The sequence below is a fragment of the Streptomyces sp. A18 genome (assembly GCF_059026065.1).
This window is the reverse complement of record NZ_JBWLKL010000003.1, coordinates 453,863-509,351: the sequence shown is the minus strand read 5'-3', so window position 1 is coordinate 509,351 and position 55,489 is coordinate 453,863. Positions and strand designations below refer to the sequence as shown.

Below are 55,489 nucleotides of genomic sequence, written 5' to 3'. Positions count from 1 at the left end.
TGGACCTGCTGTGGGAGGTCGCGGGGGAGCTGGGCACGTCCCACGCGTACGTCATGGGGGGCGGGGCGTGGGGGAGTTCGGCGGTGCGGCAGGGGCTGCTCGGGGCGGATGTCTCGCGGGGCGAGGACGGGGCGTGGCGGATCGACCGGATCCTCCCCTCGGAGACGTCGGACCCGGCCGCCCAGTCGCCGCTCGCCGCGCCCGGAGTGGCGGTGCGGGCGGGAGACGCGCTCCTCGCGGTCGCGGGGCGGCCGGTGGATCCGGTGACGGGTCCCGGGCCGCTGTTGGTGGGTACGGCGGGGAAGCCGGTGGAGTTGACGGTGTCGCCCGCGGGGGGCGGTGACCCGCGGCACGCGGTGGTGATCCCCGTCGACGACGAGGAGCCGCTGCGGTACCACGCGTGGGTCGTGGACCGCCGCGCGTACGTCCACGAACGGTCGGACGGGCGCCTCGGCTACCTCCACGTGCCGGACATGCAGGCCCCCGGCTGGGCGCAGATCCACCGTGACCTGAGGGTGGAGGTGGCACGGGACGGCCTCGTGGTGGACGTCCGGGAGAACCGCGGCGGGCACACGTCTCAGCTGGTGGTGGAGAAGCTGGCCCGCAAGATCGTGGGCTGGGACCTGCCGCGGGGCGCCCAGCCGTTCAGCTACCCGGCGGACGCGCCGCGAGGCCCGGTCGTCGCGGTCGCCAACGAATTCTCCGGTTCCGACGGGGACATCGTGAACGCGGCGATCAAGGCGCTGGGGATCGGGCCCGTGGTGGGGACGCGGACGTGGGGCGGGGTGATCGGCATCGACAGCAGGTACCGCCTGGTGGACGGCACGCTGGTGACGCAGCCGAAGTACGCGTACTGGCTGGAGGGGTACGGCTGGGGCGTGGAGAACTACGGGGTGGACCCGGACGTGGAGGTGGTGACGGCCCCGGAGGACTACGCGGCTGGCCGTGACCCTCAACTGGACGAGGCGATCCGCCTGGCCCTGACGGCCCTGGAGACCGCACCACCCAAGAGCGCGCCAGAGCTGCCGGGGGACTAGCGTCCGGCTGGGCGGTGTGGTGCTGGTGCGTCTTGGGGGCGGGGCCGTTCCCGACTGCGGGTGATCGCTGGTCACGGCATTCGGCGGGGGTGGGAGAGGCCTGTTCGCCCCCGGCGGGTCCCCCGAGGCCGGGGAAGAGGGGGAAGCCGGGGAGTGGCCCGGATAGCATGCGGGGGCCAGTACAACCCGTTCGGACCGGAGGCGTTTCATGGCGGGAGAACCGCAGGCAGACTGCCTGTTCTGCAAGATCGTCGCGGGTGACGTGCCCGCGACCCTCGTCAGGGAGACGGACACGACCGTCGCCTTCCGGGACATCAACCCGCAGGCCCCCTCCCACGTCTTGATCATCCCCAAGGTGCACTACCCGGACGCCGCCTCCCTCGCCGCCGCCGAACCCACCATCGCGGCCGACGTCCTGCGCGAGGCCGGCGAGGTCGCGGTGGAGGAGAAGGCGGAGAGCTACCGCATCGTCTTCAACACCGGCCCCGGCGCGGGCCAGACCGTCTTCCACGCGCACGCCCACGTCCTCGGCGGACGCGGCCTGCAGTGGCCTCCGGGATAACTCGCCTTGTCCGTACGTGAATTGGTGGTCCTCGGCACCGCGAGCCAGGTCCCCACCCGGCACCGCAACCACAACGGCTACGTCCTGCTCTGGGACGGCCATGGCATCCTCTTCGACCCCGGCGAGGGCACGCAGCGGCAGATGCTGCGTGCCGGGGTCGCCGCGCACGACCTGCACCGGATCTGTGTCACGCACTTCCACGGCGATCACTCGCTGGGGCTGCCCGGCGTCATCCAGCGCATCAACCTGGACCGCGTTCCGCATGACGTGACCGTGCACTTCCCGCGCTCCGGCCAGCACTTCTTCGACCGGCTGCGGTACGCCACCGCCTACCGCGAGACCGTGTCGCTGATCGAAGAACCCGTGGTGGGTGACGGGGCGTTGGCCGCCACCCCCTCGTTCGCCCTCGACGCCGTCAAGCTCTCCCACCCCGTCGAGTCCTTCGGCTACCGCATCATCGAACCCGACGGGCGGCGCATACTCCCCGAGCTGCTCGCCGCGCGCGGGATCTCCGGACCCGACGTGGGGCGCCTCCAGCGGGAGGGCGAGCTGCGCGGTGTCACCCTCGACGAGGTGAGCGCGGTGCGGCGGGGGCAGCGGTTCGCCTTCGTGATGGACACCCGGCTGTGTGACGGCGTCCTCGAACTCGCCGACGGCTGCGACATGCTCGTCATCGAGTCGACCTTCCTCGACGGAGACATTCAACTCGCCCTCGATCACGGTCACCTGACCGTGGGACAGGCCGCGCGGGTCGCCGTGGACTCCGGAGTCCGGCATCTCGTGCTGACCCACTTCAGCCAGCGCTACCCCGACCCCGGCGTTTTCGAGCAGCAGGCCCGGGACGCGGGATTCGACGGTGAACTCACCGTCGCTCAAGACCTGTTGCGTGTACCTCTGCCCAAACGAACCACCTGAGTGAGCCGCCGCCATGCCCCTTCCCAAAGCAGAACTCCACCTCCACATCGAGGGGACGCTCGAACCCGAGCTGGCCTTCGCCCTCGCCGCCCGCAACGGCGTCACCCTCCCGTACGCCGACACCGAAGAGCTGCGCAAGGCCTACCTCTTCGATGATCTGCAGTCCTTTCTTGACCTGTACTACGGGTTGATGGCTGTTCTGCGCACCTCGGACGACTTCGAAGAGCTTGCCGATGCCTACCTGGCGCGGGCCGCTCAGCAGGGCGTGCGGCACGCCGAGATCTTCTTCGACCCGCAGGCCCACATGGTCCGCGGCGTCGGCATCGGCACCGTGATCGAAGGGCTCGGGCGCGCCCTGGAGCGCAGCGAGGAGCGGCACGGCGTCTCGACCCGGCTGATCATGTGCTTCCTGCGGGACCAGTCCGCCGAGTCGGCCTTGGAGACCCTGGAGGCCGCCAAGCCCCACCTCCACCGGATCGTGGGCGTCGGGCTCGACTCCGCCGAGGTCGGGCACCCGCCGGCCAAGTTCCGCGAGGTGTACGAGGCGGCGGCCGCGCTCGGCCTGCGCCGGGTCGCGCACGCGGGCGAGGAGGGGCCGCCCGAGTACATCACCGAGGCCCTGGACGTCCTGGGCGTCGAGCGCATCGACCACGGGCTGCGCTGCATGGAGGACCCGCAGCTCGTGGAGCGGCTCGTGCGGGAGCGGATTCCGCTCACGCTCTGCCCGCTGTCCAACGTCAGGCTGCGCGCCATCGACGTACTCGAAGAGCACCCGTTGGCGCGGATGATGGACGCCGGGCTGCTGTGCACGGTCAACTCCGACGACCCCGCGTACTTCGGCGGCTATGTCGACGACACCTTCCACGCCGTACGGGAAGCCCTCGCGATCGACCAGGAGCGGCTGCGTGAACTCGCGCGCAACTCGTTCGAGGCGTCCTTCCTCGACGGCAGCGCACAGGACGAGGCGCTGCGGGCGCGGTATCTCGCCGAGGTCGCGGATTATTCGTTCGACTGATCGTCGGGAGCGGAGCTAGGGTCCGATGTCATGGACTCCTTCATTCAGCTCTACGGCTGACACGGCCCTCATAGGCCCCGCGCGCCCCGCTGCTCGGCGACAGGCGCCGGGCCGTCGTGTCTCCGTACCCAGAAGCTGAATCACACGAAGGAATCTCTCCCATGAATCGTCCGACGTCCCGTCGCCGTGCCCATATCGCCATGGTCGGTGTACCGATGGTCAGCCATGTGCTGCCCGGCCTGGAGATCATCCGTGAACTCGTGGCACGCGGCCACCGGGTGACGTACGCGAACGACCCGGCGACCCGCGAGCTGATCGAGCCCACCGGCGCCGAACTCGTCCCGTGCGTATCGACGTTGCCGTTCAAGGACAACATCTGGCCCGATGACCCGATCGCCGCGAGCGCCCTCTTCCTCGACGACGCGATGGCGGTGCTCCCGCAACTGCGCTCGTTCTACGACGACGACCCCGCCGACCTGTATCTCTACGACATCGGCGCGTACGTCGCCCGTGCCCTCGCCGAAGGGCAGCAGCGGCCGTTCGTGCAGCTGTCGCCCACCTTCGTGGGCTGGGACGGCTACGCGGAGGAGATCGGGGCGCAGATCAAGCTGCTGCCCGGAGCCGCCGAACTCGAGGCGAGGTTCGGGAAGTGGCTCGCGGGGAGCGGGGCCACGACCCTGGACGTCGACGCCTTCTCGGGGACGCCCGACCGCGCCGTCGCGATGATCCCCCGGGCCATGCAACTCTCCGCCGACCGGGTCGACCCGGAGCGCGTCAGCTTCGTCGGGCCCTGCTTCGGGGACCGGTCGGCCCAGGGCGGCTGGCAGCGGCCCGAGGGTGCCGAGAAGGTGCTGCTCGTCTCGCTGGGCTCCTCGTACACCCAGCAGCCCGACTTCTACCGGAACTGCGTGGCCGCCTTCGGGGGGCTCGTGGGGTGGCACGTGGTGCTGCAGATCGGCAAGCACGTGGACCCCGCCGAGCTGGGGGACGTGCCGGGGAACGTGGAAGTGCGCTCGTGGGTACCGCAGTTGGCGATCCTGGAGCAGGCGGACGCGTTCGTCACGCACGCGGGCATGGGCAGCAGCAGTGAAGGGCTGTTCGCCGGGGTGCCGATGATCGCCGTGCCCCAGGGCGCCGAACAGCCGCTCAACGCGGACCGGCTCGTGGAGCTGGGGGTCGCGCGGCGGGTGGACACCGATGACGCGACGGCGGATGTGCTGCGATCGGCTCTCGTCGAGCTGACGTCCGACCCCGACGTCGCGGCTCGGGTCGCCCGTCTGAAGGCCGAGGTGCGTGCCGAGGGCGGCACGGCTCGCGCGGCCGACCTCGTGGAGGCGGAGCTCGGCGGCTAGCGGCGGGCGCCCCGGATGCCGGACGGGCCGAGCCATCGGCGCGTCCGGCATCCGGCCCCCGACAGGCTCCATCCGTTACGTTGCCTGCATGGTCGTACCCCTCAAACCCAGCATCGACCCGCTCAAGGGAGCCCGTAGAGCAGGCGATCCGCCCTGCGACGTCTTCCTCACCGGCACGGTCTTCCTCGACATCATCTTCACCGGACTCGACTCCGCGCCCGTACGCGGCACGGAGTCCTGGGCCCGCGGCATGGGGTCGAGCCCCGGCGGCGTCGCCAACATGGCGACCGCGCTCTCCCGGCTCGGGCTGCGCACCTCGCTCGCGGCGGCGTTCGGGGACGACCACTACGGGGAGTACTGCTGGGACGCGCTCGAACAGGGCGAGGGCATCGACCTCGCGACGTCACGTACCGTGCCCGGCTGGCACTCCCCGGTGACCGTCTCCATGGCGTACGAAGGCGAACGCACCATGGTCAGCCACGGGCACGAGCCACCGCCCGACGCCGACTCCCCGGACGGCGGCGCCCCGGCCTGCCCGCCACGCGCGCGTGCCGCCGTCGCGTCCCTGACGCCCGCCACGCGCGCGCCGTGGATCGCCGAGGCCGCGCGCACGGGCACGCGGATCTTCGCCGACGTGGGCTGGGACGACACCGGGCGCTGGGATCTGGCGGGGCTCGCGGACCTGGAGCACTGCGAGGCGTTCCTGCCGAACGCGGAGGAGGCCATGCGGTACACCCGCACCCAGTGCCCCCGGGCCGCCGCGCGGGCGCTGACCGAACACGTGCCGCTCGCCGTGGTGACCCTGGGCGCCGAAGGGGCGTACGCGGTGGACGGCAGGACCGGCGAGACCGCCGAGGTCCCGGCCATCGAGGTCGAGGCGCTCGACCCCACGGGGGCCGGTGACGTCTTCGTGGCGGGCTTCGTGACCGGCACCCTCGCCGGGTGGCCCCTCGCGGACCGGCTCGCCTTCGCGGGCCTCACGGCGGCGCTCTCGGTGCAGGAGTTCGGGGGCTCCCTGTCGGCGCCGGGCTGGGCGGAGGTCGCCACCTGGTGGCGGACCGTGCGGGAGGTCGACGACCAGGACCCGGTGGCCCTGAGCCGCTACAGGTTCCTGGAGGGCCTGCTTCCGGAGGCCACGCGTCCGTGGCCGCTGCGGCGCGCGGTGCCGACGATCGGGTTCAGGTCGGCCTGACAGGTCTCGGAGTCCGTCCGGCCGTGCGTGACCGGAGTGGAAAACCCCTACGGCAGTGTCAGTGGTGCGTCGTACTCTTGGCAGTGCAAGGCTGTCGAGCGGCCACCAAGCCCCGCATGAGGAGGATGAGCAGGCCCAAGTGCCGGCCCATGACTCAGACACCCACAGCTCGTACCCCTGCCCAGGGGCAGTCCCGAGCCCACTTCACCGTCCCGGCGAACCACCCGATGGTGACGGTGCTCGGCTCCGGAGACGCCCTGTTGCGCGTGATCGAGAAGGCCTTCCCGGCGGCCGACATCCATGTCCGGGGCAATGAGATCAGCGCCGTCGGTGACGCCCATGAAGTCACCCTCATCCAGCGCTTGTTCGACGAGATGATGCTGGTGCTCCGCACCGGTCAGCCGATGACGGAGGACGCAGTGGAACGCTCGATCGCCATGCTCAGGGCGGACGAGGCAGGTGAGGGCGACGGCCAGGAGACCCCGGCCGAGGTCCTCACGCAGAACATCCTCTCGTCCCGCGGCCGCACGATCCGCCCCAAGACGCTCAACCAGAAGCGTTATGTCGACGCGATCGACAAGAACACGATCGTGTTCGGCATCGGCCCCGCGGGCACCGGCAAGACCTACCTCGCCATGGCCAAGGCCGTGCAGGCCCTCCAGGCCAAGCAGGTCAACCGCATCATCCTGACCCGCCCCGCCGTCGAGGCCGGCGAGCGCCTCGGCTTCCTGCCGGGCACGCTCTACGAAAAGATCGACCCGTACCTGCGTCCGCTGTACGACGCGCTGCACGACATGCTCGACCCGGATTCGATCCCGCGGCTGATGGCAGCGGGGACGATCGAGGTCGCGCCGCTGGCATATATGAGGGGTCGCACGCTCAATGACGCCTTCATCATCCTCGACGAGGCGCAGAACACCAGCGTCGAGCAGATGAAGATGTTCCTCACCCGCCTCGGCTTCGAGTCGAAGATCGTGATCACGGGCGACGTCACGCAGGTCGACCTGCCGAACGGCACCAAGTCCGGTCTGCGGCAGGTCCAGGACATCCTGGAGGGCATCGACGACGTGCACTTCTCGCGGCTCACGTCCCACGATGTCGTACGGCACAAGCTCGTCGGCCGTATCGTCGACGCGTACGAGAAGTACGACGACAGCCAGCAGCAGAGCAAGAAACACGGGAAGTAGCGGAAGCCGCACCATGTCGATCGACGTCAACAACGAATCCGGAACCGAGGTCGACGAGCAGGCGATCCTCGACATCGCCCGCCACGCCCTCGCGCGGATGCGCATTCACCCGCTCTCCGAGCTCTCGGTGATCGTTTTGGACGCCGACGCCATGGAGCAGCTGCACATCCAATGGATGGATCTGCCGGGACCGACGGACGTCATGTCCTTCCCGATGGACGAGCTGCGCCCGCCCGCCAAGGACGAGGAGGAGACCCCGCAGGGCCTCCTCGGCGACATCGTGCTCTGCCCCGAGGTCGCGCTCAAGCAGGGCAAGGAAGCGGAGACGGAGCACTCCATGGACGAGGAGCTCCAGCTGCTCACCGTCCATGGAGTGCTGCACCTGCTGGGGTACGACCATGAGGAGCCGGACGAGAAGGCCGAGATGTTCGGCCTCCAGGCGGCCATCGTCGACGGCTGGCGCGCCGAGAACGGCCTGACCGGGCCGTCTCCGGCGCCCACCGTCTCCTGACGCGATGAGTTTGTCGCTGATCGCGGGCGCCGTCGCCCTCGTGGTCGTCGCCTGGCTCGCCGCCTGCGCCGAGGCGGGCATCGCCCGCACCTCCAGCTTCCGCGCGGAGGAAGCGGTCCGCTCCGGGCGGCGCGGCAGCGCGAAGCTCGCGCAGGTCGCCGCCGACCCCACCCGCTATCTGAACGTGGCGCTGCTCGTGCGCGTCGCGTGCGAGATGGCGGCGGCGTCCCTGGTGACGTACGCGTGCCTGAACGAATTCCCCGAGACCTGGGAGGCGCTCGCCATCGCCATCGCGGTGATGGTCCTCGTGTCGTACGTGGCCGTGGGCGTCTCGCCGCGCACCATCGGCCGCCAGCACCCGCTCAACACGGCGACGGCCGCGGCGTACGTCCTGCTGCCGCTCGCCCGGATCATGGGCCCGATCCCGCCGCTCCTGATCCTCATCGGCAACGCGCTCACGCCCGGCAAGGGCTTTAGGCGCGGCCCGTTCGCCTCCGAGGCCGAGCTGCGCGCGATGGTCGACCTCGCCGAGAAGGAATCCCTCATCGAGGACGACGAGCGCCGCATGGTGCACTCGGTCTTCGAGCTGGGCGACACCCTCGTACGCGAAGTCATGGTGCCCCGGACGGACCTGGTCGCCATCGAGCGCTTCAAGACCATCCGGCAGGCGCTGACGCTCGCCCTGCGGTCCGGTTTTTCGCGGATCCCGGTGACGGGCGAGAGCGAGGACGACGTGGTCGGCATGGTGTATCTGAAGGACCTGGCCCGCAAGACGCACATCAACCGCGACAGCGAGTCGGACCTGGTGTCGACGGCGATGCGCCCGGCGACGTTCGTGCCCGACACGAAGAACGCGGGCGACCTCCTTCGCGAGATGCAGCAGGAGCGCAATCACGTCGCCGTCGTCATCGACGAGTACGGCGGCACGGCGGGCATCGTCACCATCGAGGACATCCTCGAGGAGATCGTCGGCGAGATCACCGACGAGTACGACCGTGAACTGCCGCCCGTCGAGGAGCTCGACGACGGCTGCTACCGCGTCACCGCGCGCCTGGACATCGGAGACCTCGGCGAGCTGTTCGGGCTCGACGAGTTCGACGACGAGGACGTCGAGACGGTCGGCGGACTCCTCGCCAAGGCGCTCGGCCGGGTGCCGATCGCCGGGGCGTCGGCGGTCGTGCCGCTGCCGGACGGCCGGGAGCTGCGGCTCACCGCGGAGTCCGCGGCCGGGCGGCGGAACAAGATCGTGACGGTGCTCGTGGAGCCGGTCGCGCCCAGCGGCGCGGAGAAGGAGACGTCGGGGTGACCCCACAGGAGCTGCGCGCGTTCTGCCTGTCGTTCAACGACGTGGTGGAGGACTTTCCGTTCGGCCCCGAGACCTCGGTCTTCAAGGTCGCAGGGAAGCTGTTCGCACTCAGCTCGCTGGACGGGGCGCCGCTGACAGTGAACCTGAAGTGCGACCCGGACATGGCGGTCCAACTGCGTGGCGCGCACCCGGAGATCGTGCCGGGGTGGCACATGAACAAGCGGCACTGGAACACGGTGGCGGTGGACGCGAAGCTCCCGGACGCGATGGTCCGGGAGCTGATCGAGGATTCGTACGACCTGGTCGTGGCCGGCCTCCCGAAGGCCGTGCGGCTGCGTCTCGACAGGCCCTAGGCGTTGCGCCCGGCTCGACGGCTTCCAGGCGGTCCTCGCCTCGCCCGAGGGCGGCGCGGGCCCCGGTGGCCCCGGTGGCCGTTTGGCGCTCCGTGCTCCGTATGCTCGGCGTATGACCGAGAGTGCTGCGTCGCGTGACGCGCTTGACGCTGAGGACCGGAAGATCGTGACGCTGGCTCGTTCGGCGCGGGCGCGGAACGGAGTGGCCGAGGGGGCCGCCGTGCGGGACGAGACGGGGCGGACTTATGTCGCCGGGACCGTCGCGCTTGCCTCCCTCCAGCTCTCGGCGCTGCGGACTGCCGTGGCGATGGCGGTTGCTTCCGGGGCGGAGTCTTTGGAGGCGGCGGCGGTCGTTTCGGCAGAGGAGGCGCTTTCCGTGGAGGACCTTTCCGCTGTGCGGGACCTCGGCGGGGCCGGGACGCCGGTTTTCCTGGCGGGGCCTGACGGGGAGGTTCGGGTGCGGGCTCAGGCGAACTGACTTCTCCCCGGCCCGGCCCCTTCCCGAAAACCGTGCCTGCGCCCCGGGCCTACCTGGGGCTCCGCCCCGGACCCCGTACAAGATGGCCTCAAACGCCGGCCGGGCCAGGGAAGGGGCGGGGTCGGGGAAAATTACACCGCGTCCGGGCCCCGTTCCCCCGTCCGTACCCGCACCACTGTCTCCACCGGGACGGCCCACACCTTCCCGTCGCCGATCTTCCCCGTCGCCGCCGCGCGGACGATCGCGTCGATGACCGGGTCCAGGTCGAGGTCCTCGACGACGACCTCGATCCGCACCTTCGGCACCAGGTCCACCTGATACTCCGCGCCCCGGTACACCTCCGTGTGCCCCCGCTGGCGCCCGTACCCGCTCGCCTCGGTGACCGTGAGGCCCTGGACGCCCAGCTCCTGGAGCGCGGTCTTCACCTCGTCCAGGCGGAACGGCTTGATGACCGCGGTAACGAGCTTCATGCGACGGTGCTCCCCTTCATCGGGCTGACCAGGACGCCGTGATCGTAGGCGGTCTCCGCGTGGTGCGTCTGGTCGAGGCCCGTCAGTTCGTCCTCCTCGGACGCGCGGAAGCCCATCACCTTGTCGATCGCCTTGCCGATGCCGTACGTCACGGCGAACGTGTACGCCGCCACGACGAGCACCGCCACCGCCTGCTTGCCCAGCTGGGCGAGCCCGCCCCCGTAGAAGAGGCCCTCCGCGCCCTCCGTCATGGTGGCCGTCGCGAACAGGCCGATCAGGAGCGTGCCGACCACGCCGCCGACCAGGTGGACGCCCACCACGTCCAGGGAGTCGTCGTAGTTCAGGCGGAACTTCCACGCCACGGCGTACGAGCAGACCACGCCCGCCGCGAGACCGACCACCGCGGCGCCGAGCACCCCGACGACCCCGCACGCGGGGGTGATCGCGACGAGACCCGCCACCGCGCCCGACGCCGCGCCGAAGGTCGTGGGGTGGCCGTCGCGCTTGTGCTCCACGAAGAGCCAGCCCAGCATGCCCGTGCACCCGGCGAGCAGTGTGTTCAGGAGCGAGGCCGCGGCGAGGCCGTTCGCGCCGAGGGCCGAGCCGCCGTTGAAGCCGAGCCAGCCGAACCAGAGCAGACCGGCGCCCATCAGGACCATCGGCAGGTTGTGCGGGCGCATCGCGTCCTTCTTGAAGCCGATGCGCGGGCCGATGACCAGGACGAGCGCCAGGCCGGACGCGCCGGACGCGATCTCGACGACCAGGCCGCCCGCGAAGTCCATGGCACCGAGGGACGAGGAGATCCAGCCGTCCGGACCCCAGACCCAGTGCGCCACGGGAACGTATACGAGCAGCGCCCACAGCGGCACGAAGACCAGCCACGCCGCGAACTTCGTGCGGTCCGCGATCGCGCCGCTGATCAACGCCGTGGTGAGGATCGCGAAGGTCAGCTGGAAGGTGGTGAAGAGCAGGGTCGGGACCGTCCCCGTCAGCGTGCTCGGGCCGATGCCCGCCATGCCCAGGTGGTCGACGCCGCCGATGAGGCCCGCGAACGCGTCGTCGCCGAACGCGAGCGAGTAGCCGGCGAGCAGCCACACCACCGTGACCAGGGCGATCGACACGAAGCTCATGAGGAGCATGTTGAGGACGCTCTTCGTGCGGACCATGCCGCCGTAGAAGAGGGCGAGGCCCGGTGTCATCAGCAGGACGAGGGCGGTGGCAGCGAGCAGCCAGGCGGTGTCGCCGGTGTCGGGGCCCTCGGCCGCGGCGAGGGTTGTGGTGAGCGGGTACGAGGCGTACGCGGTCTGCACGGGGAATCTCTCCTCCGGGTGGGGGCAGAGGGAGAGCGTCACCGCCGTGCGTTTCGGATCGGGCACCCGGGCGTTTCCGCCGTGTTTCGTGTTGCCGCCGAGTTTCCTGGAGCTCACCGATGCCGGGTCGGTGCCTCATCGGTGCCCGATCGGGGCCTCGGCGTGCTGCGGCCCTCCGTCGATCAGGGAGAATGGGCGCCATGAGCGTTCGTACCGAGTCATCCGAGCCGTCCGAGGCCACCCACCGCGCCGGCTTCGCCTGCTTCGTGGGCCGCCCGAATGCGGGCAAGTCCACCCTTACGAATGCTCTGGTCGGCCAGAAGGTGGCGATCACCGCCAACCAGCCGCAGACCACGCGGCACACGGTGCGCGGCATCGTGCACCGGCCCGACGCCCAGCTGATCCTGGTGGACACCCCCGGGCTCCACAAGCCGCGCACGCTGCTCGGCGAGCGGCTCAACGACGTCGTCCGTACGACGTGGGCCGAGGTCGACGTCATCGGGTTCTGCCTGCCCGCGAACGAGAAGCTCGGCCCCGGCGACCGGTTCATCGCCAAGGAACTGGCCACGATCAAGAAGACGCCGAAGATCGCGGTCGTCACGAAGACCGACCTCGTCGACAGCAAGACGCTCGCCGAGCAGCTCATCGCCATCGACCAGCTCGGCAAGGAGCTCGGCTTCGAGTGGGCGCAGATCGTGCCGGTCTCGGCGGTCGGCGACAAGCAGGTCCAGCTGCTCGCGGACCTGATCATCCCGATGCTCCCCGAGAGCCCGCCGCTCTACCCCGAGGGCGACCTCACGGACGAGCCCGAACAGGTCATGGTCGCCGAGCTGATCCGCGAGGCCGCGCTCGAAGGCGTGCGGGACGAGCTGCCGCACTCCATCGCCGTCGTGGTGGAGGAGATGCTGCCGCGCGAGGACCGCCCCGCGGACAAGCCGATGCTGGACATCCACGCGAACGTCTACATCGAGCGCCCCAGCCAGAAGGGCATCATCATCGGCCCGAAGGGCAAGCGCCTCAAGGAGGTCGGGATCAAGTCCCGCCAGCAGATCGAGGCGCTGCTGGGCACGCCGGTCTTCCTGGACCTGCACGTGAAGGTCGCCAAGGACTGGCAGCGCGACCCCAAACAGCTGCGCAAGCTCGGCTTTTGAGCGGGGCACACGGGGCTCGGTAGATCACCGGCTTCGCCGAGTTCGTCCTCGATCGCCGGACGGGCTCAACTGCCTCACTCCACGCCCCTGATCCGCGTCACAAGCAGCGCTCCCGCCAGTCCGATCACCGCCGCCACCAGGTACAGCACCCGGTAGCCGCCCAGGTGCGTCACGATCGGGGCGGCGAGGGCCGGGGCCGCCACCTGGGGCAGGGAGTTGGCGATGTTGATGACGCCCATGTCCTTGCCGCGGTCCAACGCCTTCGGGAGTACGTCGGTCATCAGCGCGAAGTCCACCGACGTGAAGACCCCGAAGCCGACCCCGAGGACCGCAGCCGCGACGATCGCGCCCGGCCACGTCTGCCAGCCGGACAGCACGGCCGTCGCCACCGCCATCAGGACGCCCGACCAGAGCACGAATGGCTTGCGGCGGCCCACGCGGTCCGACCAGACGCCGCCCACGACCACCGTCGCGAGCAGCGTCAGGCCGTTCACCGCCGTGAGGATCAGGACGCCCTCGTCCGGGTCGGCGTAGTCCAGGCGGTCCCGCAGGTAGTAGAGGAGATAGAGCAGGACCAGGGAGTTGCTGAGGTTGATCAGGAAGCGGGTCAGCCAGGCCCAGCCGAGGTCCGGGTAGCGGCGCGGGCTCAGCCAGAAGGCGCGGGCGAACGACCCCCAGGCGAACGGCGGCCTGTCCCGCGGCGCCAGGCGCAGGTCCCGGTGGCGCAGGACGTACGGCAGCACGCCCGCCAGCGTGAACACCGCGCACGCCGCGTACCCCGCGCCCACACCCCCGGCCACCGTCGCCAGGCCCGTCCCCACCACCACGCCCAGGAGCTGGGCCGCCCCGAGCCAGCCGCCCACCGCGCCCCGCTGGAGCCGCGGCACCCGGTCCGGCACGGCCGCCGTGACCGCGGCGAACGCGGCGTTCAGCGTGAGCTGGACCAGGCACCAGCCCGCCGCCATCCACCACACCGAGCCCGCGGCCGAGAGCAGCAGGAGCGCCGCGGCGCCGCCCGCCGCGCCCGCCACGATCCACGGCGTGCGCCGCCCGAACCGCGACACCGTCCGGTCCGAGAGCGCGCCGAAGAGCGGGTTCGAGGCCAGGGACACCACGGCTCCCGCCCCCGCCACCCACGCGAGGACCGTCTCCTTCGACGTACCGGCTGGGGCGAGGTCTTCCGCCTGCAGGGCCAGGAGGATCTGCAGAGGGCCGTACCAGCCCACCCAGATCGCGCCGTTGGCGAGCGAGAGCGCGGACGTCCAGCTCCGCCCGACCCGCTCGGTCGGCTCCTTCAGCGCGTCGTCGACGGGCGTCGTGGTCATGCCCGTTGGGCCCGCAGCGTCTCGCGCAGCCACGCGTACGACGCCTTCGGAGTGCGCTCCAGAGTGGAGTAGTCGACGTGCACGAGACCGAAGCGCTGCCGGTAGCCCTCCGCCCACTCGAAGTTGTCCAGCAAGGACCAGACGAAGTAGCCGCGTACGTCCACGCCCTCCTCCAGCGCCCGGTGCAGCGCCCTGAGATGGCCGTCCAGGTACGCGATCCTCCGCTGGTCGTCGATCCCCTCGTACGAGCAGCCGTTCTCGGTGATCACCAGCGGCGGAAGCCGGTCTCCGTACCGGTCGCGGAAGCCGGTCAGAAGCTCGGTGAGCGACTCCGGGACGACGGGCCAGCCGAAGTCCGTGACCGGGCGGCCCTCGATCTCCCGCGGCGAGAAGGGGAGTTCGGGAGGGAGCGTGACGCCGGAGAACGCTGTGGGTGCCGAAGAGGGGAGCGGCGCGCCCACCTTCGTCGGCTGGTAGAAGTTGATCCCGTACCAGTCGACCGGCTCCGCGATGACCAACAGGTCGGCCTCGACGTCGCCGGCCGGCAGCAGCAACTCCCCGATGCCGTCCGGGTATCGGCCCAGGATCAGCGGGTCCGAGAAGAGGCGGTTGAGGAGTACGTCGTAGAAGTCCGCCGCCTCCGTGTCCTGTGCCGACGCCGAAGCGGGCCAGGTGGGGCCGTGCGAGTTGGCGATGCCGATGTCCGTGACACCGGCCGCGCGCAGCGCGCGTACGGCGAGCCCGTGCGCGAGCAGCTGGTGGTGCGCCACCGGCAGTGCCTCGAACATGAGCTGCTCGCCGGGCGCGTGCTGGCCGAGGGCGTGGCCCAGGAGGGTGTGCTCGGCCGGTTCGTTGAGGGTGATCCACTTCTTGGCCCGGTCGCCGATCCGGGCGGCGACCACGGCCGCGTACTCGGCGAAACGCTCGGCCGTGTCCCGTCGCCGCCAGCCGCCCTCGTCGGCGAGCGCGAGCGGGGTGTCCCAGTGGAAGAGCGTCGGGACGGGGCTGACTCCTGCCGCGCACAGCTCGTCGACCAGACGGTCGTAGAAGTCCAGGCCCGCGGTGCTCACCTCGCCCGCACCGCTCGGCAGCACGCGCGGCCACGACACGGAGAAGCGGTACGCGTCCACGCCCAACTCCCGGATGAGCGCGACGTCTTCGCGGTAGCGGTGGTAGTGGTCGCAGGCGACGGCGGCCGTCGTGCCGTCCTTCACCCGGCCCGGTACCGCCGTGAAGGCGTCCCAGACCGAGGGGCCGCGCTCGTCGACGGCGCCCTCGATCTGGTGGGCCGATGTGGACACCCCCCACACGAAGTCGCGGGGGAACTGAGGTAGTGGTTCGCGCGCATCGCTCGCTGCCATGGGCGCGATCTTCCGTACGGCCGCGTACGGAAGTCAATGGGCGTACCTCAGAAAACGTGAACACTACTCAGGTTTTACGAACCCTCCTTGAGCACGCGCGAGATCAGCTTCCGCTGCGGCTCGGTCAGGCGTGGATCCGAGCAGTACACCGTGTGCCCGTCGACGGTGACCTGGTAGTTGAAGCCGTCCGGCACCCCTATGGGTGGCGTGCTCCGGCCCTCGGCCACGGCCTCTTCGGCCAGGGCCTGCCACTCGTGGGCATCGGGCAGTCCCGAGGTGTCGACCTCGGCGTGCCGCTCGATGCCCGCGAATCCTCCCGTGCGCTTCACCTGGATACGCATGGAACCTGTCTACTCCATGGGACGGTCAGTTGGTAGGAACCCCGACCTGGGACCACGCCTTCAGGACGGCCCCGTGCTCCTCGCCCTCCCCGTACTTCTCGCGCGCCGCGGCCACCGTCAGCTTCGCGAAGTCCGCGAAGGACGCGTCCTGCGCCAGCTCGCCGCCGGTCAGGACGGCGTACCAGATCTGACCCGCCCGCTCCCACGCGTTGCCGCCGAGCGCCTCGGCGAGCAGGTAGAAGGCGTGGTTGGGGATGCCGGAGTTGATGTGCACGCCGCCGTTGTCGCGGCCCGTGCGGACGTAGTGGTCCATGTCGGCGGGCTGCGGGTCCTTGCCGAGCACGTCGTCGTCGTACGCCGTGCCGGGGGCCTTCATGGAGCGCAGCGCCTTGCCCGTGACGCGCGGGGCGAGCAGCCCCGCGCCGATCAGCCAGTCGGCCTCGGAGGCGGTCTGGCCGAGCGTGTACTGCTTGATCAGCGAGCCGAAGACGTCCGCCATGGACTCGTTGAGGGCGCCCGGCTGGCCGAAGTACGTGAGGTTCGCCGTGTACTGGACGACGCCGTGGGTCAGCTCGTGGCCGATGACGTCCACCGGGATGGTGAAGTCGAGGAAGATCTCGCCGTCACCGTCGCCGAACACCATCTGCTCGCCGTTCCAGAAGGCGTTCCCGTACTTCTCGCCGTAGTGGACCGTCGCGTTCATCGGCAGGCCGCTGCCGTCGATGGAATTGCGCTGGTACGACTTCAGGAACAGCTCGAAGGTCGCGCCGAGGCCCGCGTACGCGCGGTTGACGGTCGCGTCCTTGCCGGGCTTGTCGCCCTCGCCGCGGACCTTGCGGCCCGGCAGCTCGGTCTTGTGCTTCGCGTCGTGGATCGTGCGGTGCGGTTTGTCCTCCGCCGCGCCCTTGGGCAGCGAGACGGCCGGGGCGCCGATGACGGTGGTCAGGCGGCGGTGGGTGCGCTCGATCGAGTCGCGCTCCAGGGTGCGTCGAGCGGGACCGGCGAGGGTGGCGTCGTCACTCTGGGCCAGAGTGTCGAGCACGTGGGGCGGAATGATGGTGCAGAAGACAGGCTCGAAGCCTGGGTTGGCGGTCATGGCGGCAATGTGGCACTGAGTCATGCCGCTGTCACTACCTGCAACCATGATTAATGAAATGGAGGTATTGATCACCTCTTGGCCGTTACCTGACGGCGATCCCGCATACTGATACGCACCCGCGCACACTGCGCGACTCGGCTAGGCTACGGAGCATCATGCGTTACGGGCTGCTTCTCCTTAGCTGCCGCGGCGAGGGCCTGTAGTCGAGGCCGACCCCCTCCCCGCGGAGTTCGGTGTTGCTCGCACAGCGACCGTCGGCCGTCCTTCAGGACACTCCCGAGGAGCCCCCGCATCATGGCGATCAAGCCCAATCTGCAGCGCGCGACTTCCATGCCGGTCCACAAGTACGGCCAGTACGACCAGGTGGACATCCCCGACCGTACGTGGCCGGACAACCGCATCACGGTCGCTCCCCGCTGGCTCTCCACGGACCTGCGTGACGGCAACCAAGCGCTGATCGACCCGATGTCCCCCGCGCGCAAGCGCGAGATGTTCGACCTCCTGGTCCGCATGGGCTACAAGGAGATCGAGGTCGGCTTCCCCTCCTCGGGCCAGACCGACTTCGATTTCGTACGGTCGATCATCGAGGACGGCGCGATCCCGGACGACGTCACGATCTCCGTCCTGACGCAGGCCCGCGAAGAGCTGATCTCCCGCACCGTCGAGTCCCTGGTCGGCGCCAAGCGCGCCACCGTCCACCTGTACAACGCGACCGCGCCCGTCTGGCGCGAGGTCGTCTTCCGTGGCTCGAAGGACGCGGTCAAGCAGATCGCCGTCGACGGCACGCGCCTGGTCATGGAGTACGCGGAGAAGCTGCTTGGCCCGGAGACCACCTTCGGCTACCAGTACAGCCCCGAGATCTTCACGGACACCGAGCTGGACTTCGCCCTGGAGGTCTGCGAGGCCGTCTGCGACGTGTGGCAGCCCGCCGAGGGCCGCGAGATCATCCTCAACCTGCCCGCCACGGTGGAGCGTTCGACGCCCTCCACCCACGCGGACCGCTTCGAGTGGATGTCGCGCAACCTGACCCGGCGCGAGCACGTCTGCCTCTCCGTCCACCCGCACAACGACCGCGGCACCGCCGTCGCCGCCGCCGAGCTGGCCATCATGGCCGGCGCCGACCGCATCGAGGGCTGCCTGTTCGGGCAGGGCGAGCGCACCGGCAACGTCGACCTGGTCACGCTGGGCATGAACCTCTTCTCGCAGGGCGTGGACCCGCAGATCGACTTCTCCGACATCGACGAGATCCGCCGCACCGCCGAGTACTGCAACCAGATGGAGATCCACCCGCGCCACCCGTACGCGGGTGACCTCGTCTACACCGCCTTCTCCGGCTCCCATCAGGACGCCATCAAGAAGGGCTTCGAGGCGATGGGCATCCGCGCCGAGAAGCAGGGCAAGACGGTCGACGAGATCGAATGGGCCGTCCCGTACCTGCCCATCGACCCCAAGGACGTCGGCCGTTCCTACGAGGCCGTGATCCGCGTCAACTCGCAGTCCGGCAAGGGCGGCATCGCCTACGTCCTGCAGAACGACCACCACCTGGACCTGCCGCGCCGCATGCAGGTCGAGTTCTCCAAGATCATCCAGACGAAGACCGACACCGAGGGCGGCGAGGTCACGCCGGACGCGATCTGGGGCATCTTCCAGGACGAGTACCTGCCCAACCCGCAGAACCCGTGGGGCCGCATCCAGGTCAAGAACGGCCAGACCACCACCGACAAGGACGGCACGGACACACTGACCGTCGAGGCCAGCGTCGACGGCGCCGACACCGTCCTGACCGGCACCGGCAACGGCCCGATCTCGGCCTTCTTCAACGCCCTGCAGTCCATCGGCATCGACGTACGCCTCCTGGACTACCAGGAGCACACGATGAGTGAGGGAGCCTCCGCGCAGGCCGCGTCGTACATCGAGTGCGCGATCGGCGACAAGGTCCTGTGGGGCATCGGCATCGACGCGAATACGACACGTGCGTCGCTGAAGGCCGCGGTTTCCGCGGTGAACCGCGCGGCCCGCTGACCAGGGGCCCCGCGACTCCACTACGACACACAGCAGCGCCGGACGGGCTCGAATGGGCCCGTTCGGCGCTTTTGTGTGCGGCCGTGTCCAGGTCGTCTACCGGCCATCTCTCGTACAGGGTGCTGACGCCACATCAACAATGTGGCTAACATCACGCCCAACGCGGCAATGTTGCCGGGGCGTTACGGAGGTGCGCGGTGCTGCCAGATCGGGGACGAATCGGCCGGGAATCCCGCATCTTCGCCACGCCGGTTTCACGCGGGCGGGTCCTGCGCAGGCGCGTGCTCGGCGTGCACACGGCCTGGACCACCGTCGGGGACGGCGAGTTCTTCTGCTCCGGCTGCGGCGGTGACCGCAACTACCAGCGCCGCACCGGCCGTCGCCGCTTCGTCCTGCTCGGCGTCCCGGTCCTGCCGCGCGGCACCGCGGGCCCCATCGTCGAGTGCGCCGCCTGCGGCGACCACTTCGGCACGGACGTCCTCGACCACCCCACCACCACGCGCCTGTCGGCCATGGTGCGCGACTCCGTGCACACCATCGTCCTCGCGATCCTCGCGGCGGGCGGCACCTCCTCGCGCACGACGCTCGACGCGGCTGTCGGCGCACTGCGCGGCGCGGGGTACGACGACGCCTGCGAGGAGCAGCTCGTCGCCCTCGTCGAGGCCCTTGCCGCGGACACCGGCCGCGCCACCGAGCCCGACTGCGGCCCAGGGCTTGCCATTGAACTCCACGAGGCGCTCGGCCCGTTGGCCCCGCACCTCGCCCCGGGCGGCCGTGAGGCCCTGCTGCTCCAGGGCGCGCGCATCGCGCTCGCCGACGGCCCGTACACCCCCGCCGAGCGCGAGGTCCTCGCCACGGCAGGCGGTGCGCTGACCATCGGGGCGGACGAGGTGACGCGGCTGATGGTCGCGGCGCGGACGACGCACTTCTGATACCTGGCGGAATCCCCGGTTCCGTACTCCCGTGGGAGTAATGCGACGCCTGCGCCTCCCAGCGCCGTACACCCCAACTCGCCCTCGCGCCCGACGGATCACGCGACCCTCTCCGGAAGGGTTGGCACTGAACCTGCCAACCTGCCGGAAGGAGGCCCGTCATGCGGGCCGAACAGACCACCGCACGACGGCGACGAGCCGTGCCCTGGGTGTTCCTCGGGCTGTGGATAGCCGTCATCGCGCTCGCCGGGCCCTTCGCGTCGAAGCTGGCCGACGCCCAGCAGGACCGCGTCGTCGACTACCTCCCCGCCGGCGCCGACTCCACCCAAGTGGCGAAGATCCAGGACCAGTTGCCCGGCGGCGAGGCCACCGAACTGGTCCTCGTCTACCACCGTGACGGCGGCCTGACCGCGGCCGACCGTGAGACGGCGGCGGGACAGGTCGCCGAGATCGGCCGGGCGCACGAGCTCAGCGGCGGCGCCCCGCGCGCCGTACCGTCCAAGGACGGCACCACGCTGATGTACCCCGTGGCGACCACCGAGCCCGGCCACGACGAGAAGCTCAGGGAAGCCCTCGTCGACGACGTACGCGAAGTCGCCCGCGGCGAGGGCGGGTTGAGCGTCGACGTGGGCGGCGCGGGAGCGCTCGACACCGACGCGGGCAAGGTCTACGACTCCCTCGGCGGGCCGCTGCTCTACACCACCGCCGCGGTGGTCGCGATACTCCTGATCCTCATCTACCGCAGCCCGTTCCTGTGGCTGGTGCCGCTCGCCGTGGCAGGCATCGCGGACTACCTCGCGATGGGCGTCGCCTACGGCCTGCACGAAGGGCTCGGGACGTCCGTCAGCGGCCAGAGCAGCGGCGTCATGACGATCCTCGTGTTCGGCGCGGGCACCGACTACGCGCTGCTCATCGTCTCCCGCTACCGCGAGGAACTGCGCAGGATCGAGCGGCCCTACGACGCGATGACCGCCGCGCTGAAGGGATGCGGCCCGGCCGTGCTCGCCTCCTCGGGGACGGTCGCTGCGGGCCTCCTGTGCCTCCTCGCGGCCGACCTCAACAGCAGCCGGGGCATGGGCCCGCTCGGCACCGTCGGCGTGCTGTGCGCGCTCGCCGCGATGCTGACGCTGCTGCCCGCGCTCCTCGTCCTGCTCGGAAGGCGCGTGTTCTGGCCGCTCGTACCGGCCTTCGGCAGCCGGCCCAAGCAGCGGCGCAGCCTCTTCTCCATGATGGGAAGCTCGGCGGGACGCAGGCCCCTCACCGTGCTCGCGGGCGGCGCCGTCCTGCTCGGCGCGCTCGCCCTGGGCGCGCTGAACCTGCCGGGAGCGCTGAAGCAGGAGGACTCCTTCACCAAGACGCCCGACTCCGTCACCGCGATGGAGACCCTCGCCGAGGCCTACCCCGAACGCGGCACCCAGCCCATCACGGTGATGACCCCCGCGGACGGCGCCACCGCCGCCCTCGCCGACATCAAGGGCACGAAGGGCGTGGACAGCGCCGAGAAGGGCCGCACGGCGAAGGGCTGGACGGAGATCTCCGTGATCGCGACGTCCGCGCCCGAGTCGGCGGGGGAGACGGCGACGATCAAGGCGCTGCGGGCCGACCTCGACGGCTCGTACGTGGGCGGATCGAGCGCCCAGCAACTGGACCTGAAGGACACCAACGAACGGGACCGCCTGATCATCGTGCCGCTGGTCCTCGGGGCGGTCCTGCTGATCCTGGTGGCCCTGCTGCGGTCCCTCGTCGCGCCGCTGATGCTCCTCGCCGCGGTGGTCGCCGTATGGGGGGCCTCACTCGGCATCGCGGGCCTGGTCTTCGAGCCGCTGATGGGCTTCGAGGGCACGGACCCCGGGCTCGGCCTGCTGTCCTTCGTCTTCCTCGTCGCGCTGGGCGTGGACTACGGCATCTTCCTGATGCACCGCATGCGGGAGGAGTCCCTCGCCGGGGCCGAACCGGGAGCCGCCGCGCTGACCGCGCTGCGGACGACGGGCGGCGTCGTCGCGTCGGCGGGCCTGGTGCTCGCGGCGACCTTCGCGGTGCTCACCAACATGCCGCTGGTGCAGCTGGTCGAGCTGGGCTTCGTGATCGCGGTCGGGGTGCTCCTCGACACGTTCCTGGTGCGGACGTACCTGGTGACCAGCGCGAGCGTGGCGCTCGGCCGCAAGGTGTGGTGGCCGGGGAGCCTCTCGCGCCCCGCACCGGCCGCGGGCCCGGCCGCGCGGTCCGAGCCTCAACGGGTCCCCACCCCCTGACCGTTGACCGCCTCAGGGCGCCCCTTCTCTCCCGGAGGGGCGTCCTCGTACGGGAGGATGCAGCCGTGGGGGACATATCGCGGGTTCAGGAGGAGGCGCCGGCGCCGCGCGGGGTGCTGGCCTTCACGGGCGCCGTGCCCGGCAGCCGACGGGCGCTGCGCCACGACGCGCTGTTCGCCGCGGCGCTCGCGGTCCTGTCCGTCGCGCTCGGCGCGTTCGTCGAGGACGGGCGGCGCCCCGACCTCCTCGGGTGGAGCCTGCTGCTCGGCGCGCACGTGCCGCTGGTGTGGCGACGCAGCCGCCCCTTGCTCGTCCTGCTCGCCGTGGTCGCCTTCGTCGGTCCGTACCACGCCGTCGACTACACGCACATGGCCGCCGTCCCGGTGGGCATGGTCGCCCTCTACACCGTCTCCGTGTCAGGGCGCCCGCGCCGCGCCCTGATCACCGGCCTGCTCGTCGTCGGCATCATGCTGACCGTCAACGCGAGGGTGTCCCCGCACCAAGTCGCCGAAGTGCTGCGGATGTCCGGCTGGATCGTCTCCGTGCTGCTGCTCGGCGTGTATGTGCGCATCCACCGCCAGTACGTCGCCTCCGTACTGGAGCGGGCCCAGCGGGCGGAGCGTACGCGCGAGGAGGAGGCGCGGCGGCGGGTCGCCGAGGAACGCCTTCGGGTGGCCCGTGACCTGCACGACCTGCTGGCGCACAGCATCACTCTGGTCGGCGTCCAGACGTCCGTCGCGGCGCATGTGCTCACCGCGGACCCCGAGCGGCTCGACCGGACGGCGGTGGCCAGGGCCCTGGACGACATCGCCGACACCTGCCGTTCGGCGCGGGGGGAACTGCGGGCCACGTTGGAGGTGTTGAGGGCGGGAACGTCGGAGGAGTCGAGGGGCCCGCTGCCGGGGCTCGACGGTCTCGCCGATCTGGCGGAGGCGGCACGCACCTCCGGGGCCGAGGTCGATCTGGCGGTACGGGAGGTCGACGCGCCGCCTGCCGTGGGCGCGGCGGCCTATCGGATCGTGCAGGAGGCGCTGACGAACGCGGTACGGCACGGCGGCGGTCCCGGCCTCACGATCCGGGTGGGGGTAGGAGTTGCGGACGCCGCGCTGCGGGTGACGGTGACGGACGACGGCCGCCGGGCGGCCGAGGATCCCTCGCACACTCCTGGCTTCGGTCTCGTGGGCATGCGGGAGCGGGCCCGGAGTGTGGGGGGCACGTTGGAGGCAGGGCCCCGGGAGGGCGGGGGATTCGCGGTGTCGGCTGTGCTGCCGTTGGTGGCGGGGGGAACGCTGGGATGACGATTCGTGTGCTGCTCGCCGACGATCAGACGCTGGTACGGGCGGCGTTCGCGATGCTGGTCGAATCCGCGCCGGACATGGAGGTGGTGGGGCAGGCGGGGACCGGGCGCGCGGCGGTCGACCTGGCTCGGTCGGAGCGGGCGGACCTCATCGTGATGGACATCCGGATGCCGGATCTCGACGGGATCGAGGCGACGCGGCTCCTCGCGGAGGACGAGGACTTGGCCGGGGTGAAGGTGTTGATGCTGACGACGTACGACACGGACGAGCATGTCGTCGAGGCGTTGCGGGCGGGGGCGTCGGGGTTCCTGGTGAAGGACACGAGGCCGGGGGAGTTGCTCGAGGCGATCCGTACGGTGGCCGCGGGGGAGTCCCTCCTGTCGCCCGGCCCGACCTCACGCCTGATAGCCAGGGTCCTGCGGGCCCCGGAGCCCGCGGCTGCGGGGTCGGGTGGACCCGAGGGGCTCTCGGAGCGGGAGAGACAGGTGCTTTCGCTGGTGGCGCGGGGGCTCAACAATGCGGAGATCGCCGAGACGTTGGGGCTGAGCCCGCTGACGGCGAAGACTCATGTCAGCCGGATCATGGGGAAGTTGGGGGCGAGGGATCGGGCGCAGCTGGTGATCGTGGCGTATGAGTCGGGGTTGGTGCGGCCGGGGGTGGAAGGGGCGCGGTAACCCCCGAAGATGACCTCCGCCGGAGGGGCTGAAGTTCAGCCCCTCCGGCGTTTGAGGAGCGGGGTCCGGGGCGGAGCCCCAGTTTCGGGAAGGGGCGGGATCGGGGAAAGCCCCGCAGGGACCGTCCTTACAACAACCCCGCCCCCGCCAAAAACTTCCCCACCCGCTCAACCTCCCCCGCAGACAGCGGAACCTGCGGCTCCGCCGTAACCGGACAAGCGATCACCCCCCGCAGATGCAGCGCCGCCTTGAACGCCCCGAGCGCGGACGAGCTGCCGCCCATCCTCGCGGGATCCCCGACCCGCACCATCCCGAAAAGCCCGCACAACCGCTCCTGCTCCACCCGAGCCCGCCCCCAATCCCCCTCCCGGCAGTACCGATACAGCCGCGCATATCCCCCGGGGTCCACATTCCCCAACCCCGGAACCACCCCATCCGCCCCCATCGCAAGCGCCGCGTCCACCGTCGTCTCCGACCCCGTCAGCACACTGAACCCCGAGACGTCCGTCCGCCCCCGCGCCCCCAGCACGACCTCCCGGAAGTTCCCTTCGTCCCCGCTGGAGTCCTTCAGTCCGGCAAGGACCCCCTCCGCCGCCAGCTCCAGAACCAGCTCCGCGCCCAGTTTGGAGTGGACCGAGGCCGGCAGGTCGTACGCGAAGACCGGTACCGGTGAACCCGCCGCCACCAGGCGGAAGTGGCGGGCCACCTCGGCCGGGTGTGTGCGCGTGTAGAAGGGGGCCGTCACCACCACGCCGTCCGCTCCCGCCTCCGTCACCGCGCGGACGTGGTCGAGGACCCGTGGCGTCGCCATGTCGATCGCCCCTGCAAGCACCGGGAGTTGACCCCCCACATGGCCCGCCACCGTGTCGATCACCACCCTCCGCTGCCCGTCCGTCAGAAACGCCGTCTCCGACGACGAGCCGAGGACGAAGAGACCGTCGACCCCGCCCGCCACCAAGTGGTCGACAAGCCTGACGAGCGACGCCGTGTCCACCTCGCGCTCCGGTGTCAGAGGAGTGCAGACGGGCGGAACGACACCGGTCAGCGGGGTGGGCAGAGTCATGGAGTCTCCCTGGGGCTCGCGTCCGTGGCGGCGGACTGGATCACTAGCTCGTGCGTGGACTGGCCGTCCCGCACGGGGTGGTGGCAGCGGTAGCGGTGTCCGGACCCCTCCGTCGACACGGAGAACGCGAAGTCCGGCATGGTGGCGGCGCAGGCCTCGTCCGCCTTCCAGCACCGCGTACGGAACGGGCATCCGCTCGGCGGTCGCGTGGCCGACGGCACCGGGCCGACGAGCGGGATCGGGTCGATGGGGTCCAGGAGGCCGGGCGTCGCCGAGAACAGGGCCCGTGTGTAGGGGTGGCGTGCCCTGTCCAGGATCTCCTCCGCCGGCGACTCCTCCACGATCCTGCCCAGGTACATCGTGATGACCCGGTCACTCATCCTGCGCACCGTCTGGATGTCGTGCGACACGAAGACCAGGGCCAGGCCGAGCCGCTCCTTCAGGTCCAGGAGGAGGTTGAGGATCTGCGCGCGCACGGAGACGTCGAGCGCGCTCGTCGGCTCGTCCGCCACCACCAGCTCCGGTTCGAGCGCCAGCGCGCGGGCGATCGCCACGCGTTGGCGTTGTCCGCCGGACAGTTGTCCGGGCAATCCGTCCGCCAGGACCTTGGGGAGACCTACCAGGGACATCAACTCCCGCACTCGCTCGTTGCGTTGGGCCGTGGTCCCCACTCTGTGGACGTCCAGCGGGTCCCGGAGGATCTGCCGCACCGTCAGCCGGCGGTTCAGCGCCGTCGACGGGTCCTGGAAGATCATGCCGGTGTTCCGGCCGATCGCGGCCCGGCGCTCGGCGGGCTTCATCGTCCACAGGTCCCGGCCCCGGAAGGACACCGTGCCCGCCGTGGGCCGCTGCACCCCCACGAGCACCTTCGCGAGCGTCGACTTCCCGCACCCCGACTCGCCCACGACGCCCACCGTCTCGCCGGGCGCGATGGTCAGCTCGGCGCCGGTCAGGGCGTACACACGGTCACGCGACAGCAACCCGCCCGAGCGCGCCCGGTGCACGACATGCGCGTCGCTCAACGAGATCAGATCCGTACTCACTTGAGGGCCTCGCTTCCCCTGGGCTTCGGCACTCTCGGCGGCTGCTCCGCCGGATGGTGGCAGGCGATGGAGTGCCCGGCCCCGCCGACGAGTCGGGGCGCCGTCGTGCGGCACACCTCGCTCGCCAGGGGGCAGCGGTCCGCGAACCGGCAGCCCGCGGGGAAGTCGGCGGGCGAGGGGACGACGCCCTTGATCTGGGTCAGGCGTTCCGCCGCCGATTCCAGCGAGAGGACCGAGCCGAGCAGGCCCCGCGTGTAGTGGTGCGACGGCGCCTCGACGAGGTCCGCCGTCACGCCCGTCTCGACGATCTGGCCGCCGTACATCACCACCACCCGGTCGGTGACGTCCGCGACCAGAGCCAGGTCGTGCGATACGAGGATCAGCGCGAAGCCCAGCTCCTCGCGCAGCCGGAGCAGGAGCTGGATGACCTGGGCCTGCACCGTGACGTCCAGGGCCGTCGTCGGCTCGTCCGCGACGATCAGTTTCGGGTCGCGGGAGAGGGCCATCGCGATCAGGACCCGCTGCCGCTGGCCGCCGGAGAGTTCGTGCGGGTAGCTGCGCAGGGTGCGGTCCGGGTCAAGGCCGACCAGTTCGAGGAGCTCCACCGCCGTGCGGCGCCCTCCCCTTCGTACGACCTGTTTGAGCTGGGAGCGGACCGTCATCGCGGGGTTCAGGGACGAAAGGGCGTCCTGGTAGATCATTGCCATGTCGTGGCCGAGCAGCCTCCTGCGGGCCCGCATGGGCATGCCGATCAACTGCTGTCCGTCGAAGGTGACGTGGCCGCTGACACGTGCGCCCTTCGGCTCCAGGCCCATCACGGTCAGCGCGGTGAGCGACTTGCCGCAGCCCGACTCGCCCACCAGGCCGAGGACTTCACCCGGTCGCACGTGGAAGCTGATGCCGTCGACGATGTCCACACCGCCGTGGCGGCCGTCGAAGCCGATCGCGAGGTCGGAGACCGCCAGGACCGGATCTCCTTCCGGCAGTGGTCGCGCGCGTGAGCGCAGGCGCTGGGCCGCCTCCGTCAGGCCCGGCAGCTCAAGGACCTTGCCGCTGCCCGGCTCGGGGGCTTCGAGGCGGTCCTCCTTGCGGGCCGCGCCCGGCACGTCGCGCGTCGCGGGCGCCGCCCAGGCATCCGACACGCCCTCGGAGAGGATGTTCAGGGCGAGGACCGTGATCAGCATCAGGAGGCCGGGGAAGACGGTCGCCCACCAGCCGCCGAGCAGCACCATGTTCTTGCCGTCGGCGATGACGCTGCCCCAGGACGGGTCCGGCGGCCGTACGCCCGCGCCGATGAAGGACAGCGAGGCCTCGAAGACGATGGCCTCGGCGACCTGCACCGTGCAGAACACCAGGATCGGCGCGGCGCAGTTGATGGCCACGTGCTTGATGAGGATGTGCGGGGTGCGGGCGCCGACGATGCGTTCGGCGACGACATAGTCCTCGCCGTACTGATCCATCACGTTCGCGCGCACGACCCGTGCGATCGGCGGTGTGAACAGGAACGCGATGGCGCAGATCAGTACGAGGATGCCGCCCCCGAACACCGCCACGAGGACGGCCGCGAGCGCGATCCCGGGGAACGCCATGACGACGTCAAGGCACCGCATCAGCGTCTCGTCGACGGCCTTGCGCGAGGTCGCGGCGATGGCGCCGAGCACCGCGCCCACGATCAGGGCGAGCAGCGTCGCCCCGAGCCCGATCGCCAGGGACCAGCGGGCCCCGTACATCAGCCGGCTGAGGATGTCCCTGCCGAGACTGTCCTGCCCCATCCAGTGGTCGGCCGACGGGTGCCCCGTGCCGTCGACCTGCGGCTGCTGGTCGAGCGGGTCGTGCGGGGCGATCAGCGGCGCGAAGAGCGCCACGAGGACGACCACGCCCACGATGCCCACCGCGACGCGGGAGAGCAGGGGGAGGCGGCCCAGTGACCGCAGCCGGATGCCCGGCTGCGAGAGCCGTTCGGTCAGTGCCTTGCGCGACATGATCATCAAGCGGCCCCCCTCAGGCGCGGATTGACCAGCAGGTGGAGGATGTCGAGGACCAGGTTCACGACCACGAACCCGACCGCCGTCGTGATGACGACCCCCTGCACGACGGCCGGGTCGCCGTTCTTCACGGCGTCGATCATCAGCTTCCCCATGCCGGGCAGCGAGAAGATCGTCTCGATGACGACCGCGCCGCCCATCAGATAGCCGACGCGCAGACCGAGCACCGTCAGCGGGTTGATCAGGGCGTTGCGCAGGACGTTGCGGCCGACGACCACCACCGGCGGCAGACCGCTGCCGATCGCCGTCCGTACGTAGTCCTTGTCGAGCTCCTCGACGACGGCCGTACGGATGATGCGGGTGAGCCCGGCGGCCACGGGGAGCGAGAGTGCGAAGGCCGGCAGCGTCATCGTCTTCAGCCAACCGCTCAGTGAATCACCGGGGTTGACGTATCCGCCGGTCGGGAACCAACCCGCCTCCACCGCCAGATACTGGATCATGAGCAGCGCGAGCCAGAAGCCGGGCGCCGCCACGCCGGTCAGCGAGATGACGCGGATCAGCTGGTCGGGCAGCCGGTCGCGGTAGATCGCGGCGGTCACGCCGAGCAGCAGCGAGATGACCACCGCGATGCCGAGGCCCATGAAGGTCAGCTGCACGGTGAGCGGAAGCGCGGTGGTGACCTGGTCGACCACCGGTGAGCGGGTGAGCACGCTGATGCCCATGTCGCCCTGGACCAGATCACCGACGAAGGCGACATAGCGCACCGGCAGCGGATCGAGCAGTCCGTTGTCCTCGCGGAACTGCTGCAGCTGCTCCTCGGTCGGGTTGGCGCCCTGGAAGAACGCCGACGCCGGATCGACGTCCGAGAACCGCATCACGAGGAAGACGAACAGGACGATGCCGAGCAGCAGCGGGACGAGCAGTGCGAGGCGGCGGGCCAGGATTCTGACGATGGCGGTCACGTCGTACGACTCCCAACGGTCGTGCCGGAAGGGCTAGTCGGCCCATTTCGCTTGGAGGAGATTGATGCCGGGATAGGGCTGCGCCTTGATGCCGGTGAGCTTCTTCGGGTCCCAGGCGGTCATCAGCTCGTTGTGGACGACCGGATAGATCACGGCCTCCTCGGCGACGATGTCGATGTAGTCCTGGACCATCGCCTTCTTCTTCGTCGCGTCGGGCTCGCGCGTCGCCTGGTCCATGTCCTTGAAGAGCTTCTTGGCGGTGGAGTTGCCCGCCCAGCGGGCGTAGCCCATCCACAGGTTCTCGGGCCCGTAGTTGTAGTGCATGATCAGGTCGGCCTCGATGCCGAACTGGTTGGGGTTCGATGCGGCCGCGACGATCTGGTAGTCCTTCTTCTGGTCCATCTTGGTGAAGACCGCGGTGGTCTCCTGCGGATCCAGGGTCGTCTTGACGCCGATCGCGTCCCATGAGGCCTTGATGGTCGGCAGGCAGTCGACGATCCAACTCACGTTCACCGCCATGAGATTGATCGACAGATCCTTGACCCCGGCCTCCTTCAGGAGCTTCTTCGCCTTCTCGGGGTCGTACGCGTAGACCGTCTTCGCCGGGCGGTAGGAGGGGTTGGACTCGTTGAGGAACGACGTCGACGCCTTGCCGTGGCCCTTGAGCGCGACCTGGATCATCTTCTCGGTGTCGATGGCGTAGTGCAGGGCCTGGCGCACGCGTACGTCGTCGAAGGGCTTGTGCGCGGTGTTGAACATCAGGAACAGGTTGTTCATCCCCGCCCCGCCCTCGACCGTCAGCCCGCCCTTCTCCAACTGCTGGATGTTGGCGTACGGGATGTTGTCCGCGATCTCCGAGTCCGCGCTGCCGCCGGAGATCTTCGCGACGCGGGGGGCCGCGTCCACGATGGTCAGCCAGTTCATCTTCTTGAAGGCGGCCTTGCGCGGGCCGTTGTAGTCGGCGAAGGCCTCGAAGGTGGTGTTGGACTTCGCGTGGTGCGACGCCTGCTTGTACGGGCCCGAGCCCACCGCCTTGCCCTTGGTCGCCTCGTCCCAGGCGCCGGGCTTGGAGTAGACGTGCTTCGGCATGATCTTGGCGAGCGAGAGCCGGGCAAGCCCATCAGGGAACGGGAACTTCAGAACCAGCTCGACGGAGGTCGCGTCGACCTTCTTGACCTCCTTCAGCCAGCTCTCGAAGAAGCCCTTGGCCAAGGTCTGCGTCTTCGGGTCCAGGATGCGGTCGAAGACGAACACCACGTCGTCGGCGGTGACGGGCTTCCCGTCGTGCCACTTGGCGCCGGGCCGCAGCGTGAACTTCCAGGTGGTCGCCTTGTCGTCGGTGGGGATCTCCGTGGCGAGCGCGGCATACGGCTCGCGGGTGATGGGGTCGGTGTTGAGCAGCCCCTCGTAGATGTGCTCGTTGCCGGCCATCGCGAAGGCGGACGCGGTCTGCGTCGGGTCCCAACTGCCGTCGTTCCCATAGCCGATGACGGCGGTGAGGGTGGAGCCGGCGCCCTTGCCGCCGCCCCCTCCGGCGTCGTTCGTGGACTCGGGCCCCGACGAGCAGGCGGAGAGCGTGGTGGTGATGGCGGCGGCCGCGCCCAGCGCACCGGTGTACTTGATGAAGGACCGGCGGTCCGGTGCGGGTCCGGTGTGTCCGGTGGAGCTGAACGCCGCCCCGGCGGAGCTGGACGCCGTCCCGGCGGAGCCGATGCTGGTCTTCTGGTCGTCGCTCACTGTGTCTCCCTTGCTCCTTGAGAGATCCCACGTCCTACGTCGTGGTGGCGTGGCGACCATAAGAGCGCCGCGATGGCCGGTCAAGAGATCGCGCACGGATCGCATTCCGGACTCTTCGGGGCTCCGTGCAGATGATCTCGCTCCGGAGGTGGGACGTGGGATGTCATGCGGGCCTACGATGTGCCGCATGCCTCAGGAGCCAGTACGCGAACGGCGCGTGGGCAGCCAAGTCCAGCGCGCGGTCATGCAGTTGATCCTCGATCGGAGACTCCGTCCGGGCGCGTCGCTGCCCACCGAGGCCGAGCTGATGGAAGAGCTGGGGGTCAGCAGGAACTCGGTGCGCGAGGCACTCAAGGCGCTCCAGGCCCTGGACATAGTGGAGATCAGACACGGCTACGGGACGTACGTGGGCCAGGCATCACTGACCCCCCTGGCCGACGGCCTGACGTTCCGCGCACTGGCGCAACTCACGGACGACACCCACGCGCTGGCGGAGATCCTCCAGGTGCGTGAGGTCCTGGAGGAGGGCCTCGTCCGCCGGGTGGCGGTGCTCCTGACGGACGAGGAGCTGTGCGAACTGGAGGCGCTGGTCCGCAAGATGGAGGAATCGGCGGACGGAGGCGCGGCTTTCCCGGACCTCGACCGCGAGTTCCACGAGACGCTCTACCGCTCGCTCGGCAACGAGCTGGTGCCGCAGCTGCTCGGCGCGTTCTGGAACGTCTTCAACCGGGTGGCGGGCGTACGCGGCTGGGCCCGCGACCCGGCGCCGGACGTGACGGTACGCAGGCACAGGGACATAGTGACGGCGCTGCGGGCACGGGACGTGGCGGGCGCGCAGCGGGCGATGGCGGATCACTTCCGGGGGATCGCGGCGCGGTCGGGGGAGGGGTCTCGGGGGGTGGGGTGAGGCGCGGTGACCCCGCGGGGTGCCGGATATTTCCGGTGCGGCGGCGGGAGTCGCAGGGTTAGCGTTCCGCCATGCCCGAACTGCAGCGTCTGCGCTCCGACCATGCATCTGCCGTGCTTGCCTTCGAGCGGGAGAACCGGGAGTACTTCGCTCGGTCCGTCCCCGACCGCGGCGACGCGTACTTCGCCGAGTTCGCCGCCCGGCATGCGGCCCTGCTGGCCGAACAGGACGCGGGTGCCTGTCACTTCCATGTCCTGGTGGCTGGTGACGGTGCCGTTGTCGGGAGGGTCAACCTCGTCGACGTGGAGGGCGGGGAAGCTGAGCTCGGCTATCGCATCGCCGAGAGCGCGGCGGGGCGCGGCCTCGCCACGAGCGCGGTACGCCAGCTGTGCGGGGTCGCTGCCGCGGAGTACGGGCTTACTGCCCTGCGGGCGGCTACGGATACGGGGAACGTGGGGTCGCGGGCCGTGCTGGTGCGTGCGGGGTTTGTGGTGGTGGGTGTGGGTCCGGGGGACGGTGGTGAGATCCGGTACCGCAGGGAGGGGCTGGGGTCCTGATTTTCACCGCGGGTCGGTGGGGTTTGGTCGCGCAGTTCCCCGCGCCCCTGGTTACGTGGCGCTGACGCCTGCCACGAACGCGGCCCACGGCTTGGCGCCCAGCAGGAGGACGGGGCCTTCGGGGTTCTTGCTGTCCCGCACGGGGACGATGCCGGGGACTCCGTCGGCAACCTCGACGCAACTGCCGCCGTTGCCATCGCTGTAGGTGCTCTTGCGCCAGCGTGCGGCGCCGATGAAGTCGTAGGCGACCTCGACGCAGTTGCCGCCGTCACCGTTGCTGTACGTGCTCTTGTACCAGTGTGCGGTGCTCAGGTCGTACTCGTACATCGTCTGTAGTCCTCAGCCGCCGACTCGATCAGGGCGAGGGACGCCTCCGGCGACAAAGCGGCGGCCCTAAGCAGATCGTAAGTCGCATGGGCACGCTTGACCACGGCTGGTTCGACGTGAGCGAAATAATCGGCATACCGCTTGTCATCGATCAGCTTGCGGCACATCCGCTCGAAAATACCGTCGGATTGCAGAATCTCGTCGATCCGCTGCGCGACATCCAACTGCGGTTTGCGAATTGCCTGTTCGAATTGGCCGATGTACGCACCGGACACAAAGACCTGAAGCCCCAGCGCGGACTGCGTGAGCCCCGCGTCCTCCCGGCGCCTCTTCAACTCGGCCCCGAAGAACTCCCAAGCCGCCTGTCGCGAACCATTGGCCACGGCCAACCACCCTTCACTGCCCCGCAGTTGTAGAGAGCAGACCCCTCACGAGTGTAGGCCGGACCCGTCACCATCGAGACACGAAGCGTGAAGTCCGATGGGAAAGGGGAGTCACGTCATGGCTGAAAGCAAGGCGCACTCGACGCTATGCGTCGAAGAAGCGGAGGAGACCGTGAAAGAATTGCGTGCCGCACTCGCACGGGCCGGAATTATTCTTCCGTCATTGCGGATCGACCCCACATCCTGGGCCCGTGAAGCCCCCTGTCCGATCATCGAATTGGGCGGATGTTCCGTCGACGTAGGGACACGCCTCGCGGCGGTCCTGCCACGTGGCGAAGGCGAGGTGCCACGGTGAACCTGTATCTGCCCATCGGCGCCTACGCCGTGGACACCCGCACCGGCCAGGTCGGCAGGGTCATGGGTCACGAAGGGCCCTACACGCAGCTGCGCCCCTTCGGCGGCGGGCGGGAGTGGGACTGCACGCCGGACGCGCTCAGAACCGCCACCGAATCGGAGCGGCTCCGCGCCGCGACCGCCTATGCGAACGCACGAAGTCGGGGCGAAGTGCCGTGAAGTAGTGTGCGGGCGCATGGCGATATGGAGGAAGTGGAACAAGCCGAGGGTCGAGTCCAAGTACTCGACACCGCTCACCACGCACCAGCTCTGGATGGTGTCGCTGAGCGCGCCGGTGAGCCGCGACAAGGACGCGTCCCGGACGACCCTGTATCCGTTCACCCGCATCGACGACGGCAAGGCCGAGAAGTGGCTCGCCGATCAGTGGGAGATCACCGCGCCCGAGCAGCTGCTCGGGCGCCTGGCCGGGCTCGCGAACACCGGCTACCGGGCCATGGCCCAGCGCCGCACCGGCGTCGCCCCGCTGGCCTGGGACATCGCGCTCTACGTGGACATCTCACGGCGCGGCTTCGCCTGCGGGATGCTGAGCGAGACCGATACCTGGAACCGGCTCAAGAACGTCGTGCCGGCGGTCGCGGGGACGTACGCCTCCTGGAAGGAGTACGCCGACCACTACCTCCTCGGCAGGGAGGTCTGGCGCGACAGCCTCAGGGGCACGGAGAGCGAGAGCTTCCCCGCCCCCCAGGCCGTCTCCGACGCCCACCTCCAGGCGCTCCTGGACCCGGCGAACCGCGCGAGCCCGTGGAACCTCGCCCCCTGGGAAGCCATCAGCCACCCCGACCAGGTCCGGCGGGCCCGCAGGGGCTAGTGCGCCTGCGGCTTCGACGGGGTCAGCTCGCTCGGCCGCACGATGACGTAACCCTCGCCCCGCAGCAGCAACTGCACCGCTTCCCCTGAACCGCCCCTGATCATCGAGCCGATGGACTGCGAGCGGTGCAGCGAGGTGTCCAGGTTCGCCGTCCAGCCGACCACCGCGTCCGTGTCGACGTACACCGGCTGCTGCGGCGACACCGGGATCACCAGCGGGTTGCCGTCGCAGACCAGGCCGAGCTGACCGGCCCCGGTGAAGACACTGTTGAAGAGGCCGCCGCCGGTGACGCCCGCGCCCTTCACCGTCTTGATCTCGTACGAGAGCGTCGCGTCGAAGCACAGGACGTTGCGGCCGTTGACGGTGAGGACGTCGCCCGGCTCGATGTCGACGATGAAGCAGTTCTGCGCCTCGTGCGCGAACCACGCCTCGCCCTGCCCGCGCACCGCCATCAGCGGAAGACCCTCACCGGTCACCGCACGCTTGAGCATGCCGCCCACGCCCTGGCCCTTGCGCTCGAACTGCAGGTCGCCGCGGTAGGCGATCATCGCGCCCTGCCGGGCGTGCATCTCGCCGTTGACCGCGTACTTGATGGACGTGGCGTTCTGCAGGGTCATCCCGGGGACGACGGACTGCTGCGCCATGTGCTCCGTGGAGAACAGCTCACTCTTCATGCGGGCAGTTTGTCAGGTGTGGGTGGTTCAGTCAGGGGCCGGAGAGCAACTTATGTCCAGGGAGGGTCAGTTGACACCCATGGCGGCCGGCGTCATTGTCGCGGCGATGGAGATCAATGACCTGACCCCCGCGGAGCGGCGCGTGTGGGAGGCGTTCCCGCGCGGCCGAACCGTCGACTTCCGGGCGTCGAGCGGGGACACCCCCGAGTCCGGGGCGGAATGGGGGCCCGAACGAACCGTGCGGGCCGATGTACTCCGTGCGCTGCTGCTCGACGGACCGCGCCAGGAGGGCGAGACCCCGGTACTCAGGGTCACCGGGGCACGGATCAGCGGACGCCTCGACCTTCAGTACGCGGACGTCGCGGGGCCCGTCCACCTGTGGGCCTGCTACTTCGACGAAGAACCCGACCTGTACGGGGCGCAGCTGAGGCAGCTGTACCTGGGCCGGTCCGTGCTGCCCGGCCTGCACGCCGTCGCCCTGCGCGTCGACGGCTCGTTGCGCATGACCGGATGCCGGGTCCGAGGGCCCGTCCGGCTCGGCGGGGCGAGGATCTCGGGGGCGGTGTTCTTCGACGGGGCGGAACTGGGGGAGGAGGGCGTGCAACTCACCGAGCCCATCCTGGCGCTCGGCCGCGTCACCATCGACGACGCCCTGCAGGCCGACGGGGGCTTCACGGCTCATGGTCTTGTGCGCCTGGCGGGTGCCGTCGTCGCGGGGAACATCACCTTCGACGACGCCGTGCTCGACAACCCGGGCGGCACGGCCCTGCACGCGTCGAACCTCAGTGTCGGGACCGATTTCCACGCCATGCGGCTCACCGCGCGGGGTCGGGTCAATCTGGCCGGTGCCCGCATTCCCGGCCAGCTCAACTTCGGGTCTGCCCGTCTCTCCAACCCGGGCGGCGTGTCTCTGCGCGTCAGTGGCCTGGTGGGGGGCGCGCTGTGGCTGCACCGGGCCGCGCCGGTCGAAGGCACCATCACCCTGCGCGGCGCCCAACTCGACCTTCTGTACATAGCCCCGGAGACGTGGCCGGACCGCGTCCGCCTGGACGGCCTGACGTACGCGAGGTTCGGCCCGCACGAGCCTGCCGAGCGCTGGCTCCAGGTCCTGGAGCGGGACACCGACGGCCACGTCCCGTACGCGTACGAGCAACTCGTCGCCGCCTACCGCAGGATCGGCGACGACGCGTCCGCCCGCACGGTGCAGCTCGCCAAACTGCGCCGCCACCGCACGACGCGGCCCTGGTGGGCCAGGCCCTGGGGGTACCTCCAGGACGCCACCGTCGGCTACGGCTACCGTCCGGGCCGCGCCGCCCTGTGGCTGTTCTCGCTGCTCCTGGCGGGTTCCGTGACCTACGCCCTGCACCACCCCCGCGCCCTGAAGCCGGACGAAGCACCCGACTTCGACCCCTTCTTCTACACACTCGACCTGCTGCTCCCCATCGTCGGCTTCGGCCAGGAGCAGGCGTACGCCGCGGAAGGGGCGTATCAGACGCTCTCGTACGCCCTGATCGTCACCGGATGGACCCTGGCCACGACCATCGCGGCGGGCGTCACGCGGGCGATCAGCCGGCAGTAGGGGCGATCGGCCACCCCGGCCACGGCTGTCGGCCCCGTACGCGAGAATGGGCCCATGAGTCTGTTCCGTGATGACGGCGTCGTGCTGCGCACCCAGAAGCTGGGTGAGGCGGACCGCATCATCACGCTGCTCACCCGCAGCCACGGCCGGGTCCGCGCCGTCGCGCGCGGCGTGCGGCGCACCAAGTCCAAGTTCGGGGCCAGGCTCGAACCCTTCTCGCACGTCGACGTGCAGTTCTTCGCGCGCGGCAGCGAACTCATCGGCCGTGGACTGCCCTTGTGTACGCAGAGTGAGACCATCGCTCCGTACGGTGGCGGGATCGTCACCGACTACGCGCGCTACACCGCGGGCACGGCCATGCTGGAGACCGCGGAACGCTTCACCGATCACGAAGGTGAGCCCGCCGTGCAGCAGTACCTGCTGCTCGTGGGCGGGCTGCGGACACTGGCCAACGGCGAGCACGAGCCGCATCTCATCCTCGACGCGTTCCTTCTCCGCTCCCTCGCCGTGAACGGCTACGCACCCAGCTTCAGCTCCTGCGCGAAGTGCGGAATGCCCGGACCGAACCGGTTCTTCTCCGTCGCAGCGGGCGGCTCCGTCTGCGTCGACTGCCGGGTGCCCGGCAGCGTCGTACCCTCCTCGGAAGCCCTCGGCCTGCTCGGTGCGCTGCTCACGGGAGACTGGGAGGCCGCGGACGCGTGCGAGGCGCGGCACGTCAGGGAGGGCAGCGGGCTCGTTTCCGCCTATCTGCACTGGCACTTGGAGCGCGGGCTCCGCTCGCTGCGGTACGTCGAGAAAACCACGTAAGCACGTCACGTCACGTACAGAGAACAGCTAGGTAGGAGAGAGCCCCCCATGGCACGACGCGGAATCCTCGGACGGTCCCGCCGTGAGTACAAGACCCCCGAGCCGCACCCCTCGGGCGCCACACCGCCGAAGATCCCCGGCGAGCTGGTGCCCAAGCACGTGGCGATCGTCATGGACGGCAACGGCCGCTGGGCGAAGGACCGCGGCCTGCCGCGCACCGAGGGGCACAAGGTCGGCGCCGAGCGCGTCCTGGACGTGCTGCAGGGCGGCATCGAGATGGGCGTCGGGGCGATCTCGCTCTACGCCTTCTCCACCGAGAACTGGAAGCGCTCCCCGGACGAGGTGAAGTTCCTGATGAACTTCAACCGCGACTTCATCCGCAAGACCCGCGACCAGCTGGACGAGCTCGGTATCCGCGTGCGCTGGGTGGGCCGGATGCCCAAACTGTGGAAGTCCGTCGCCAAGGAGCTGGAAGTCTCCCAGGAGCAGACCAAGGGCAACGACAAGCTCACCCTGTACTTCTGCATGAACTACGGCGGCCGCGCGGAGATCGCGGACGCCGCACAGGCGCTCGCCGAGGACGTGAAGGCGGGGCGGCTCGACCCCTCCAAGGTCAGCGAGAAGACCTTCGCGAAGTACCTGTACTACCCGGACATGCCGGACGTCGACCTCTTCCTGCGCCCGAGCGGCGAGCAGCGCACCTCCAACTACCTTCTCTGGCAGAGCGCTTATGCCGAGATGGTCTTCCAGGACGTCCTGTGGCCGGACTTCGACCGCCGCGACCTGTGGCGCGCCTGCCTCGAATACGCCTCGCGTGACCGCCGCTTCGGCGGAGCGATCCCGAACGAGCAGCAGATCGCCGACAGTTAGCCATACGTACGTAGGGAAGGGCCCCCACCGTCGCGCTGACGGTGGGGGCCCTTCCCTACGTACGCATGGCTACTTGCTCGCGCACTCCGCGCACGTGCCGAAGATCTCGACCGTGTGCGCCACGTTCACATACCCGTGCTCGGAAGCGATCGCCTCGGCCCACTTCTCGACCGCCGGGCCCTCGACCTCGACCGCCTTGCCGCACACCCGGCAGACCAGGTGATGGTGGTGGTCGCCGGTGGAGCAGCGGCGGTAGACCGACTCGCCCTCGTCCGTGCGGAGCACGTCGACCTCGCCCGCGTCGGCGAGGGACTGCAGCGTCCTGTAGACCGTCGTCAGGCCCACCGAATCGCCCTTGTGCTTGAGCATGTCGTGCAGGTCCTGCGCACTGCGGAACTCGTCCACCTCGCCCAGGGCCGCCGCCACAGCGGCGCGCTGCCGGGTGGATCGGCCTCGTACCGGGGGTCCCGCAGCCGTTGTCACAGGTGCCTCCTCAACTGAAAACTCGCACGATCGCCCGCACATCTGTCATATCCCGTCGGGCCATTGTGCCAGCTCACTCTCAGACGGTGACCTCGTCCGCCGGACGCCGTGACTCGGGGACGTCCTTGGGGAAGTCCACGGTGCAGGTCGCGTCCGCGGTAGCCACGGCCCGCGCCCGGCGCCTGGCCAGGGGCGTCGCGAGGGCCGTCAGGACGACGAAGACGCCGATCGCCATCAGGACGATCGTCGCTCCCGGCGGCACGTCCTGGTAGTACGACGTCACCGTGCCGGACAGGGTCACGGCGGTGCCGATGACCACCGACAGGATGAACGTCACCTTGAACGAGCGGGTGATCTGCTGGGCCGCGGCCACCGGGACCACCATGAGCGCGCTCACCAGGAGCAGGCCCACGACGCGCATCGCGACGGTGACCGTCACGGCCGCGGTGACCGCGATCAGCAGATTCAGCGCGCGCACCGGAAGCCCCGTCACCCGCGCGAACTCCTCGTCCTGGCTCACCGCGAACAACTGCTTGCGCAGGCCGACCGTGACAAGGACCACAAAGGCGGCGAGCAGGCAGATCGCCGTGACGTCGGAGTCCGAGACCGTCGAGAGCGAGCCGAAGAGGTACGAGGAGAGGTTCGCGTTCGAGCCGGTGTCCGAGAGGTTGATCAGCAGGACACCGCCCGCCATGCCGCCGTAGAAGAGCATCGCGAGGGCGATGTCGCCGCGCGTCTTGCCGTAGGCCCTGATCAGCTCCATCGTCACCGCGCCGACGACGGCGATCAGCGTCGCCATCCACACGGGGCTCGAATTGAGCAGGAAGCCGAGGCCGACGCCCGTCATGGCGATGTGGCCGATGCCGTCGCCCATCAGGGCCTGGCGGCGCTGGACGAGGTAGATGCCGATGGCGGGGGCCGTGATGCCGACGAGGACGGCGGCGATCAGCGCCCGCTGCATGAATTCGGTCTGGAAGATTTCCATCATCATCAGGTCAGCAGTCCTGTGCGGATCGGCTCGTACTCGTCGGCCGAATGCGGATGTACGTGGTCGTGGCCGGGCAGCGCGTGCTGTCCGGTGGCCTTGGGCGGCGGGCCGTCGTGGGTCACGCAGCCGTCGCGCAGGACGACCGCGCGGTCGATCAGCGGCTCCAGGGCGCCCAGCTCGTGCAGGACGAGCAGAACCGTCGTACCGGCCGCGACCTGCTCGCGCAGGGTCTGGGCGAGGATCTCCTGGCTGGCGAGGTCGACGCCCGCCATCGGCTCGTCCATGATCAGCAGCTCGGGCTCGGAGGCGAGCGCGCGGGCGATGAGCACGCGCTGGTGCTGGCCGCCGGAGAGGGCGCTCACGGAGTCCTTGGCGCGGTCGGCGAGGCCGACGAGCCCGATGGCCCGGTCGACCGCGGCGCGGTCCGCCTTGCTCGACCAGCCTAGCCTCGACAGTTTCGTACGCGAGAGGCGCCCGGCCGACACGACCTCGCGGATCGTCGCGGGGACGCCGCTGGCGGCCGTCGTGCGCTGCGGTACGTAGCCGATGCGGGCCCACTGGCCAAAGCGCTTGAGGGGGGTGCCGAAAAGGCTGATGTCGCCGCCGGTGAGGGGGACTTGGCCGATCACGGAGCGGACGGCGGTGGACTTGCCCGAGCCGTTCGCGCCGAGCAGGGCGACGACCTCACCGCGCTTGACGGTGAGGTCGATGCCGCGCAGCACCGGGCGCGCGCCGAGGGTGGCCGTGGCCGCCCTCACGGATATGACGGGCGGGGACTCCGCCCCGGTCGTGGCTTCCGTGGCTCCCATGGCGTGCGCCTCCGATGCTGCTAGCCGTACGTTCATTTCGCGCCGAGGGCCTTCTGCAGCGCGGCGAGGTTGGACTCCATGACCTCGACATAGTTATCGCCCTTGGACTTGTCCGTGATTCCCTCCAGGGGATCGAGGACGTCCGTCTTGAGTCCCGCGTCGTTCGCGAGCGTCTTGGCGGTCTTGTCGCTGGCGAGGGTCTCGAAGAACACCGTGGAGACGTCGTCCTTCTTGGCTATGTCCTGGAGTTCCTTGATGCGGGCGGGGCTCGGGTCCGACTCGGGGTCGACGCCGGCGATGCCTTCCTGGTCCAGGCCGTAGCGCTCGGCGAGGTAGCCGAAGGCGGAGTGCGTGGTGATGAAGGTCTTGGTCTTCGTGTTCTTCAGGCCGTCCTCGAACTTCGTGTTCAGGCCGTCCAGCTTCTTGACCAGGGCTTCGGTGTTCTTCTTGTACGTGGCGGCGTGGTCCGGGTCGGCCTTCTCCATCGCCTTGCCGACGCCCTCGGCGACCTCGGCGTACTTCACCGGGTCGAGCCAGATGTGCGGGTCGGCTCCGGCCTCGCCCTCGCCCTCGTGGCCGTGCTCTTCCTCGTGTCCGTGTTCTTCCTCGCCGGCGTGCTCTTCGCCTCCGTGGCCGTGGTCGTGGCCGACCCCGGTCCCGTGCTTCTCCAGCTTGGTGAGCTCCGCGGCATCCACGGTGTTCTTCACGCCGGACTGGCCGATGGCGTCGTCGACGGCGGGCTGGATGCCCTTGAGGTAGAGGATGAAGTCCGATTCGCCGAGCGAGGCGGTCTGCTTCGGGCTGAGCTCCAGGTCGTGCGGCTCGACACCCGGCTTGGTCAGGGTGTCCACGGAGACGTGGTCGCCGCCGATCTCCTCGGCCAGGTACTGCATGGGATAGAACGACGCCGTCACGTTCAGCTTGCCGTCGTCGTCCGCGGCGCTGGAGGAGGAGCAGGCGGACAGGGCCGTGAGGCCGAGGACCGTGACGGAGGCGACGGCTGCGGTAGGTATGAGGCGACGTACGTTCATGACACTCATTTTCAACAAATCTGGAAACGATTGTCAACTAGCGGGTCGGACCGGAGGTGGATCCGTGGTCGACCGGGAACCGATTTGATTAGGGGGGTAAGGCCGCCGGTAACCTGAGTCATTCGCTTCGCCCACCGTCGTAATGAAGAGAGCACCGTGGCCGCCGACAAGATCGACAGCATCGTCAGCCTGAGCAAGCGCCGTGGCTTTGTTTACCCGTGCAGTGAGATCTACGGCGGCCAGCGTGCCGCCTGGGATTACGGGCCGCTCGGCGTCGAGCTCAAGGAGAACCTCAAGCGCCAGTGGTGGCGTTACATGGTCACTTCGCGCGAGGACGTCGTCGGTATCGACTCGTCGGTGATCCTCGCCACGGAGGTCTGGCAGGCCTCGGGTCACGTCGCGACGTTCTCCGACCCGTTGACCGAGTGCCTCTCCTGCCACAAGCGGCACCGCGCCGACCACCTGGAAGAGGCCTACGAGGCCAAGCACGGCCGTCCGCCCGAGAGCCTGGCCGACGTCAACTGCCCCAACTGTGGCACCAAGGGCCAGTTCACCGAGCCCAAGCAGTTCTCCGGCATGCTCTCCACGCACCTCGGCCCCACGCAGGACAGCGGCTCCGTCGCCTACCTGCGCCCCGAGACCGCGCAGGGCATCTTCACCAACTTCGCCCAGGTCCAGCAGACTTCGCGCAAGAAGCCGCCGTTCGGCATCGCGCAGATGGGCAAGTCCTTCCGCAACGAGATCACGCCCGGCAACTTCATCTTCCGGACCCGCGAGTTCGAGCAGATGGAGATGGAGTTCTTCGTCAAGCCGGGCGAGGACGAGAAGTGGCAGGAGTACTGGATGGAGCAGCGCTGGAACTGGTACACCGGCCTGGGCCTGCGCGAGGAGAACATGCGGTGGTTCGAGCACCCGAAGGAGAAGCTCTCCCACTACTCCAAGCGCACCGCTGACATCGAGTACCGCTTCCGCTTCGGCGGCAGCGAGTGGGGCGAGCTCGAGGGCGTCGCCAACCGCACGGACTACGACCTGTCCGCGCACTCCAAGGCGTCGGGCCAGGACCTGTCCTACTTCGACCAGGAGGCCGGCGAGCGCTGGACCCCGTACGTCATCGAGCCGGCGGCGGGCGTGGGCCGCACCATGCTGGCGTTCCTCCTGGACTCCTACATCGAGGACGAGGCGCCGAACGCGAAGGGCAAGCTGGAGAAGCGGACGGTCATGCGCTTCGACCACCGCATCGCGCCGGTGAAGGTAGCGGTGCTTCCGCTCTCCCGTAACCCGGAGCTGTCGCCGAAGGCCAAGGGCCTCGCCACGGCCCTGCGCCAGAACTGGAACATCGACTTCGACGACGCGGGCGCCATCGGCCGCCGCTACCGCCGCCAGGACGAGATCGGCACGCCGTACTGCGTGACGGTCGACTTCGACACCCTGGACGACAACGCGGTGACGGTGCGCGAGCGCGACTCGATGAAGCAGGAGCGGGTTTCCCTCGACCAGATCGAGGGCTACCTCGCCTCGCGTCTGGTGGGCTGCTGACGCCGCTCGGACGTTCGCCGCTGAGTGAAGGTTGAAAGAAGCCCCCGGTTCCGATGGACGGAACCGGGGGCTTCTGCTGCACACTGTTCGCCATGCCTTCGATGACCACGAGCAAGGTCAGCAGATGGGACCAGCACGGGCGCGAGCATGTCGTGCACGTGCAGAAGTCGGGCGTCCAACGCCAGTTGAGCTGCGACACGTGCGGCTGGGGAAAGCGGGTGCAGTTCCTGCCGTGGCTCAAGGCGGAGGAACACCTCGCGGAGGAGCATCAGGCGACAGTGGATCCGTCGGTGCCGTGAACTCTCCGGGCGGCGGCCGCTAGGGGCGCAGGCCGCGGACGACCAGGTCGACCACCGCCGTGAAGGCGGATTCGATGCCGGGCTTCGACCACTCGCCCGCGTAGGCCGGGTCGTGGAAGCGGTTGGTGGCGTCGAAGACCGCGCGGGCGGCCAGCGCTGGATCGGGGAGCGGTGACGCCAACTCGCCGCGCTGGATGCCCTCTCCGATGATCACCTCCAGCTGCGCCACCAGTTCACCGATGTGCGCCTCGACGACGGAACTGCTCTCACCGAGCAGCACCTCGTACGTGGAGAACAGCTCCGGATCGTCGCCCGCCTTGCGGCGCTTGGCCGCGAAGAGCGCCGAGAACCAGCGGCGCAGCCGGACATCGGAGGGCACCGAACGGTCCTCGACGATCAGCACCAACTCGCCCGTCGTTCGGTCCAGCCACCGCTTCGTGACCGCCTCGCGGAGCGCCGCCTTCGTGCGGAAGTGGCGGTAGACCGTGCCATGGCTCACCCCGAGCGCGCGGGCCACGTCCACGACCGTGGCCTTCGCCGCGCCGTGGCGGCGCAGCATGTCCTCCGTGGCTTCGAGGATCCGCTCGGGGGTCAGGGTGCCGGTTGCCATGACAGTGACCGTACCCGGGGGCGATCAGTGCTCGCTGTCGAGGTGCGCCATCTGTGACTCCGGGTAGCGGGCGCCGGCCGCGGCGTCCGCGGGCACCGCCTGCTCGATCGCGGCGAGGTCGGCCGCGTCCAGGGTCACGTCGAGGGCGCCGAGCGCCTCGGTGAGACGGTCGCGGCGGCGGGCGCCGACGAGCGGGACGATCGCCGCGTCGTGCCGCGGGCCCTGGGCCAGGACCCAGGCGATGGCCGTCTGCGCGACGCTGACGCCCTTCTGCTCGGCGATCTTGCGGAGGGCTTCGACGAGGTCCAGGTTCCGGTCGAGGTTCTCGCCCTGGAAGCGGGGGCTCATCGACCGGAAGTCGTTCGCGGCCAGCTTGCGGTCGCGGGAGAAGTGGCCGGAGATGAGACCGCGGGAGAGCACTCCGTACGCCGTGATCCCGATGCCGAGCTCGCTGACCGTCGGCAGGATCTGCTCCTCGATGCCGCGTGTGATGAGCGAGTACTCGATCTGTACGTCGGAGATGGGGGCGGTGGCGGCGGCGCGGCGGATGGTGTCGGCGCCGACCTCCGAGAGCCCGATGTGCCGGACGTGCCCCTTCTCGACCAGCTCGGCGATCGCGCCGACGGTCTCCTCGATGGGGACGTCGGGGTCGATGCGGGCGATGCGATAGACGTCGATGTGGTCGACCCCGAGCCGCTGGAGCGAGTACGCGGCGAAGTTCTTGACGGCAGAGGGCCGCCCGTCATGCCCGGACCAGCCGCCGTCCGGGTCGCGGAGGGCGCCGAACTTGACGCTGGTGAGCGCCTGTTCGCGGCGCGCGGCGGGGGCGGAGCGGAGGGCTTCGCCGATCAGCATTTCGTTGTGACCCATGGCGTAGAAATCGCCGGTATCGATGAGAGTGACGCCTGCTTCGAGGGCGGCGTGGATGGTCGCGATGGACTCCGTGCGGTCGGCGTCGCCGTAGAGCGCGGACATGCCCATGGCGCCGAGACCGATGGCGGAGGACTGGGGGCCGGTGGTTCCGAGGGTGAGAGTACGCATGCATTCACCATGCCATGACAGATGACAGATTTCAATATCTGTCATCTGTCATCTGTCACTCCAGGTTCCCCCGCGTCAGCCGAACCGCTTCACGAACCCCCTCTGCCACGGCGTCTCCACCGCCCGCCGCGCATAGTGCTCCCGCACATACGCCACCGCCTCGTCCCCCGGCACCCCCTCCAGGACCGCGATGCACGCCAGTGCCGTGCCCGTACGCCCAAGGCCGCCCCCGCACGCGACCTCGACCCGTTCGCTCCCGGCGCGCTCCAGTGCCTCGGCCAGGACGGACGCCGTCGCGGCGCGGTCTGTGGGTAGCCGGAAGTCGGGCCAGCGCAGCCAGCGGGACTCCCAGTCGGCGGCGGGGGGCTCCTTGCCGAGGAGGTGCAGCGCGAAGTCGGGTGTCGGGCCCGCCGGGAGGGGGTGGCGCAGGCCCCGGCCGCGGATGAGGCGGCCCGAGGGGAGGCGCAGTACGCCTGATGCCGTGGGATCCCAAGTCGCAGTCACGGCGCGAGCGTAGTGTCCGCCGGCGGGCAGGGTCGGCCCGTGCACCAGGACGTGGTGGTCGTCGTCAGGATGTCGTCGAGCCGGTCGCGGGTGCTCGTCAGGCTCCGGATCTGGGCGTCGATGCGGCTCCGCTCGGCCGCCAGGCGGTGCAGCAGCTCCGTGGTCACCTCGCCCGTCTCGACGCAGGGGAGGAGCTCCACGATCGTCCTGCTGGGCAGGCCCGCCGCGTACAGCTGCTGGATGAGCCGTACGCGGTCGACCGCGCCGTCCGTGTACTGTCGCTGCCCGCTGGCGCTGCGCTCCGAGGCGAGCAGCTGCTGTTCCTCGTAGTAGCGCAGCGCTCGCACGCTCACGCCCGCCTTGGTGGCCAGTTCCCCGATGCGCATGAGCTCTCCCGGCTTCAGCACTTGCCTCTGACGTCAACGTCAGGTTTTAGCGTAGCCACTGTGAGCGGCTCGCGCTCCAGTCAGCCAGGAGGCATCCATGAAAATCTCCGGTTCCACTGCTCTCGTCACCGGCGCCAACCGCGGCATGGGCCGCCACTTCGCCCAGCAGCTCCTGGAGAGGGGCGCCGACAAGGTCTACGCGACCGCGCGCACTCCGGAGCGCGTCGACATCCCCGGCGTGGAAGTGCTGCGGCTCGACGTCACCGATCCGGCGTCCGTCGCCGCCGCGGCGCACGCCGCGCAGGACGTCACGCTGCTGATCAACAACGCTGGGACCGCGACCCGGCAGAACCTCGTGGCCGGGGAACTCGACCTGATCCGCCTGGAGATGGAGACGAACTTCTTCGGCCCGCTGAACATGGTCCGCGCGTTCGCCCCGGTCCTCGCCCGCAACGGCGGCGGCGCCGTCCTCAACCTCCTCTCGGCGCTCTCCTGGACCTCGTACGACGGCGCCAACGCGTACGCCACCGCCAAGGCGGCGGCCTGGAGCCTCACCAACGGCGTCCGGCTCGAACTCATCGGCCAGGGCACCTCGGTGACAGGCCTGATCGTGGGGAGCGTCGACACCGACATGATGGCCGGGTACGACGTGGAGAAGAACGATCCCGCCGATGTCGTACGCGCCGGACTCGACGGTGTCGAGGCCCGCGCGTTCGAGGTCCTCGCCGACGAGGCGAGCGTCCGGCTCAAGGCCGCGCTGAGCGCCGAGCCGAGCGTGCTCTACCCGCAAGCGGTCCCTGCGGCATAGCTTCGAGGCGTTCAGCCGTCCGCCGCGCCGTCCCCCTCGCCCACCGCCCGCTGGTCAGCGCGCCCAGTACGAGCACCGCCAGACCGCATCCCGCGATGATCCACCAGGCGGGTCGGCTCGCCTCCGTGAAGACGGCTGCGTACGACGAAGTCCCCACCCCGGAGGCCAGGACCGCGCCGATGACCGCGACGCCAAGGGTCTGGCCGATCTGGCGGCTGGTGGAGGCGACGGCGGCGGCCACGCCCGCCTGCGCGCGGGGCATTCCGGAGACGGCGGTGTTGGTGATGGGGGCGTTCACGAAGCCGAAGCCGAGGCCGAAGAGGACGTAGCCGAGGAGGAGCGTCGCGTTCGTGGTCTCCGCGTCGAACGCGGCGAAGAGGACACCGGATGTCGTCATCGCGATCCCGGCGATGAGGAGGGGCAGGCGCGCGCCCCGGCTGCCGACCAGGCGGCCCGACAGCGGGGCGCAGACCAGCGTCATCGCGGCCATCGGCAGCATCCACACGCCCGCGTGCAGGGCGGTCAGGCCGCGTACGTTCTGGAGGTAGAGCGTGGACAGGAAGAGGAAGCCGCCCAGCGCGGCGAAGGCGCAGACCGCGATCACCGTCGCCCCGCTGAACGGCGCCGAGCCGAAGAAGCGCAGGTCGATGAGGGGGTCGGCGCGGCGCGGCTCGTAGGCGAGAAGGCCGAGCAGGGCCAGGAGCGCCGCTGCCGCGAACGCGATGATCAGCGGGGATGTCCAGCCGGCCGTGGGCGCCTCGATGATCGCGTACGTCAGGGCGCCGAGCAGCACGATGATCAGGAGCTGGCCCACGGGGTCGGGGCGGCGTGGCTTGGGGGCGCGGGACTCGGGGACGTACCGGATGGTGAGGAGCAGCGCCGCGAGGCCGACCGGCAGGTTGATCCAGAAGATGGAGCGCCAGCCGACGGAGTCCACCAGGACCCCGCCCACGAGTGGTCCCGCGGCCATGGAGATGCCGACCACACCGCCCCAGACGCCGATGGCGCGGGCCCGCTCGCGGGGCTCGGTGAAGGTATTGGTGATGATCGACATCGCGACCGGGTTGAGCATGGACCCGCCTACCGCCTGGAACATGCGGAAGGCCACCAGGGATTCCAGATTGGGCGCGAGGGAACAGGCCACCGAGGCGACCGTGAAGATCACCAGACCCACCTTGAAGATCTTCTGTCGCCCCACGCGGTCCGCCGTCGACCCCGCGAGCATGAGGAGCGCGGCGAGTACGAGGGTGTAGGCGTCGATCGTCCACTGCATGCCCGAGATGTTGGTGTCGAACTCGCGGGCCATGGAGGGCAGGGCCACGTTCAGCACGGTGTTGTCGAGGCTGACGATGAGCAGGCTCATGCAGCAGATCGCGAGGACCAGCATGCGTCGGCGGTGCGTGAGCTCTGGTTCGGGCATGGCTTCGACGGTATCCCGGCGGACTGTGTGGCGCGTCCCCGTCAGGGCGCGGGGGAACTGCGCGCTCAGCCCTCGCGGGCCGTCGGGGGTCGCTCGCGCAGTTCCCCCGCGCCCCTGACGGGGCACGAGCCCGGTCCGCGAGCCGGGTGCGTGGACAAGGGGCCCGGCCGGGTGCGCGAGCCGGGCCGTACGGGCACTCGTGCGCATGGGGGACAATAGGAGGTCTGCCCCCCCCGCTTCCCGCGTCCCGGAGGACCCCGCGCCATGGAGCCCCAGCTTCAGATCGGCCCGCACGCCGTGCGGCCGCCCGTCGTGCTCGCGCCCATGGCGGGCATCACGAACGCGCCCTTCCGGACGCTGTGCCGTGAGTTCAGCGGGGGCAAGGGACTCTTCGTCAGCGAGATGATCACGACGCGCGCCCTGGTCGAGCGCAACGAGAAGACCATGCAGCTGATCCACTTCGACGAGACCGAGAAGCCCCGGTCCATCCAGTTGTACGGCGTCGACCCGGCGACGGTCGGCAAGGCGGTCCGCATGATCGCCGAGGAGGACCTCGCCGACCACATCGACCTGAACTTCGGCTGCCCCGTCCCCAAGGTCACCCGCAAGGGCGGCGGCTCCGCGCTCCCGTACAAGAGGCCCCTCCTTCGCGCGATCCTGCGTGAGGCCGTCAGCGGCGCCGGGGACCTGCCCGTCACGATGAAGATGCGCAAGGGCATCAACGACGAGCACATCACCTTCCTCGACGCGGGCCGCATCGCCGTCGAGGAGGGCGTCACGGCGATCGCCCTGCACGGCCGCACGGCCGCCCAGCACTACGGCGGCACCGCCGACTGGGACGCCATCGCGCGCCTCAAGGAGCACGTCCCCGAGATCCCCGTCCTGGGTAACGGAGACATCTGGTCGGCCGCCGACGCGGTCCGCATGATGAAGGAGACCGGCTGCGACGGAGTCGTCGTCGGCCGCGGCTGCCTCGGCCGCCCCTGGCTCTTCGCCGACCTGGTGGCCGCCTTCGAGGGCACGGGCGCGCCCAAGGCCCCCGACCTGCGCGAGGTCTCGAAGGTCATGCTCCGCCACGCGACCCTCCTCGGCGAGTGGATCGGCGACGAGGCGCGCGGCGTCATCGACTTCCGTAAGCACGTGGCCTGGTACCTGAAGGGATTCGCGGTCGGCTCGGAGATGCGAAAGCGCCTCGCGATCACTTCGTCCCTCGCCGAACTGGAGGACGGCCTGGGCGAGTTGGACCTCGACCAGGGCTGGCCGACGGGCGCCGACGGCCCGCGTGGCCGCACGTCCGGCAACAACCGCGTGGTCCTGCCGGACGGCTGGCTGAAGGACCCCTACGACTGCGCGGGCATCAGCGAGGACGCGGAGTTGGACACGTCCGGGGGCTGAGGGGCCGGATGGATCCAGCCCGTCGTGGGGGTCCCCCTGCCCTTTAAGAGCTTCGGGGAGTTTGAGGACGGACTCGGCGGAGCCGGTGATTACGGCACGCAAGGCTTCGGGTCAGCTACCCACCCACCGCACTCAGCAGCGCGAACGGCGCCGCCGCTGATCGTGATTCCCGTACGCATGCGTACGGGTACGGGACCGGGCACGGGTAAGCGTCCCGGCCGTAGCCCGCGAGTACCTCCGGCAAGCGGTCGCCGCCACGTGACGCCGCCGCCACCAGGCCCCGTGCCACCGCCCGTGCCTCGTCATGGAGGCCGTAGCGGGAGAGGCCGAGTGCGATCAGGGCGTTGTCGTGGGGCCATACCGAGCCCCGGTGGTACGAGAGCGGGTGGTACGCCGGTTGTCCCGCGGCCAGGGTGCGCACTCCCCAGCCCGAGAAGAAGTCCGGTTCCAGGAGGCGGCGGCCCACCGCCTCCCCGTACTCCTTGTCCAGGAGGCCGGACCACAGCAAGTGGCCGGCGTCCGAGGCGAGGGCGTTGAGTTGGTGGCCCTCGCCGTCCAGGGCGAGCGCGGGGAAGCCCTTGGACGGCATCCAGAAGTCCCGTTGGAAGCGGTCCCGCAGGTCGGCCGCCGCCTGCGTGAGCAGGTCCGCGTACACCTTGTCGCCCCAGACCGTGCGGGCAAGCCACGCCGTGCGGCCCAGCGCGTCGTACGCGTAGCCCTGCGCGCCCGCCGCCATCACCGGGCCCGTGGCGCGGCTGCCGTCGGCGGAACAGATCGCGCCGGGGGAGTCCTTCCAGTTCTGGTTGGCGAGGCCGCCCTCGTCCGCGCGGTAGACGAGGTAACCGCGCGACGTGAGGCCGCCGTGGTCGAGGATCCAGCCGACGGCGGCCCGCGCGTGCGGCTCCAGGCGCCGGGCCAGGGTCGTGTCGCCCGTCCGTTCCGTGTACGCGCCCAGCAGGACCAGGAAGAGCGGGGTCGCGTCCACCGAGCCGTAGTAGCGCCCGTACGGCACCTGCCCGAAGTGCGCGAGTTCCCCGTGCCGTACCTCGTGCACGATCTTGCCGGGCTTGGCGACAGCCCCCTCGGTGGCCTCCGTCGCCTGGGCGGCGGCGAGCGCGGGGAGCGTCGCCGCGGCCAGGCGCGGCACGTAGGGGAGGGCGAAGAGCGAGGTCAGGAGGGCGTCGCGGCCCAGGAGCGTCATGAACCAGGGGACGCCCGCCGCCGGGACGCTCAGCGTCTCGCCGTCCGGCCCCGACGCGGGCACCCGCAGTACGGCGAGGTCCGCGAGGCCACGGTCGCAGGCCGCCGCCAGTTCGGGCCAGCCGTGGGGGATGGTGATGCCTGACGTGAACTCCGCTTGCTGGGCGGCGAGTTCAGCTGCTGCCTCCTTCGGGCCCGACGGCACCTGTGGCGGCTCCGGCGCTCCGTGCGGGTGCGCCGCAACGCGCAGTGTCACCTCGGTCGTCTCGTGCGCGTCCAGGTCCAGGGCCCAGACGAGCCGCCGTGCGCCGGTCCCTGTCTCCTCGACGGCGTCCGGAGCCGGCTCCGCCGTCACGGTCGTACGGGAGCACCAGCCGCGGCGCCGGTAGGCGAACTCGATGCCCTGGATGCCCCTGATGCCCTCGGGAGAGGCACCCTTGCCCTCGCCCTCACCGCCCCCGATGACCCTTCGCGACCTGACCGCGCCCGTCTTCTCGTACGTACGGTGGTCGGAGCGCAGCTCGAACTGGTCGGCGAAGTCGGCGTCCACGGTCAGCGCGAGACGTACGGTCGTCGGTCCCGGGCGGTTGCACGTGACGCGCAGCGACTCCACGAACGCGCCGTCCGCCACCGCCTGTTCGCGGAAGAGGGTGCAGGATGCGGGCTCCTGCCTGCCGCCGCGCGGGACGAGGACGCACCGCGCGACGCCCGCGTCCGCGTCGGCGTCCGACGCCGGCGCGAGGATCTCGGGCACTGTCCCGTCGACCGTCAACTGCCAGCGGCTCAGGTGCCGGGCGTCGCGTACGAAAAGGCCTGCCGGGGACGTCCCGCCCGGCACCCCGCTGATGTCGCCACCCGATTCGAGCGCCGCGAACGTACCGCCCCGCACCAGTGGTTGACGCAGATCAGCCATCCCTCAGCCCTTCCCTCGTCACCGCCACGGCAGGCACGTCAGCCGGCCTCCCGTGCGGCTCCTCGTCACGCCCGGCGGGATCGTCGAGCAGCAGATCCAGGGCGAGCGCGGCGCTCCAGCCGAAGCCACGCGCGCCGCAGCCCCGCCCTGTGTACGGGTCCACGTACTCCGCGAACCCGGAATCTCCGGCCACGTCCAGCAGCGCACGCCGCAGGCCGTCCGCCCGCTCGCGCTCGCCGTGCAGCCGAAGGCCCCGCTCCAGCAGCCAATTGGTGTTGATCCACGCCGGTCCGCGCCAGTAGCGCCGCGGGTCGAAGGCGTGTCCGGTGAGGTCGTAGCTCGGCACGAGCCGCGCGGGTCCTCCGAGGCCGAAGCGCGGTCCGCACGCGGTCCGTACGAGCGCGGTGGCGACAGGGCGCGGCAGCGCGGGCAGGATCAGCGGGACCAGGCCACCGACCCCACGCTCGGGCACCAGCCGCCCCGGCTGCCTCAGCTGTCTGTTGCCCTCCCCCGAGCACAGGTCGCGGCAGAAGAACATGCCCTCCGCCGGGTCCCACAGCCGGTCCACGAGGACCCGCGTGAGTGCCGCCGCGCGGACCTCCCGTGCGGCGGAGGCGTCGTGCAGGCCCAACTCCGCCTCGATGTCGGCGAGTGCGTACTCGGAGGCGATCAGGAGAGCGTTGAAGGAAGGGTCCTCTACGGCGAACCCGCCCTCCGCGCACACAGACTCACCGACCGCCCCGTCGGCGTACCGGCGATCGCGGTAGTCCGCGGCCAGCCGCACGTATCGCCCGTAGTCGAGATCGGTCGGCCGGTCCTCCGCGGCGCCGTGGTCCAGGTCCGCGCGGCGGTACGCGGCCGGATCCGCCGGGGTCACGCGGCTCAACGGGGCGTCCCAGCAAGGGCTGTTGTCCATGCCCTGCTCCCAGGGGTGGACCACGGAGGCGAGGCCCGCGCCGCCCGCGTCCCTGCGGTGCAGCAGATAGCCGTGCCAGGCCGCGAGCCGGGGGTGGGCGCGGGCCAGGAACGAGCGGGCGCGGGAGAGGCCGGGGTCGGCGCGGTGGACCAGCCGGACGGCGAGCGCGTGGACCGGCGGCTGCACGATGCCGGAGGTCTGCACGGCACCGGGTGCCCCGGCCGCGCGGCCTGCGGTGGTGGAGCGCCAGAAGTCGGGGCTGGGGAAGTAGGCGTCCAGGGGGACGGCGGGGTTGAACACGATGTGCGGGACACGTCCGTCGCCCCACTGCGCGGAGAGCAGCGTGTCCAGCTCCAACTGGGCGCGCACGGGGGAGAGATGGCGCAGGCCGATCGCGATGAACGCGGAGTCCCAGGACCACTGGTGCGGATAGAGCTGCCTGGACGGGACCGTCGACGTGCCCGTCCAGTTCGCCCACAGCACCTCGGCGGCGCGCTCGCGCAGCGAAGGGGTTGCACGGCGGGCGGTCAACTGGGCGGTGTGTCCCGTATGCGTGCGGTCCAAGCGGATCCCTCCGAGAGGCTCGACGCCCTGTCAGTTCTGCATTTCCCACCCTAGAGTTATGTCTACTCGACTCGCAAAACCCAATATGTAACGTGGAGTTGACATGCGCAAGGGGGCGGAGCGAGAGGTAAGGGGAGAGCGGATGCCGGTCCGGGCGGAGAGCGAAGAGCAGGCGGCGACGGGGCGCGTGGGCGGGCAGCATGCCGGCGCCGGTGACCTGCTCCACCTGGTGCGCAGCGGGCGGGCCACGACGCGCGGCGCCCTGCAACAGGTCACCGGGCTCTCCCGCGCCACGGTGGGCCAGCGCCTGGACCGGCTCTTCCGCGCGGGCTGGCTGCGCGAGGGCGCGGGAGGCGACCCGGGCAAGGCGGGCTCACCGCTCGGCGGACGCCCGGCCGTCCGCCTGGAGTTCGACGACGACCACGCGGTCGTCCTCGCCGCCGACCTGGAGACCCGGCACGCCCGCACCGCCCTGCTCGGCCTCACCGGTGAGGTCATCGCCGATCACGCGGGGCCCTTGGCGATCGAGGACGGCCCCGAAGCGGTCCTCGGCGAGCTGGGCGTCCGCTTCGCCGAGCTGCTGCGCAAGGCCGACCGCGCCCCCGCTTCGGTCTGCGGCATCGGGCTCGCCGTGCCGGGCCCGGTGGACAGCGAGACGGGCCGTGTCGTCCAGCCGCCGATCATGCCGGGCTGGGACGGGTACGACATAAGAGGCCGCCTGCGCCGCGCCTTCGCCGAGCAGACGGGCGGGCCCGCCGACATCCCGGTCCTCGTCGACAACGACGCGAACCTCATGGCGTACGGCGAACAGCGCGCCACCTACCCCGGGTGCTCGGCCTTCGCTCTGGTCAAGGTCTCCACCGGCATCGGCGCGGGCGTCGTCGTCGGCGGCGAGGTCTACCGGGGCATCGACGGAGGCGCCGGGGACATCGGCCACATCCGGGTGCCGGAAGGCGCCGAGGCCCTGTGCAAGTGCGGTTCGTACGGCTGCCTGGCCGCCGTGGCCAGCGGGCGGGCCGTGGCACGCCGGCTGACGGAGGCGGGGGTCCCCGCGGCATCGGGGGCGGATGTGCGGGAGCTCCTGGCGGCGGGGAACCCCGAGGCGATGGGCTTCGCGCGCGAGGCGGGGCGGCACGTGGGCGAGGTCCTCGCCACCGTCGTGACGCTCCTGAACCCCGGAGTTCTGATGATCGCCGGAGATCTGGCCGGAACTCCGTTCCTCACCGGGGTGCGCGAACTGCTCTACCAGCGGGCCCTGCCCCGTTCCACCGCTCATCTGGAGGTCGTCACCTCGCGCCTCGGCGAGCGCGCCGCACTCTTCGGTGCGGGAACGCTCGTGGTGGAGCACCTGTACGCGCCCGAGCGGGTGGAGGAGCGGCTCGCCGCGCTCGGCGTATGACGGGCAGGTGACGGGCGTATGGCCGTCCCAACCGGAGTCCGGATGCTGACATCCGGCCGCTTCAAACGGCGTGATTCTCGCCACCCCTGATAGGGCTTGCGCTCAGATGAGCGGTTCCGGGCCGACTGCACTTCTCCAAGGGGTGGCACTCAGTGCCACTGCTCGATCATTCATGAGGTGAACTCACATCTGAGTACGAGCCGCTCATTCGAGCGAATCGCAGGGTCTACGGGGGTTGAGTCTTCAAGAGTTGAACGAATGATCGCTCGTCCAGCTACCGCCCAGTTACTTTCGATCTACTGGCGGACGGGTGGTTACAGCCGTATGACGCACAAGTGGACGTACCCAGGTGCCTTCGATCTGGGTATGTTCCTCGCCGTCAGGGCAGCCACCGAGTCCTCGAGGAGTCGAGACCCGTGTCGGAAAACAAAGATCCCCACGTAGCGCAGAGCGATGCGAGCGTCAGCGATGCGAGCGATGCGGCCGTGAAGTTCGTCTACGACTTCACCGAGGGCAACAGGGACCTCAAGGACCTTCTCGGCGGGAAGGGTGCGAACCTCGCCGAGATGACCAACCTCGGGCTGCCCGTCCCTCCGGGCTTCACGATCACCACTGAGGCCTGCAAGACCTACCTCGCCAGCGGCGAGGAGCCGGTCGAGCTGCGCGACGAGGTGAGTGCGCACCTCGACGCCCTCGAGAAGAAGATGGGCAAGAAGCTCGGTCAGGCCAACGACCCGCTGCTCGTCTCCGTCCGCTCGGGCGCCAAGTTCTCGATGCCCGGGATGATGGACACCGTCCTGAACATCGGGCTCTCCGACAAGTCGGTGACGGGCCTGGCCAAGCAGTCCGGCGACGACCGCTTCGCGTGGGACTCCTACCGCCGCCTCATCCAGATGTTCGGCAAGACCGTCCTGGACGTCGACGGCGA

Annotated in this window: 56 protein-coding genes (2 of these 56 cut by a window edge); 31 read left to right on the top strand and 25 right to left on the bottom strand. The window is 70.1% G+C overall.

The genetic code is table 11. The features are described from left to right. The 11 genes from AC5P1C_RS07975 to AC5P1C_RS07925 form a co-directional block, all read left to right on the top strand. Positions 1–1,037 carry the final stretch of a S41 family peptidase gene (locus tag AC5P1C_RS07975; protein WP_493864934.1) on the top strand. Its footprint begins 2,245 nt before the window's first position, so only the last 1,037 of its 3,282 coding nucleotides appear in the window; its start codon lies off the left edge, out of view; the stop codon is at positions 1,035–1,037. Between the two features lie 208 nt (positions 1,038–1,245). Beyond that, complete coding sequence (locus AC5P1C_RS07970; protein ID WP_493864933.1) at positions 1,246–1,599, top strand: histidine triad nucleotide-binding protein; 354 nt, start codon at positions 1,246–1,248, stop codon at positions 1,597–1,599. 6 nt (positions 1,600–1,605) lie between these two features. Further along, complete coding sequence (locus AC5P1C_RS07965; protein ID WP_493864932.1) at positions 1,606–2,514, top strand: ribonuclease Z; 909 nt, start codon at positions 1,606–1,608, stop codon at positions 2,512–2,514. Between the two features lie 13 nt (positions 2,515–2,527). Next, positions 2,528–3,529, top strand: a complete 1,002-nt coding sequence (locus AC5P1C_RS07960; RefSeq protein ID WP_493864931.1) for an adenosine deaminase — start codon at positions 2,528–2,530, stop codon at positions 3,527–3,529. 161 nt (positions 3,530–3,690) lie between these two features. After that, positions 3,691–4,881, top strand: coding sequence for a macrolide family glycosyltransferase (locus tag AC5P1C_RS07955; protein ID WP_493864930.1), 1,191 nt, complete (start codon positions 3,691–3,693; stop codon positions 4,879–4,881). Between the two features lie 88 nt (positions 4,882–4,969). Further along, entirely contained in the window at positions 4,970–6,073 is a 1,104-nt protein-coding gene (locus AC5P1C_RS07950; protein ID WP_493864929.1) for a carbohydrate kinase family protein, read from the top strand. A 149-nt stretch (positions 6,074–6,222) separates the two neighbouring features. Then, positions 6,223–7,260, top strand: coding sequence for a PhoH family protein (locus tag AC5P1C_RS07945; protein WP_493864928.1), 1,038 nt, complete (start codon positions 6,223–6,225; stop codon positions 7,258–7,260). Positions 7,261–7,273: 13 nt separating this feature from the next. After that, positions 7,274–7,771: an rRNA maturation RNase YbeY gene (ybeY, locus tag AC5P1C_RS07940; RefSeq protein ID WP_493864927.1), complete on the top strand. Its 498-nt coding sequence runs from the start codon at positions 7,274–7,276 to the stop codon at positions 7,769–7,771. Positions 7,772–7,775: 4 nt separating this feature from the next. Next, positions 7,776–9,077 (top strand): hemolysin family protein, encoded by a 1,302-nt coding sequence (locus AC5P1C_RS07935; RefSeq protein ID WP_493864926.1) that lies wholly within the window; start codon positions 7,776–7,778, stop codon positions 9,075–9,077. Continuing rightward, positions 9,074–9,430: an MmcQ/YjbR family DNA-binding protein gene (locus AC5P1C_RS07930; protein WP_493864925.1), complete on the top strand. Its 357-nt coding sequence runs from the start codon at positions 9,074–9,076 to the stop codon at positions 9,428–9,430. Before AC5P1C_RS07935 ends, AC5P1C_RS07930 begins: the two co-directional genes overlap by 4 nt. Before the next feature lie 112 nt (positions 9,431–9,542). Beyond that, positions 9,543–9,908 carry a cytidine deaminase-like protein gene (locus AC5P1C_RS07925; RefSeq protein WP_493864924.1) on the top strand — a complete coding sequence of 122 codons (366 nt, stop codon included), beginning with the start codon at positions 9,543–9,545 and terminating at the stop codon, positions 9,906–9,908. 131 nt (positions 9,909–10,039) lie between these two features. On the opposite strand, the gene AC5P1C_RS07920 is transcribed toward AC5P1C_RS07925, so the two are convergent. After that, positions 10,040–10,378 carry a P-II family nitrogen regulator gene (locus AC5P1C_RS07920; RefSeq protein WP_493864923.1) on the bottom strand — a complete coding sequence of 113 codons (339 nt, stop codon included), beginning with the start codon at positions 10,376–10,378 and terminating at the stop codon, positions 10,040–10,042. Then, positions 10,375–11,688 (bottom strand): ammonium transporter, encoded by a 1,314-nt coding sequence (locus tag AC5P1C_RS07915; protein WP_493864993.1) that lies wholly within the window; start codon positions 11,686–11,688, stop codon positions 10,375–10,377. The genes AC5P1C_RS07920 and AC5P1C_RS07915 overlap by 4 nt, the downstream gene beginning before the upstream one ends. A gap of 191 nt (positions 11,689–11,879) precedes the next feature. Between AC5P1C_RS07915 and era the strand changes: the two genes are divergently transcribed. Continuing rightward, positions 11,880–12,839, top strand: a complete 960-nt coding sequence (gene era / locus AC5P1C_RS07910) for a GTPase Era (RefSeq protein ID WP_493864922.1) — start codon at positions 11,880–11,882, stop codon at positions 12,837–12,839. Between the two features lie 74 nt (positions 12,840–12,913). On the opposite strand, the gene AC5P1C_RS07905 is transcribed toward era, so the two are convergent. From AC5P1C_RS07905 to AC5P1C_RS07890, 4 genes are all read right to left on the bottom strand, one after another. Then, a complete protein-coding gene (locus tag AC5P1C_RS07905) occupies positions 12,914–14,164 on the bottom strand; it encodes an MFS transporter (RefSeq protein WP_493864921.1) in 1,251 nt (416 codons plus the stop codon). Next, positions 14,161–15,525, bottom strand: coding sequence for a GH1 family beta-glucosidase (locus AC5P1C_RS07900; RefSeq protein ID WP_493864920.1), 1,365 nt, complete (start codon positions 15,523–15,525; stop codon positions 14,161–14,163). The genes AC5P1C_RS07905 and AC5P1C_RS07900 overlap by 4 nt, the downstream gene beginning before the upstream one ends. A 74-nt stretch (positions 15,526–15,599) precedes the next feature. Continuing rightward, complete coding sequence (locus AC5P1C_RS07895) at positions 15,600–15,866, bottom strand: protealysin inhibitor emfourin (RefSeq protein WP_493864919.1); 267 nt, start codon at positions 15,864–15,866, stop codon at positions 15,600–15,602. A gap of 25 nt (positions 15,867–15,891) precedes the next feature. Beyond that, positions 15,892–16,962: a M4 family metallopeptidase gene (locus tag AC5P1C_RS07890; RefSeq protein ID WP_493864918.1), complete on the bottom strand. Its 1,071-nt coding sequence runs from the start codon at positions 16,960–16,962 to the stop codon at positions 15,892–15,894. A 297-nt stretch (positions 16,963–17,259) separates the two neighbouring features. Between AC5P1C_RS07890 and leuA the strand changes: the two genes are divergently transcribed. From leuA to AC5P1C_RS07865, 5 genes are all read left to right on the top strand, one after another. Next, positions 17,260–18,987: a 2-isopropylmalate synthase gene (leuA, locus tag AC5P1C_RS07885; RefSeq protein WP_493864917.1), complete on the top strand. Its 1,728-nt coding sequence runs from the start codon at positions 17,260–17,262 to the stop codon at positions 18,985–18,987. A gap of 197 nt (positions 18,988–19,184) precedes the next feature. Continuing rightward, complete coding sequence (locus AC5P1C_RS07880) at positions 19,185–19,919, top strand: TerB family tellurite resistance protein (RefSeq protein WP_493864916.1); 735 nt, start codon at positions 19,185–19,187, stop codon at positions 19,917–19,919. Positions 19,920–20,080: 161 nt separating this feature from the next. After that, complete coding sequence (locus tag AC5P1C_RS07875) at positions 20,081–22,171, top strand: MMPL family transporter (protein ID WP_493864915.1); 2,091 nt, start codon at positions 20,081–20,083, stop codon at positions 22,169–22,171. Between the two features lie 113 nt (positions 22,172–22,284). Continuing rightward, on the top strand, positions 22,285–23,469 hold the full coding sequence (locus tag AC5P1C_RS07870; protein ID WP_493864992.1) for a sensor histidine kinase: 1,185 nt from the start codon (positions 22,285–22,287) through the stop codon (positions 23,467–23,469). Then, positions 23,466–24,143, top strand: coding sequence for a response regulator (locus AC5P1C_RS07865; protein ID WP_493864914.1), 678 nt, complete (start codon positions 23,466–23,468; stop codon positions 24,141–24,143). The genes AC5P1C_RS07870 and AC5P1C_RS07865 overlap by 4 nt, the downstream gene beginning before the upstream one ends. Before the next feature lie 127 nt (positions 24,144–24,270). On the opposite strand, the gene AC5P1C_RS07860 is transcribed toward AC5P1C_RS07865, so the two are convergent. From AC5P1C_RS07860 to AC5P1C_RS07840, 5 genes are read right to left on the bottom strand one after another with little or no spacing between them, the layout of a single operon-like run. After that, a complete protein-coding gene (locus tag AC5P1C_RS07860) occupies positions 24,271–25,206 on the bottom strand; it encodes a dihydrodipicolinate synthase family protein (RefSeq protein WP_493864913.1) in 936 nt (311 codons plus the stop codon). Continuing rightward, complete coding sequence (locus AC5P1C_RS07855; protein WP_493864912.1) at positions 25,203–26,249, bottom strand: oligopeptide/dipeptide ABC transporter ATP-binding protein; 1,047 nt, start codon at positions 26,247–26,249, stop codon at positions 25,203–25,205. The genes AC5P1C_RS07860 and AC5P1C_RS07855 overlap by 4 nt, the downstream gene beginning before the upstream one ends. After that, positions 26,246–28,237, bottom strand: coding sequence for a dipeptide/oligopeptide/nickel ABC transporter permease/ATP-binding protein (locus AC5P1C_RS07850; RefSeq protein ID WP_493864911.1), 1,992 nt, complete (start codon positions 28,235–28,237; stop codon positions 26,246–26,248). The genes AC5P1C_RS07855 and AC5P1C_RS07850 overlap by 4 nt, the downstream gene beginning before the upstream one ends. Next, positions 28,237–29,196 (bottom strand): ABC transporter permease, encoded by a 960-nt coding sequence (locus AC5P1C_RS07845; RefSeq protein ID WP_493864910.1) that lies wholly within the window; start codon positions 29,194–29,196, stop codon positions 28,237–28,239. Before AC5P1C_RS07845 ends, AC5P1C_RS07850 begins: the two co-directional genes overlap by 1 nt. A 33-nt stretch (positions 29,197–29,229) precedes the next feature. After that, on the bottom strand, positions 29,230–30,909 hold the full coding sequence (locus AC5P1C_RS07840) for an ABC transporter substrate-binding protein (protein ID WP_493864991.1): 1,680 nt from the start codon (positions 30,907–30,909) through the stop codon (positions 29,230–29,232). Between the two features lie 202 nt (positions 30,910–31,111). Between AC5P1C_RS07840 and AC5P1C_RS07835 the strand changes: the two genes are divergently transcribed. Both AC5P1C_RS07835 and AC5P1C_RS07830 read left to right on the top strand, forming a co-directional pair. Further along, positions 31,112–31,840: a FadR/GntR family transcriptional regulator gene (locus AC5P1C_RS07835; protein WP_493864990.1), complete on the top strand. Its 729-nt coding sequence runs from the start codon at positions 31,112–31,114 to the stop codon at positions 31,838–31,840. 71 nt (positions 31,841–31,911) lie between these two features. After that, positions 31,912–32,397: a GNAT family N-acetyltransferase gene (locus AC5P1C_RS07830; RefSeq protein WP_493864909.1), complete on the top strand. Its 486-nt coding sequence runs from the start codon at positions 31,912–31,914 to the stop codon at positions 32,395–32,397. A 51-nt stretch (positions 32,398–32,448) separates the two neighbouring features. Here AC5P1C_RS07830 and AC5P1C_RS07825 read toward each other — a convergent pair whose 3' ends face one another. Continuing rightward, positions 32,449–32,724, bottom strand: a complete 276-nt coding sequence (locus AC5P1C_RS07825) for a DUF397 domain-containing protein (RefSeq protein ID WP_493864908.1) — start codon at positions 32,722–32,724, stop codon at positions 32,449–32,451. After that, a complete protein-coding gene (locus tag AC5P1C_RS07820; protein ID WP_493864907.1) occupies positions 32,706–33,107 on the bottom strand; it encodes a helix-turn-helix domain-containing protein in 402 nt (133 codons plus the stop codon). Before AC5P1C_RS07820 ends, AC5P1C_RS07825 begins: the two co-directional genes overlap by 19 nt. Positions 33,108–33,225: 118 nt before the next feature. Between AC5P1C_RS07820 and AC5P1C_RS07815 the strand changes: the two genes are divergently transcribed. Genes AC5P1C_RS07815 through AC5P1C_RS07805 form a run of 3 tightly spaced genes read left to right on the top strand, consistent with a single transcriptional unit; the run spans position 33,226 to position 34,329 of the window. Then, complete coding sequence (locus AC5P1C_RS07815; protein WP_493864906.1) at positions 33,226–33,462, top strand: hypothetical protein; 237 nt, start codon at positions 33,226–33,228, stop codon at positions 33,460–33,462. 2 nt (positions 33,463–33,464) lie between these two features. After that, the gene (locus tag AC5P1C_RS07810; RefSeq protein WP_493864989.1) at positions 33,465–33,680 is read left to right on the top strand and encodes a hypothetical protein; all 216 of its coding nucleotides are present in this window, start codon (positions 33,465–33,467) and stop codon (positions 33,678–33,680) included. Positions 33,681–33,696: 16 nt separating this feature from the next. Beyond that, a complete protein-coding gene (locus AC5P1C_RS07805) occupies positions 33,697–34,329 on the top strand; it encodes a DUF1266 domain-containing protein (RefSeq protein WP_493864905.1) in 633 nt (210 codons plus the stop codon). On the opposite strand, the gene AC5P1C_RS07800 is transcribed toward AC5P1C_RS07805, so the two are convergent. Further along, positions 34,326–35,003, bottom strand: coding sequence for an AIM24 family protein (locus tag AC5P1C_RS07800; RefSeq protein ID WP_493864904.1), 678 nt, complete (start codon positions 35,001–35,003; stop codon positions 34,326–34,328). The genes AC5P1C_RS07805 and AC5P1C_RS07800 overlap by 4 nt on opposite strands. A 106-nt stretch (positions 35,004–35,109) precedes the next feature. On the opposite strand from AC5P1C_RS07800, the gene AC5P1C_RS07795 reads away from it, so the two are divergent. Genes AC5P1C_RS07795 through AC5P1C_RS07785 form a run of 3 tightly spaced genes read left to right on the top strand, consistent with a single transcriptional unit; the run spans position 35,110 to position 38,259 of the window. Beyond that, positions 35,110–36,582 carry a membrane-associated oxidoreductase gene (locus AC5P1C_RS07795; RefSeq protein WP_493864988.1) on the top strand — a complete coding sequence of 491 codons (1,473 nt, stop codon included), beginning with the start codon at positions 35,110–35,112 and terminating at the stop codon, positions 36,580–36,582. Positions 36,583–36,636: 54 nt separating this feature from the next. Next, positions 36,637–37,389 (top strand): DNA repair protein RecO, encoded by a 753-nt coding sequence (recO, locus tag AC5P1C_RS07790; protein WP_493864903.1) that lies wholly within the window; start codon positions 36,637–36,639, stop codon positions 37,387–37,389. 48 nt (positions 37,390–37,437) lie between these two features. Then, positions 37,438–38,259 carry an isoprenyl transferase gene (locus AC5P1C_RS07785; RefSeq protein WP_493864902.1) on the top strand — a complete coding sequence of 274 codons (822 nt, stop codon included), beginning with the start codon at positions 37,438–37,440 and terminating at the stop codon, positions 38,257–38,259. 69 nt (positions 38,260–38,328) lie between these two features. On the opposite strand, the gene AC5P1C_RS07780 is transcribed toward AC5P1C_RS07785, so the two are convergent. From AC5P1C_RS07780 to AC5P1C_RS07765, 4 genes are read right to left on the bottom strand one after another with little or no spacing between them, the layout of a single operon-like run. Continuing rightward, positions 38,329–38,784, bottom strand: a complete 456-nt coding sequence (locus AC5P1C_RS07780; protein WP_344527445.1) for a Fur family transcriptional regulator — start codon at positions 38,782–38,784, stop codon at positions 38,329–38,331. Positions 38,785–38,821: 37 nt separating this feature from the next. Then, positions 38,822–39,727 carry a metal ABC transporter permease gene (locus tag AC5P1C_RS07775; protein WP_493864987.1) on the bottom strand — a complete coding sequence of 302 codons (906 nt, stop codon included), beginning with the start codon at positions 39,725–39,727 and terminating at the stop codon, positions 38,822–38,824. 5 nt (positions 39,728–39,732) lie between these two features. Then, positions 39,733–40,539 carry a metal ABC transporter ATP-binding protein gene (locus AC5P1C_RS07770; protein WP_493864901.1) on the bottom strand — a complete coding sequence of 269 codons (807 nt, stop codon included), beginning with the start codon at positions 40,537–40,539 and terminating at the stop codon, positions 39,733–39,735. Between the two features lie 32 nt (positions 40,540–40,571). Next, entirely contained in the window at positions 40,572–41,570 is a 999-nt protein-coding gene (locus AC5P1C_RS07765; RefSeq protein ID WP_493864900.1) for a metal ABC transporter substrate-binding protein, read from the bottom strand. 156 nt (positions 41,571–41,726) lie between these two features. Here AC5P1C_RS07765 and AC5P1C_RS07760 point away from each other — a divergent pair, with 156 nt between their 5' ends. Both AC5P1C_RS07760 and AC5P1C_RS07755 read left to right on the top strand, forming a co-directional pair. Continuing rightward, complete coding sequence (locus AC5P1C_RS07760; protein ID WP_160504932.1) at positions 41,727–43,106, top strand: glycine--tRNA ligase; 1,380 nt, start codon at positions 41,727–41,729, stop codon at positions 43,104–43,106. 92 nt (positions 43,107–43,198) lie between these two features. After that, positions 43,199–43,405 carry a hypothetical protein gene (locus AC5P1C_RS07755; RefSeq protein WP_361057975.1) on the top strand — a complete coding sequence of 69 codons (207 nt, stop codon included), beginning with the start codon at positions 43,199–43,201 and terminating at the stop codon, positions 43,403–43,405. 19 nt (positions 43,406–43,424) lie between these two features. On the opposite strand, the gene AC5P1C_RS07750 is transcribed toward AC5P1C_RS07755, so the two are convergent. The 4 genes from AC5P1C_RS07750 to AC5P1C_RS07735 all read right to left on the bottom strand — a co-directional run bounded on the left by AC5P1C_RS07750 (position 43,425) and on the right by AC5P1C_RS07735 (position 45,946). Then, the gene (locus tag AC5P1C_RS07750) at positions 43,425–44,015 is read right to left on the bottom strand and encodes a TetR/AcrR family transcriptional regulator (protein ID WP_493864899.1); all 591 of its coding nucleotides are present in this window, start codon (positions 44,013–44,015) and stop codon (positions 43,425–43,427) included. Positions 44,016–44,039: 24 nt separating this feature from the next. Continuing rightward, on the bottom strand, positions 44,040–45,056 hold the full coding sequence (locus tag AC5P1C_RS07745) for an aldo/keto reductase (RefSeq protein WP_493864898.1): 1,017 nt from the start codon (positions 45,054–45,056) through the stop codon (positions 44,040–44,042). Positions 45,057–45,131: 75 nt separating this feature from the next. After that, on the bottom strand, positions 45,132–45,560 hold the full coding sequence (locus AC5P1C_RS07740; protein WP_493864897.1) for a protein-tyrosine phosphatase family protein: 429 nt from the start codon (positions 45,558–45,560) through the stop codon (positions 45,132–45,134). After that, on the bottom strand, positions 45,557–45,946 hold the full coding sequence (locus AC5P1C_RS07735) for a MerR family transcriptional regulator (protein WP_493864896.1): 390 nt from the start codon (positions 45,944–45,946) through the stop codon (positions 45,557–45,559). Before AC5P1C_RS07735 ends, AC5P1C_RS07740 begins: the two co-directional genes overlap by 4 nt. 97 nt (positions 45,947–46,043) lie before the next feature. On the opposite strand from AC5P1C_RS07735, the gene AC5P1C_RS07730 reads away from it, so the two are divergent. After that, entirely contained in the window at positions 46,044–46,754 is a 711-nt protein-coding gene (locus tag AC5P1C_RS07730) for an SDR family oxidoreductase (protein ID WP_493864895.1), read from the top strand. Here AC5P1C_RS07730 and AC5P1C_RS07725 read toward each other — a convergent pair. After that, positions 46,693–48,174, bottom strand: coding sequence for an MFS transporter (locus tag AC5P1C_RS07725; protein ID WP_493864894.1), 1,482 nt, complete (start codon positions 48,172–48,174; stop codon positions 46,693–46,695). The two genes, AC5P1C_RS07730 and AC5P1C_RS07725, sit on opposite strands and share 62 nt — an antisense overlap. Before the next feature lie 264 nt (positions 48,175–48,438). On the opposite strand from AC5P1C_RS07725, the gene dusB reads away from it, so the two are divergent. Continuing rightward, positions 48,439–49,569 (top strand): tRNA dihydrouridine synthase DusB, encoded by a 1,131-nt coding sequence (gene dusB, locus AC5P1C_RS07720; protein WP_493864893.1) that lies wholly within the window; start codon positions 48,439–48,441, stop codon positions 49,567–49,569. Positions 49,570–49,684: 115 nt separating this feature from the next. Here dusB and AC5P1C_RS07715 read toward each other — a convergent pair whose 3' ends face one another. Then, positions 49,685–51,682: an amylo-alpha-1,6-glucosidase gene (locus AC5P1C_RS07715; RefSeq protein WP_493864892.1), complete on the bottom strand. Its 1,998-nt coding sequence runs from the start codon at positions 51,680–51,682 to the stop codon at positions 49,685–49,687. After that, positions 51,675–53,162 (bottom strand): MGH1-like glycoside hydrolase domain-containing protein, encoded by a 1,488-nt coding sequence (locus tag AC5P1C_RS07710; RefSeq protein ID WP_493864891.1) that lies wholly within the window; start codon positions 53,160–53,162, stop codon positions 51,675–51,677. Before AC5P1C_RS07710 ends, AC5P1C_RS07715 begins: the two co-directional genes overlap by 8 nt. 142 nt (positions 53,163–53,304) lie before the next feature. Between AC5P1C_RS07710 and AC5P1C_RS07705 the strand changes: the two genes are divergently transcribed. Together AC5P1C_RS07705 and ppdK are read left to right on the top strand one after the other, a co-directional pair. Further along, positions 53,305–54,561 (top strand): ROK family protein, encoded by a 1,257-nt coding sequence (locus tag AC5P1C_RS07705; protein WP_493864986.1) that lies wholly within the window; start codon positions 53,305–53,307, stop codon positions 54,559–54,561. A 416-nt stretch (positions 54,562–54,977) separates the two neighbouring features. Beyond that, positions 54,978–55,489, top strand: partial view of a pyruvate, phosphate dikinase gene (ppdK, locus tag AC5P1C_RS07700; protein ID WP_493864890.1) — the 5' end (the start) only. The gene runs 2,248 nt beyond the window's last position; only the first 512 of its 2,760 coding nucleotides appear in the window; it begins with the start codon at positions 54,978–54,980; its stop codon lies off the right edge, out of view.

Coding starts and splice junctions, on each gene's coding strand:
- AC5P1C_RS07970 (WP_493864933.1), top strand. CDS start 1,246: ATGGCGGGAGAACCGCAGGCAGACTGCCTGTTCTGCAAGATCGTCGCG.
- AC5P1C_RS07960 (WP_493864931.1), top strand. CDS start 2,528: ATGCCCCTTCCCAAAGCAGAACTCCACCTCCACATCGAGGGGACGCTC.
- AC5P1C_RS07955 (WP_493864930.1), top strand. CDS start 3,691: ATGAATCGTCCGACGTCCCGTCGCCGTGCCCATATCGCCATGGTCGGT.
- AC5P1C_RS07950 (WP_493864929.1), top strand. CDS start 4,970: ATGGTCGTACCCCTCAAACCCAGCATCGACCCGCTCAAGGGAGCCCGT.
- AC5P1C_RS07945 (WP_493864928.1), top strand. CDS start 6,223: ATGACTCAGACACCCACAGCTCGTACCCCTGCCCAGGGGCAGTCCCGA.
- ybeY (WP_493864927.1), top strand. CDS start 7,274: ATGTCGATCGACGTCAACAACGAATCCGGAACCGAGGTCGACGAGCAG.
- AC5P1C_RS07935 (WP_493864926.1), top strand. CDS start 7,776: ATGAGTTTGTCGCTGATCGCGGGCGCCGTCGCCCTCGTGGTCGTCGCC.
- AC5P1C_RS07925 (WP_493864924.1), top strand. CDS start 9,543: ATGACCGAGAGTGCTGCGTCGCGTGACGCGCTTGACGCTGAGGACCGG.
- AC5P1C_RS07920 (WP_493864923.1), bottom strand. CDS start 10,378: ATGAAGCTCGTTACCGCGGTCATCAAGCCGTTCCGCCTGGACGAGGTG.
- era (WP_493864922.1), top strand. CDS start 11,880: ATGGGCGCCATGAGCGTTCGTACCGAGTCATCCGAGCCGTCCGAGGCC.
- AC5P1C_RS07905 (WP_493864921.1), bottom strand. CDS start 14,164: ATGACCACGACGCCCGTCGACGACGCGCTGAAGGAGCCGACCGAGCGG.
- AC5P1C_RS07900 (WP_493864920.1), bottom strand. CDS start 15,525: ATGGCAGCGAGCGATGCGCGCGAACCACTACCTCAGTTCCCCCGCGAC.
- AC5P1C_RS07895 (WP_493864919.1), bottom strand. CDS start 15,866: ATGCGTATCCAGGTGAAGCGCACGGGAGGATTCGCGGGCATCGAGCGG.
- AC5P1C_RS07890 (WP_493864918.1), bottom strand. CDS start 16,962: ATGACCGCCAACCCAGGCTTCGAGCCTGTCTTCTGCACCATCATTCCG.
- leuA (WP_493864917.1), top strand. CDS start 17,260: ATGGCGATCAAGCCCAATCTGCAGCGCGCGACTTCCATGCCGGTCCAC.
- AC5P1C_RS07875 (WP_493864915.1), top strand. CDS start 20,081: ATGCGGGCCGAACAGACCACCGCACGACGGCGACGAGCCGTGCCCTGG.
- AC5P1C_RS07865 (WP_493864914.1), top strand. CDS start 23,466: ATGACGATTCGTGTGCTGCTCGCCGACGATCAGACGCTGGTACGGGCG.
- AC5P1C_RS07860 (WP_493864913.1), bottom strand. CDS start 25,206: ATGACTCTGCCCACCCCGCTGACCGGTGTCGTTCCGCCCGTCTGCACT.
- AC5P1C_RS07850 (WP_493864911.1), bottom strand. CDS start 28,237: ATGATCATGTCGCGCAAGGCACTGACCGAACGGCTCTCGCAGCCGGGC.
- AC5P1C_RS07835 (WP_493864990.1), top strand. CDS start 31,112: ATGTGCCGCATGCCTCAGGAGCCAGTACGCGAACGGCGCGTGGGCAGC.
- AC5P1C_RS07830 (WP_493864909.1), top strand. CDS start 31,912: ATGCCCGAACTGCAGCGTCTGCGCTCCGACCATGCATCTGCCGTGCTT.
- AC5P1C_RS07825 (WP_493864908.1), bottom strand. CDS start 32,724: ATGTACGAGTACGACCTGAGCACCGCACACTGGTACAAGAGCACGTAC.
- AC5P1C_RS07815 (WP_493864906.1), top strand. CDS start 33,226: ATGGCTGAAAGCAAGGCGCACTCGACGCTATGCGTCGAAGAAGCGGAG.
- AC5P1C_RS07805 (WP_493864905.1), top strand. CDS start 33,697: ATGGCGATATGGAGGAAGTGGAACAAGCCGAGGGTCGAGTCCAAGTAC.
- AC5P1C_RS07800 (WP_493864904.1), bottom strand. CDS start 35,003: ATGAAGAGTGAGCTGTTCTCCACGGAGCACATGGCGCAGCAGTCCGTC.
- AC5P1C_RS07795 (WP_493864988.1), top strand. CDS start 35,110: ATGGAGATCAATGACCTGACCCCCGCGGAGCGGCGCGTGTGGGAGGCG.
- recO (WP_493864903.1), top strand. CDS start 36,637: ATGAGTCTGTTCCGTGATGACGGCGTCGTGCTGCGCACCCAGAAGCTG.
- AC5P1C_RS07785 (WP_493864902.1), top strand. CDS start 37,438: ATGGCACGACGCGGAATCCTCGGACGGTCCCGCCGTGAGTACAAGACC.
- AC5P1C_RS07780 (WP_344527445.1), bottom strand. CDS start 38,784: ATGTGCGGGCGATCGTGCGAGTTTTCAGTTGAGGAGGCACCTGTGACA.
- AC5P1C_RS07775 (WP_493864987.1), bottom strand. CDS start 39,727: ATGGAAATCTTCCAGACCGAATTCATGCAGCGGGCGCTGATCGCCGCC.
- AC5P1C_RS07770 (WP_493864901.1), bottom strand. CDS start 40,539: ATGGGAGCCACGGAAGCCACGACCGGGGCGGAGTCCCCGCCCGTCATA.
- AC5P1C_RS07765 (WP_493864900.1), bottom strand. CDS start 41,570: ATGAACGTACGTCGCCTCATACCTACCGCAGCCGTCGCCTCCGTCACG.
- AC5P1C_RS07755 (WP_361057975.1), top strand. CDS start 43,199: ATGCCTTCGATGACCACGAGCAAGGTCAGCAGATGGGACCAGCACGGG.
- AC5P1C_RS07750 (WP_493864899.1), bottom strand. CDS start 44,015: ATGGCAACCGGCACCCTGACCCCCGAGCGGATCCTCGAAGCCACGGAG.
- AC5P1C_RS07745 (WP_493864898.1), bottom strand. CDS start 45,056: ATGCGTACTCTCACCCTCGGAACCACCGGCCCCCAGTCCTCCGCCATC.
- AC5P1C_RS07735 (WP_493864896.1), bottom strand. CDS start 45,946: ATGCGCATCGGGGAACTGGCCACCAAGGCGGGCGTGAGCGTGCGAGCG.
- AC5P1C_RS07730 (WP_493864895.1), top strand. CDS start 46,044: ATGAAAATCTCCGGTTCCACTGCTCTCGTCACCGGCGCCAACCGCGGC.
- AC5P1C_RS07725 (WP_493864894.1), bottom strand. CDS start 48,174: ATGCCCGAACCAGAGCTCACGCACCGCCGACGCATGCTGGTCCTCGCG.
- dusB (WP_493864893.1), top strand. CDS start 48,439: ATGGAGCCCCAGCTTCAGATCGGCCCGCACGCCGTGCGGCCGCCCGTC.
- AC5P1C_RS07715 (WP_493864892.1), bottom strand. CDS start 51,682: ATGGCTGATCTGCGTCAACCACTGGTGCGGGGCGGTACGTTCGCGGCG.
- AC5P1C_RS07705 (WP_493864986.1), top strand. CDS start 53,305: ATGCCGGTCCGGGCGGAGAGCGAAGAGCAGGCGGCGACGGGGCGCGTG.